The 54,950-nt window shown below is 71.9% G+C and carries 55 protein-coding genes and 2 tRNA genes (1 of these 57 running past the window's edge); 29 read left to right on the plus strand and 28 right to left on the minus strand.

Going from position 1 to position 54,950, the window contains the following annotated elements; genetic code table 11:
* Positions 1-1,119: 1,119 nt before the first annotated feature.
* Both ACZ6TV_RS32400 and ACZ6TV_RS32405 read right to left on the minus strand, forming a co-directional pair.
* Positions 1,120-1,644, minus strand: a complete 525-nt coding sequence (locus ACZ6TV_RS32400) for an NUDIX hydrolase (protein WP_465301106.1) — start codon at positions 1,642-1,644, stop codon at positions 1,120-1,122.
* Positions 1,644-3,035, minus strand: a complete 1,392-nt coding sequence (locus ACZ6TV_RS32405; RefSeq protein ID WP_465301107.1) for a hypothetical protein — start codon at positions 3,033-3,035, stop codon at positions 1,644-1,646. The genes ACZ6TV_RS32400 and ACZ6TV_RS32405 overlap by 1 nt, the downstream gene beginning before the upstream one ends.
* Positions 3,036-3,275: 240 nt before the next feature.
* On the opposite strand from ACZ6TV_RS32405, the gene ACZ6TV_RS32410 reads away from it, so the two are divergent.
* The 11 genes from ACZ6TV_RS32410 (at position 3,276) to ACZ6TV_RS32460 (ending at position 12,269) form a co-directional block, all read left to right on the plus strand.
* Entirely contained in the window at positions 3,276-3,710 is a 435-nt protein-coding gene (locus tag ACZ6TV_RS32410; protein WP_465301108.1) for a hypothetical protein, read from the plus strand.
* A complete protein-coding gene (locus ACZ6TV_RS32415) occupies positions 3,707-4,417 on the plus strand; it encodes a DUF4097 family beta strand repeat-containing protein (protein WP_465301109.1) in 711 nt (236 codons plus the stop codon). The genes ACZ6TV_RS32410 and ACZ6TV_RS32415 overlap by 4 nt, the downstream gene beginning before the upstream one ends.
* Positions 4,418-4,431: 14 nt before the next feature.
* Complete coding sequence (locus tag ACZ6TV_RS32420; protein WP_465301110.1) at positions 4,432-5,250, plus strand: ABC transporter permease; 819 nt, start codon at positions 4,432-4,434, stop codon at positions 5,248-5,250.
* Positions 5,251-5,336: 86 nt separating this feature from the next.
* Positions 5,337-5,762 (plus strand): DUF3307 domain-containing protein, encoded by a 426-nt coding sequence (locus tag ACZ6TV_RS32425; protein ID WP_465301551.1) that lies wholly within the window; start codon positions 5,337-5,339, stop codon positions 5,760-5,762.
* Positions 5,763-5,865: 103 nt separating this feature from the next.
* Positions 5,866-8,028 (plus strand): cell division protein FtsK, encoded by a 2,163-nt coding sequence (locus tag ACZ6TV_RS32430; protein ID WP_465301112.1) that lies wholly within the window; start codon positions 5,866-5,868, stop codon positions 8,026-8,028.
* Between the two features lie 137 nt (positions 8,029-8,165).
* Entirely contained in the window at positions 8,166-8,459 is a 294-nt protein-coding gene (locus ACZ6TV_RS32435; protein ID WP_465301114.1) for a hypothetical protein, read from the plus strand.
* Entirely contained in the window at positions 8,456-8,785 is a 330-nt protein-coding gene (locus ACZ6TV_RS32440; protein ID WP_465301116.1) for a hypothetical protein, read from the plus strand. The genes ACZ6TV_RS32435 and ACZ6TV_RS32440 overlap by 4 nt, the downstream gene beginning before the upstream one ends.
* The gene (locus ACZ6TV_RS32445; RefSeq protein ID WP_465301118.1) at positions 8,778-9,644 is read left to right on the plus strand and encodes a bifunctional DNA primase/polymerase; all 867 of its coding nucleotides are present in this window, start codon (positions 8,778-8,780) and stop codon (positions 9,642-9,644) included. Before ACZ6TV_RS32440 ends, ACZ6TV_RS32445 begins: the two co-directional genes overlap by 8 nt.
* Positions 9,641-10,894 carry a DUF3631 domain-containing protein gene (locus ACZ6TV_RS32450; protein WP_465301120.1) on the plus strand — a complete coding sequence of 418 codons (1,254 nt, stop codon included), beginning with the start codon at positions 9,641-9,643 and terminating at the stop codon, positions 10,892-10,894. The genes ACZ6TV_RS32445 and ACZ6TV_RS32450 overlap by 4 nt, the downstream gene beginning before the upstream one ends.
* 44 nt (positions 10,895-10,938) lie before the next feature.
* Positions 10,939-11,085 (plus strand): helix-turn-helix domain-containing protein, encoded by a 147-nt coding sequence (locus tag ACZ6TV_RS32455; RefSeq protein ID WP_363418037.1) that lies wholly within the window; start codon positions 10,939-10,941, stop codon positions 11,083-11,085.
* On the plus strand, positions 11,085-12,269 hold the full coding sequence (locus ACZ6TV_RS32460; protein WP_465301122.1) for a site-specific integrase: 1,185 nt from the start codon (positions 11,085-11,087) through the stop codon (positions 12,267-12,269). The genes ACZ6TV_RS32455 and ACZ6TV_RS32460 overlap by 1 nt, the downstream gene beginning before the upstream one ends.
* Positions 12,270-12,339: 70 nt before the next feature.
* On the opposite strand, the gene ACZ6TV_RS32465 is transcribed toward ACZ6TV_RS32460, so the two are convergent.
* The 4 genes from ACZ6TV_RS32465 to ACZ6TV_RS32480 form a co-directional block, all read right to left on the minus strand.
* A tRNA-Val gene (locus ACZ6TV_RS32465) sits at positions 12,340-12,411 on the minus strand.
* 65 nt (positions 12,412-12,476) lie between these two features.
* Complete coding sequence (locus tag ACZ6TV_RS32470) at positions 12,477-12,680, minus strand: DUF6158 family protein (protein WP_465301124.1); 204 nt, start codon at positions 12,678-12,680, stop codon at positions 12,477-12,479.
* 29 nt (positions 12,681-12,709) lie between these two features.
* Positions 12,710-14,779: a family 20 glycosylhydrolase gene (locus tag ACZ6TV_RS32475; protein WP_465301126.1), complete on the minus strand. Its 2,070-nt coding sequence runs from the start codon at positions 14,777-14,779 to the stop codon at positions 12,710-12,712.
* A gap of 75 nt (positions 14,780-14,854) precedes the next feature.
* A complete protein-coding gene (locus ACZ6TV_RS32480; protein ID WP_465301128.1) occupies positions 14,855-15,901 on the minus strand; it encodes a DUF5937 family protein in 1,047 nt (348 codons plus the stop codon).
* Positions 15,902-16,002: 101 nt separating this feature from the next.
* Between ACZ6TV_RS32480 and ACZ6TV_RS32485 the strand changes: the two genes are divergently transcribed.
* Positions 16,003-17,160, plus strand: a complete 1,158-nt coding sequence (locus ACZ6TV_RS32485; RefSeq protein WP_465301130.1) for an MFS transporter — start codon at positions 16,003-16,005, stop codon at positions 17,158-17,160.
* A 67-nt stretch (positions 17,161-17,227) separates the two neighbouring features.
* Here the strand turns inward: ACZ6TV_RS32485 and ACZ6TV_RS32490 are convergent, their stop codons facing one another.
* The 7 genes from ACZ6TV_RS32490 to ACZ6TV_RS32520 all read right to left on the minus strand — a co-directional run bounded on the left by ACZ6TV_RS32490 (position 17,228) and on the right by ACZ6TV_RS32520 (position 23,038).
* Positions 17,228-17,776 (minus strand): hypothetical protein, encoded by a 549-nt coding sequence (locus tag ACZ6TV_RS32490; RefSeq protein WP_465301132.1) that lies wholly within the window; start codon positions 17,774-17,776, stop codon positions 17,228-17,230.
* Between the two features lie 26 nt (positions 17,777-17,802).
* Positions 17,803-18,732: a hypothetical protein gene (locus ACZ6TV_RS32495; protein ID WP_465301134.1), complete on the minus strand. Its 930-nt coding sequence runs from the start codon at positions 18,730-18,732 to the stop codon at positions 17,803-17,805.
* Positions 18,733-18,771: 39 nt separating this feature from the next.
* Entirely contained in the window at positions 18,772-19,398 is a 627-nt protein-coding gene (locus tag ACZ6TV_RS32500) for a YdcF family protein (RefSeq protein WP_465301136.1), read from the minus strand.
* 195 nt (positions 19,399-19,593) lie between these two features.
* Positions 19,594-20,190 (minus strand): hypothetical protein, encoded by a 597-nt coding sequence (locus tag ACZ6TV_RS32505; RefSeq protein ID WP_465301138.1) that lies wholly within the window; start codon positions 20,188-20,190, stop codon positions 19,594-19,596.
* A gap of 18 nt (positions 20,191-20,208) precedes the next feature.
* Positions 20,209-21,339 (minus strand): alanine--tRNA ligase-related protein, encoded by a 1,131-nt coding sequence (locus ACZ6TV_RS32510; RefSeq protein ID WP_465301140.1) that lies wholly within the window; start codon positions 21,337-21,339, stop codon positions 20,209-20,211.
* A gap of 179 nt (positions 21,340-21,518) precedes the next feature.
* Entirely contained in the window at positions 21,519-22,574 is a 1,056-nt protein-coding gene (locus tag ACZ6TV_RS32515) for a hypothetical protein (protein WP_465301142.1), read from the minus strand.
* A 122-nt stretch (positions 22,575-22,696) separates the two neighbouring features.
* Positions 22,697-23,038 carry a YkvA family protein gene (locus ACZ6TV_RS32520; protein WP_465301144.1) on the minus strand — a complete coding sequence of 114 codons (342 nt, stop codon included), beginning with the start codon at positions 23,036-23,038 and terminating at the stop codon, positions 22,697-22,699.
* A gap of 30 nt (positions 23,039-23,068) precedes the next feature.
* Here ACZ6TV_RS32520 and ACZ6TV_RS32525 point away from each other — a divergent pair, with 30 nt between their 5' ends.
* From ACZ6TV_RS32525 to ACZ6TV_RS32555, 7 genes are all read left to right on the plus strand, one after another.
* Positions 23,069-24,181: a damage-control phosphatase ARMT1 family protein gene (locus ACZ6TV_RS32525; protein WP_465301146.1), complete on the plus strand. Its 1,113-nt coding sequence runs from the start codon at positions 23,069-23,071 to the stop codon at positions 24,179-24,181.
* Positions 24,182-24,419: 238 nt separating this feature from the next.
* Positions 24,420-24,818: a hypothetical protein gene (locus tag ACZ6TV_RS32530; protein ID WP_465301148.1), complete on the plus strand. Its 399-nt coding sequence runs from the start codon at positions 24,420-24,422 to the stop codon at positions 24,816-24,818.
* Between the two features lie 10 nt (positions 24,819-24,828).
* Entirely contained in the window at positions 24,829-25,530 is a 702-nt protein-coding gene (locus ACZ6TV_RS32535; protein ID WP_465301150.1) for a hypothetical protein, read from the plus strand.
* A 61-nt stretch (positions 25,531-25,591) separates the two neighbouring features.
* Positions 25,592-26,332 carry a hypothetical protein gene (locus tag ACZ6TV_RS32540; RefSeq protein ID WP_465301152.1) on the plus strand — a complete coding sequence of 247 codons (741 nt, stop codon included), beginning with the start codon at positions 25,592-25,594 and terminating at the stop codon, positions 26,330-26,332.
* Between the two features lie 20 nt (positions 26,333-26,352).
* Positions 26,353-27,768, plus strand: a complete 1,416-nt coding sequence (locus tag ACZ6TV_RS32545; RefSeq protein WP_465301154.1) for a hypothetical protein — start codon at positions 26,353-26,355, stop codon at positions 27,766-27,768.
* Between the two features lie 63 nt (positions 27,769-27,831).
* Positions 27,832-29,274 carry a flavin-containing monooxygenase gene (locus tag ACZ6TV_RS32550; RefSeq protein ID WP_465301156.1) on the plus strand — a complete coding sequence of 481 codons (1,443 nt, stop codon included), beginning with the start codon at positions 27,832-27,834 and terminating at the stop codon, positions 29,272-29,274.
* A gap of 76 nt (positions 29,275-29,350) precedes the next feature.
* Positions 29,351-30,205 (plus strand): alpha/beta fold hydrolase, encoded by an 855-nt coding sequence (locus ACZ6TV_RS32555; RefSeq protein ID WP_465301158.1) that lies wholly within the window; start codon positions 29,351-29,353, stop codon positions 30,203-30,205.
* Here ACZ6TV_RS32555 and ACZ6TV_RS32560 read toward each other — a convergent pair.
* Genes ACZ6TV_RS32560 through ACZ6TV_RS32570 form a run of 3 tightly spaced genes read right to left on the minus strand, consistent with a single transcriptional unit; the run spans position 30,131 to position 33,731 of the window.
* Positions 30,131-31,210 (minus strand): Zn-dependent alcohol dehydrogenase, encoded by a 1,080-nt coding sequence (locus tag ACZ6TV_RS32560; protein ID WP_465301160.1) that lies wholly within the window; start codon positions 31,208-31,210, stop codon positions 30,131-30,133. The genes ACZ6TV_RS32555 and ACZ6TV_RS32560 overlap by 75 nt on opposite strands.
* Positions 31,207-32,553 (minus strand): aldehyde dehydrogenase family protein, encoded by a 1,347-nt coding sequence (locus ACZ6TV_RS32565; protein WP_465301162.1) that lies wholly within the window; start codon positions 32,551-32,553, stop codon positions 31,207-31,209. The genes ACZ6TV_RS32560 and ACZ6TV_RS32565 overlap by 4 nt, the downstream gene beginning before the upstream one ends.
* Positions 32,554-32,579: 26 nt before the next feature.
* Complete coding sequence (locus tag ACZ6TV_RS32570; RefSeq protein WP_465301164.1) at positions 32,580-33,731, minus strand: acyl-CoA dehydrogenase family protein; 1,152 nt, start codon at positions 33,729-33,731, stop codon at positions 32,580-32,582.
* 68 nt (positions 33,732-33,799) lie between these two features.
* Between ACZ6TV_RS32570 and ACZ6TV_RS32575 the strand changes: the two genes are divergently transcribed.
* Entirely contained in the window at positions 33,800-34,432 is a 633-nt protein-coding gene (locus ACZ6TV_RS32575; RefSeq protein ID WP_465301166.1) for a TetR/AcrR family transcriptional regulator, read from the plus strand.
* Here ACZ6TV_RS32575 and ACZ6TV_RS32580 read toward each other — a convergent pair.
* Together ACZ6TV_RS32580 and ACZ6TV_RS32585 are read right to left on the minus strand one after the other, a co-directional pair.
* Positions 34,429-35,034, minus strand: a complete 606-nt coding sequence (locus ACZ6TV_RS32580) for a hypothetical protein (RefSeq protein ID WP_465301168.1) — start codon at positions 35,032-35,034, stop codon at positions 34,429-34,431. The two genes, ACZ6TV_RS32575 and ACZ6TV_RS32580, sit on opposite strands and share 4 nt — an antisense overlap.
* A gap of 91 nt (positions 35,035-35,125) precedes the next feature.
* Positions 35,126-35,575, minus strand: a complete 450-nt coding sequence (locus tag ACZ6TV_RS32585) for a PaaI family thioesterase (protein ID WP_465301170.1) — start codon at positions 35,573-35,575, stop codon at positions 35,126-35,128.
* A gap of 84 nt (positions 35,576-35,659) precedes the next feature.
* Between ACZ6TV_RS32585 and ACZ6TV_RS32590 the strand changes: the two genes are divergently transcribed.
* From ACZ6TV_RS32590 to ACZ6TV_RS32600, 3 genes are read left to right on the plus strand one after another with little or no spacing between them, the layout of a single operon-like run.
* Positions 35,660-37,108 carry a class I adenylate-forming enzyme family protein gene (locus ACZ6TV_RS32590; RefSeq protein WP_465301172.1) on the plus strand — a complete coding sequence of 483 codons (1,449 nt, stop codon included), beginning with the start codon at positions 35,660-35,662 and terminating at the stop codon, positions 37,106-37,108.
* A gap of 27 nt (positions 37,109-37,135) precedes the next feature.
* Positions 37,136-37,807, plus strand: coding sequence for a response regulator transcription factor (locus ACZ6TV_RS32595; RefSeq protein ID WP_465301174.1), 672 nt, complete (start codon positions 37,136-37,138; stop codon positions 37,805-37,807).
* A 14-nt stretch (positions 37,808-37,821) separates the two neighbouring features.
* Positions 37,822-39,198 carry a sensor histidine kinase gene (locus ACZ6TV_RS32600; protein WP_465301176.1) on the plus strand — a complete coding sequence of 459 codons (1,377 nt, stop codon included), beginning with the start codon at positions 37,822-37,824 and terminating at the stop codon, positions 39,196-39,198.
* A gap of 100 nt (positions 39,199-39,298) precedes the next feature.
* Here the strand turns inward: ACZ6TV_RS32600 and ACZ6TV_RS32605 are convergent, their stop codons facing one another.
* Genes ACZ6TV_RS32605 through ACZ6TV_RS32625 form a run of 5 tightly spaced genes read right to left on the minus strand, consistent with a single transcriptional unit; the run spans position 39,299 to position 44,731 of the window.
* Positions 39,299-40,249, minus strand: a complete 951-nt coding sequence (locus tag ACZ6TV_RS32605) for a TAXI family TRAP transporter solute-binding subunit (protein WP_465301178.1) — start codon at positions 40,247-40,249, stop codon at positions 39,299-39,301.
* A complete protein-coding gene (locus ACZ6TV_RS32610; RefSeq protein WP_465301180.1) occupies positions 40,237-40,833 on the minus strand; it encodes an HAD family hydrolase in 597 nt (198 codons plus the stop codon). Before ACZ6TV_RS32610 ends, ACZ6TV_RS32605 begins: the two co-directional genes overlap by 13 nt.
* Positions 40,830-41,951, minus strand: a complete 1,122-nt coding sequence (locus ACZ6TV_RS32615) for a carboxylate-amine ligase (protein WP_465301181.1) — start codon at positions 41,949-41,951, stop codon at positions 40,830-40,832. The genes ACZ6TV_RS32610 and ACZ6TV_RS32615 overlap by 4 nt, the downstream gene beginning before the upstream one ends.
* The gene (locus ACZ6TV_RS32620; protein WP_465301183.1) at positions 41,945-42,922 is read right to left on the minus strand and encodes an aldo/keto reductase; all 978 of its coding nucleotides are present in this window, start codon (positions 42,920-42,922) and stop codon (positions 41,945-41,947) included. Before ACZ6TV_RS32620 ends, ACZ6TV_RS32615 begins: the two co-directional genes overlap by 7 nt.
* Positions 42,923-42,940: 18 nt before the next feature.
* The gene (locus ACZ6TV_RS32625; protein WP_465301185.1) at positions 42,941-44,731 is read right to left on the minus strand and encodes a bifunctional metallophosphatase/5'-nucleotidase; all 1,791 of its coding nucleotides are present in this window, start codon (positions 44,729-44,731) and stop codon (positions 42,941-42,943) included.
* 136 nt (positions 44,732-44,867) lie between these two features.
* Here ACZ6TV_RS32625 and ACZ6TV_RS32630 point away from each other — a divergent pair, with 136 nt between their 5' ends.
* Positions 44,868-46,370, plus strand: coding sequence for a M28 family peptidase (locus tag ACZ6TV_RS32630; protein WP_465301554.1), 1,503 nt, complete (start codon positions 44,868-44,870; stop codon positions 46,368-46,370).
* On the opposite strand, the gene ACZ6TV_RS32635 is transcribed toward ACZ6TV_RS32630, so the two are convergent.
* Positions 46,357-46,983: a TetR/AcrR family transcriptional regulator gene (locus tag ACZ6TV_RS32635; protein ID WP_465301187.1), complete on the minus strand. Its 627-nt coding sequence runs from the start codon at positions 46,981-46,983 to the stop codon at positions 46,357-46,359. The genes ACZ6TV_RS32630 and ACZ6TV_RS32635 overlap by 14 nt on opposite strands.
* A gap of 57 nt (positions 46,984-47,040) precedes the next feature.
* Between ACZ6TV_RS32635 and ACZ6TV_RS32640 the strand changes: the two genes are divergently transcribed.
* Positions 47,041-47,853 carry a hypothetical protein gene (locus tag ACZ6TV_RS32640; RefSeq protein WP_465301189.1) on the plus strand — a complete coding sequence of 271 codons (813 nt, stop codon included), beginning with the start codon at positions 47,041-47,043 and terminating at the stop codon, positions 47,851-47,853.
* Positions 47,854-48,215: 362 nt separating this feature from the next.
* On the opposite strand, the gene ACZ6TV_RS32645 is transcribed toward ACZ6TV_RS32640, so the two are convergent.
* From ACZ6TV_RS32645 to ACZ6TV_RS32655, 3 genes are all read right to left on the minus strand, one after another.
* Entirely contained in the window at positions 48,216-50,333 is a 2,118-nt protein-coding gene (locus ACZ6TV_RS32645) for a hypothetical protein (RefSeq protein WP_465301191.1), read from the minus strand.
* A 78-nt stretch (positions 50,334-50,411) separates the two neighbouring features.
* Positions 50,412-51,278: a hypothetical protein gene (locus ACZ6TV_RS32650; RefSeq protein ID WP_465301193.1), complete on the minus strand. Its 867-nt coding sequence runs from the start codon at positions 51,276-51,278 to the stop codon at positions 50,412-50,414.
* Positions 51,279-51,284: 6 nt separating this feature from the next.
* Positions 51,285-52,553 carry a sensor domain-containing phosphodiesterase gene (locus ACZ6TV_RS32655; protein ID WP_465301195.1) on the minus strand — a complete coding sequence of 423 codons (1,269 nt, stop codon included), beginning with the start codon at positions 52,551-52,553 and terminating at the stop codon, positions 51,285-51,287.
* An 86-nt stretch (positions 52,554-52,639) separates the two neighbouring features.
* Between ACZ6TV_RS32655 and ACZ6TV_RS32660 the strand changes: the two genes are divergently transcribed.
* Both ACZ6TV_RS32660 and ACZ6TV_RS32665 read left to right on the plus strand, forming a co-directional pair.
* Positions 52,640-53,170 carry a hypothetical protein gene (locus tag ACZ6TV_RS32660; protein ID WP_465301197.1) on the plus strand — a complete coding sequence of 177 codons (531 nt, stop codon included), beginning with the start codon at positions 52,640-52,642 and terminating at the stop codon, positions 53,168-53,170.
* Positions 53,171-53,986 carry a spermidine synthase gene (locus ACZ6TV_RS32665; protein ID WP_465301199.1) on the plus strand — a complete coding sequence of 272 codons (816 nt, stop codon included), beginning with the start codon at positions 53,171-53,173 and terminating at the stop codon, positions 53,984-53,986.
* Positions 53,987-54,001: 15 nt separating this feature from the next.
* On the opposite strand, the gene ACZ6TV_RS32670 is transcribed toward ACZ6TV_RS32665, so the two are convergent.
* Positions 54,002-54,075 (minus strand) — tRNA-Leu (locus ACZ6TV_RS32670).
* A gap of 96 nt (positions 54,076-54,171) precedes the next feature.
* Here ACZ6TV_RS32670 and ACZ6TV_RS32675 point away from each other — a divergent pair.
* Positions 54,172-54,783 carry an ANTAR domain-containing response regulator gene (locus ACZ6TV_RS32675; RefSeq protein WP_465301201.1) on the plus strand — a complete coding sequence of 204 codons (612 nt, stop codon included), beginning with the start codon at positions 54,172-54,174 and terminating at the stop codon, positions 54,781-54,783.
* 153 nt (positions 54,784-54,936) lie between these two features.
* Positions 54,937-54,950, plus strand: partial view of a branched-chain amino acid ABC transporter permease gene (locus tag ACZ6TV_RS32680; protein WP_465301203.1) — the start only. 1,288 nt of this gene lie beyond the right edge of the window; the window shows 14 of its 1,302 coding nt (coding positions 1-14); its start codon is at positions 54,937-54,939; the stop codon falls past the right edge of the window.

The raw sequence follows: 54,950 nt of genomic DNA on the forward strand, positions 1-54,950 counted from the left end.
ACACCAAGCCCGCGCCCGCACCAGCCACTACCGCCGCCGCGGCCACACCATCCATCAACCAGCATCTACATAACGAACCTGGGCTGTCGTACTAGACCTGCTAGCACTGCTTGTCTATCTTTCTCTCTTGCAGGAAGCCGCAGCTCATGGTCAACCAAAGGTCTTAGTTCTAGATGATGTGCTGCAAAGCGTAGATGCCGTCGTCCGGATCGCAGTTGCAGAATACATCTTGGATCGATTCCGCGACTGGCAGCTAATCGTTACCTTCCACGACCGACTTTGGCGTGATCAATTTAGAGCCCTGTGTACCCAACGTGGGCACGGCATTGTCCTCCGAGATATCGCAAGATGGAGCTACGAAACTGGCCCGGTTCTGATTCAGGCGGGCGCTGACGCGAGCGTTGATCTGCGGACTGTGTTGGGATCGACATCGCCATCCCTTATCGCCGGGCAAGCTGGACTACTACTAGAAACACTGTCCGATTGGCTGAGCAAGTCGCTTGGAACCTCGGTGACGCGTAGGCCAGACGATAAATACACTCTGGGTGATACGTTTCCCGGAGTGCAAAAAGTGCTGACCAAGTACGGGATAGGGCCTGCGGTAACCCGCGTTCAAAGCTATTCAATTCTGCGAAATCTAGTTGGAGCGCATTACAATGAGTTCGCTCAAAATCTGGCTTTGAGTGAAGCGGTAGAATTCGCCAATTCGGTTTTGATTCTTTGGGAGCTAGGTTGGTGCCCACTATGTCGCACGACACTCCTTCGGTACGACGATCGGCTTTCGTGCCGTTGTGGAAACCTGGTTAGTTTCAAGCCGCCAGCTTGAGTTGATGACGGAGGTGTTGAGGCTATGCAGCAGGCGGGTTTGCTTGGCCTGGCTGTTGCAGTACGGTTAGGTCCGATGACGGTAGATGGTGACGCGAGCGAACTGCCCACGGATTGGTGGACAGCTGACGATTGTGCCCGCTTCCTAGGAGTCACGCGCAGCACGTGGGCCGCATACGTCGCGCGGCAGCAGGCACCTCAGCCTGAGCGGAAGTTCGGGCGGTCGCCCGTCTGGCGGCCTCAGTCCGTACGCGCGTGGGCGGAAGCTAGGCCCCGCCGTCCGACGGCATAGAGCTACTCGCCAGCGTTGACCAGCACGTAGAGCAGTGCAACTAACGTTGTCCCGGTGACGATGTCTCGCTTGTCGATCAAGCGTCGGAGGTCGTCCAGCGATACCCATTCCACGCGCTCGGACTCGAATCCGTCAACTGGCGGGCCGATGTACTTGGCCGAGTCGGCGCGGAAGATGTGGTGTTCGGAGTTCATCAGCCCGGGTGTGGGCTGCGTGTAGATGAGCGGGCGCAGCGGTCCGGGTCTCCAGCCGGTTTCTTCCTCGACCTCGCGTGCGGCTGCGACGGCTGGTTCGTCGTTGCCGATGGCGCCGACTGGGATCTCGTAGGTCCAGGTGTCGGTGATGAACCGGTGGCGCCACAACAGGAGCACCTTGCCGTCGACGACGACGACGGCGCCGGCGCCGGGGGCGCTGCGGATAAGTCGATGGTCGAGGTGCCTGCCGTCGGGTAGCTCGACGTCGGCGGCCAGCACGTGGACCCACTGGTCTTGGTAGAGCGTGCGTTCGGAGTTGACCTGCCAGCGCATTAGAACCCCCTCAGCTGGGCGTCGGTGTCGGCCCGGTCGAGAAACTCCGCCACCGTTGGCACCCTAGCGTGTGGCCTGAGGACGGTTGTCACCTGCGCGACGCGGTCACGGATGCGGCCGGACTCCATGCCCTCTGCGTAGTCGAGCATCTGCCCGCCGACCGCCACGGCCTGGTCGACGTCGCCGCGCTGAGCGACGATCAGCGCGAGGCCGGCGAAGCGGTGGACGCGGCCGCGTAGGTGCGTTCCGCCGGCTGTCCGGACAGACTCCTCGGCGTACGTCTGTGCGGCGCTGAGGTCACCCAGGCGCCGTAGCGCCTCGGCCACCTGCGTCTCGATGAGGCCCGGCTGTACGTAGGACGCTTCGGCGGGTTCGTCGGTCGGCTTGATGCGGCCCGCTGTCCACTCCGACTCGGCCATGTGCCGCTGGCAGTCGGCGCCCTGCCCCATCCGCGCGTACGCCTTACCCGCCAGGGAGTGCAGATCGGCCGCCAGGGCGTGGCTGAGATGCCCCCGCGCCGCGCGCAACGCCGACTCGGCGTACTGCACGACGAGCCGCGGTTGGTTGTTGTGCAGCGCGTGCGTGCTCATCAGCGCTACGACGTAGGCGCCGAATGCCTTGTCACCACTGGCTTTCGCCATGCGGAGGGCGCCGAAGAGGTACTTCTGGGCAAGGCCCTGCTGGTCGGCGTCGTACGCGCACACGCCGGCAAGCGCCGCCAGTCCGCCAGCCGCGCGGAGCAGCTCGCGGCCGGTGCGGTTGTCGTAGGCGTTGCGCAGCAACGGTGCCGCGTGCTCGTTGAGGGCCGCCACGAGGCGCGGCCGGACCGGCACGCCGCCGACCCGCCGGTACATCTCCTGATAGCGGGCGCGCAGCTGGCGCAGGCGCTGCACGTCGGCGGCGCCGACCTGGGCGTGACCGTCGCGCGAGACGTCCAGATCGTCCGGCGGGTTCTCCCACTCCCAGACCGGCGCGATCGCATCCGTGCCGGTGGCCGGCGGGCCGCCGGCCTTGTCCCGCTGGTCGCCGCGCCAGAGCGCCGACGCGCGCTCGACCGCCTGCGCGAGGGGCATCCCAACAGGTGCGGACTTCCGGCGCTCCATGCCGATGTCGGCCAGCGTGACGGGCGCGTTCAGTGCTTGACCGATGACGCGGCAGATCAGCTCGGGACCTGGGTCGCGCGGCACGCCGCCGTCGCGGATCCAGCGGGCGACGGACGCGTGGTCGTACCGGAGCGCATGGGCGGCGCCGAGCAGGTTGACGCGGCGCGCGAGACCCGCGTTCGAGAGGCCGGCGCGCTCGATGAGCGCTGCGAGCAGGAGATTCGCTTCGGCCATGCTCCGGAGCGTAGGGAATTCGTGACGCTCAGGGAACCCCGTCGATCGATTCACACAGGGTGTGAGACGAGTGCCACGTCGCGCGCGGCTCACACCCTGTCGACCAGGTCGCCGCTGCGGTTCTCTTGTGGCAGGCGCTGATCGACCGGGCGCCAATCGATCAAGTCCCAGCTCAATGGCACGCCACGCGGTTGCGAATACAGCACTGGCGCTGTACGGTCGCAATCACGAATACAGCACTGGTGCTGTATTCGACTCGACCGGCAGACGCCGGCACGATCTGGAGGTTCTGGAGTGATCACACAGACGGAGCGGGGCGCCGACGTCCTGCCGATGCCCACGCTGACCGGCCTCGCGGCGTTCTTCGGCCCCGGGCACGTCCTGGCCGACGTCGCCGCGCGGCACTGCGACGCGCACCGGACGCCGTTCACGCGGGGCGTGGCGTGCGGCGCCTGCTGGGAGCTGGCGATCCGCGACGACGAGCGGTTCGCGGTCGAGTGCGACCTGCCCCGCGAGCTGGAGACCGACCCGGACTACATCGACGAGATCGCCGTCGACCTCGCGTGCAGCGGCCAGCGGGTGACGCTGACGCCGGCCGAGGCGGTCGTCGCGGTCAACCGCCTGCGGAGCCGCTCGGTGAGCCTCTCCCGCATCGCCCTCCGCCTGCACCTGTCGTACGGCGCGGTGGTCCGGATCGTCCGCGAGACGCGCAACGAGGTGGCGGCATGACCACGAAGACCTACAGCGCCCGCGAACGCGGCCCGGTGACGCTCGACATCCGCGTGAACGTCGGCAGCATCCGCGTGATCGTGGAGGACCGCAACTACGCCGAAGTGTTCCTGACCTGCCACAACGGCAACGCCACCGCCACCAACGCGATCGAGCAGACCGAGATCGAGGAGTACGACGACCACCTGATCGTTCGGGTGCCGAACCTGGAACCGACCACGGTCCGGCAGCACTTCGACGGCGTCACGCAGGTGGTCGGACACAACGTCGGCGTGGTCGTCGGCGTCGTCTACGGCAGCATCGTGACCGGCGCCGGCGGCGCGGTCATCGGCGGCATGACGACCAACGGTGTCAGCCCGGCTGTCGACATCGCGGTACGGCTGCCGCTGGGTAGCTCGCTGATCACCGAGACCATCAGCGCGTCCGTGGATGCTTCAGGCGGCTTGCTCCGCGCGGTCACCGAGAGCGTGTCCGGCTCGGTCCACCTCGACTCCGTCGCCTCGCCGGACCTGTCCACCGTCTCCGGCGCCATCACCATCGACCACCTCATCGGCGACGGCTACGCCAAGACCACCTCCGGCGCCATCACCGCCACCGCGACCGACCGGTGCCACCTGCGCGCCGAGTCCGTCTCCGGCTCCATCCGGGTGACCGGCCCGATCAAGCTCAGCGCGCACACCGTCTCCGGCCGCGTCACCACATCCTGAAAGGAGCCCCACCGATGACCACCGCGACCGCCCCCAGCGCCTACCCGCCGCCGATCGAGGCGCTCATGCCGCAGGCCCGCACCCTCGCCGACCAGACCGGCGACGTCCCCTCCCGCAACGCGCTGATGAAGGAGTTCCGCATCGGCGCCCCGAAGGCCAACGCCATCCGCGAAGCGCTCACGGCCGAGCGTGCCGAGGCCGATGAGATGCCCCCGGCCCGCGCGCTGCACATCGTGCCGGACCTGGAGCCGGACACCGATGCCCCCGAGCCCGCCGCGTCGCCGGTCGCCGAGGTGATCGAGGCGGCGCCGCTGGCCACGGGTGACGGACACCCGGACACCAACATCAACCCGCCGCCCGCGCTGCACACCGTCCCGGCCGCGCCGACCGCCGAGGCACCCGCCCGGCGCAAGCCGCGCTCCTGGCCCGTCTGGGTGCTCGCCCTGCCCGCGTTCGTCGCGATCTGGTCCGGGTGGGTCGGCCTCGGCGAACTGACCGGGTTCGGCGTCATCCACCCGCTCCCGGGCATCGCCGACGGGTTCAGCATCAACACCGCGATCACCCTCCCGATCGGCGTCGAGGCCTACGCCGCGTACGCCCTCGCGGTCTGGCTGTCCGACGCCTACGGCCCGGCCGTGCGCCGGTTCGCCCGCTGGTCCGCGATCGGCTCCCTGGCGTTCGGGTGCGCCGGACAGGTCGCGTACCACCTGCTCAGCGCCGCCGGAGTCACCGCCGCGCCGTGGTGGATCACCACCGCCGTTGCCTGCCTGCCCGTCGCCGTCCTCGGCATGGGCGCCGCCCTCGCGCACCTGATCCACGCCAACCGCGACTAGCTCCGCCCGGTGCGCGGCCTCCGTGGCCTAGGAACCCTCGGCCGCGCACCGGTCCCCATCCCTCCATCAGGAGTCAGGAGACCCCCATCATGGCAACCCCCACCGACGCCGGCACCCTCGCCGCTGTCTTCGCTGCCCTGTACGCCGCGCACCAGGTCGCCGACCACTGGGTGCAGACGCAGCACCAGGCCGACCACAAGGCCGACGCCGGGTGGCGGGGGCATCTCGCCTGCGCCGGCCACGTGGCCACGTACACGCTGACCGCCGTCGTCGCCCTGGTCGCGGTGCTCGCGGTCACCGGCGCCGAGCTCCACATCGGCTGGACCGCCGCCGGGCTCACCGTCTCGGCGGTCACGCACCACATCGCCGACCGGCGGGCGCCGCTGCGCCGCATGGCCGACGCGCTCAAGAAGTCCCCGGTGTGGATGGAGCGTGGTGGCGGGCTGTACGCCCTCGACCAGTCCTGGCACGTCGGCTGGCTGTTCATCGCCGCGCTGCTCATCAGCGCCTGACGCACCACCACCAGCTCCGCCAGGCGCGCGGCCTCCGTGGCCTAGGAACCCTCGGCCGCGCACCGGTCCCCGTCCCTCCATCAGAGGTCAGGAGATCTCCAGCATGACGAGCAACGACCCGGACCGCGAGCACCCGAACGGGTTCGACTGGTCCAAGTACGAGTCCGAGGTTGCCGACGTCGCCGACGTGGTCGACCTCGGCGCCGCCCGCGCCCGCCGCGACGGCACCGGAGCCGACAGCCACTTCGACGTCGCTCTGGACGACGAGCCGCAGCGCGGTGGGGTGCTGGTCGACGCGCCGCCGGCCGACCGCAAGGGTCGCCGCCCGATCATCCCAACCCGGTTGCTGGGCTGGCAGAACTTCAAGGCCACCGTCCGCGACATCGCCGAGGACGCGTTGCACCGCGCGGGCTACCACGCCGTCCGGGCGCCCTGGTACGCGGCGCAGGCGGGGTTCTGGGCCACCGTCGGTGTGTTCAAGCTGGTCGGCCGCCAGTTGCGGTGGTGGTGGCTGTCGGAGCAGTACGGACTCCGGCAGGCCGCCGCCGACGCCAACGACCCGGCGACCTGGTACAAGCTGCACCGCGAGGTCAAGGCCACTCGCGCATGGCGCGGCATCGTCCTGGCCGCCGAGACCGCCGCGCTCGCCATCGGCGGCCCGATCGCGTACGCCATGGCCCCGTGGTGGGTAACCGGCCTCGCCGCCGCCGGGCTGGTCTGCGGGCTGGCCCGGATCGGCCGCCCGCAGGACAAGCCGATCCTCCGCCCCGCCGTGGTCGCCGGACGATACCGGCGGGTCAACCCCGACATCGTCCTGCGCGCCTACTACGCCGCCGGGCTCGGCCACCCGGACAAGCCCAACCAGCAGGTCACCTTCGGTTCCACGATGTCCCGCGACACGACCGGCACTGGGTCGCAGGTGGTCATCGACCTGCCGTACGGCAAGACGTGGGAGCACGTCCTCAACGCCAAGGGCGCCATCGCCTCCGGCCTCGACGTGTCCGTCAACCAGGTGTTCCTCACCCGCGACCCGTCCAGCCACCGGCGGCATGTGCTGTTCGTCGCCGACCGTGACCCCCTCGCCATCCCGGCCGGGCGTACGCCGCTACTGGACGGCAAGGTCCGCGACATCTGGACCGAGGCGCCGTTCGGCCTCGATGAGCGCGGCCGGAAGGTCGGGCTGCTGCTCATGTGGGTGTCGGTGATGGTCGGCGCGCAGCCCCGCAAGGGTAAGACGTTCGCCACCCGCCTCCTGGCGCTGTTCGCGGCGCTGGACCCGTACGTGCGGCTCATCGTGGTCGACGGCAAGATGTCGCCGGACTGGGACAAGTTCCGCCTCGTGGCGCACCGCATGGTGTTCGGCACCGTCCCGAACAGCCGCGACAACGACCCGGTCGAGCACCTCCTGGAGGTGCTCCGCGAGGTCAAGGCTCACATCCAGGAGGTCAACGACTTCCTCTCCTCCCTGTCCACGGCCGAGTGCCCCGAGGGGAAGATCACCCGGGAGCTGTCGCGGAAGTACCCGCAGCTGCGGGTGTGGATGCTCGTGATGGAGGAGTTCCAGGCGTACTACGAGCTGGACAGCCAGGAGCAGAACAAGGAGATCGCCGCCCTGCTGTCGTACATCATGGCCGTCGGTCCGTCGGCGGGCGTGATCCTGCTGTCCAGCAGCCAGAAGCCCTCCGGCGTCGGCGCCGGTGACGTCGGCCGGCTGTTCAACCGGTACCGCGACAACCACGCGGTGCGGTTCGCGCTCAAGTGCGGCAACCGCGTCGTGTCCGAGGCGGTCCTGGGCGGTGAGGCGTACAGCGAGGGCTACGACGCGTCCGCGCTGCCCAACGGGCCGCAGTACCGAGGCGTCGGCTACATGTACGGCGCCAGCGACGACACGCCGACCGTGCGGACGTACCTCGCCGACCACACCGACGCGGAGAAGATCCTCACCGCCGCGCGCAAGCACCGCGAAGCGGTCGGCACGCTGTCCGGCGCCGCAATCGGCGAGCACACGACGCGGGACATGCGAGACACCCTCGCCGACGTCCGGTCGGTGTTCCTGGCAGGGGAGAACGGCCTGCACTGGGCGACCATCGCCGCCCGGCTGGCCGACGCGCTGCCGGAGCACTACTCCGACATCACCGCCGACGCGATCTCCGCGCAACTGCGTGATCGTGTACCGAGCGTGAACGTCAAGGTGCGCGGCGAGGTGCTCAAGGGCGCCCGCGTGTCCGATGTGGACACCGCGATCCAGCGTCGCAAGAGCGCCTGACCGGTAGCGGCGGCGCCGCTACCCGGTAGCGCCGCCGCTACCCACCCCGCTACCACACTGGCCAGCCGCTACCCACCGAGGTAGCGGGTAGCGCCAGCAGCCCTTTCGCGCCCAAAACAGCCCGTGGAGGCTCTCGCATGTCCGCGCTCGCCGCTACCGCTACCGGCCAACCGGCCGCCGCAGCGCTGCTGTTTCTCGTTCTCATCGTCGTCACGTTCGGTTACGTCCTGGCGTGCTGGCTCTGGCCGTTCGTGGCCTGCCGCCGCTGCAAGGGCACCGGCAAGCGCCGCGCCCTGTTCGGCGGTCGCGCCTTCGGCATCTGCCGTCGCTGCGACGGCACCGGCCGCCAGCTCCGCCCCGGCCGCCGCGCCATCAACTACCTCCGCACCGTCCGCGCCAACGACCACAACCGCACCGGCGGCAAGCGATGACCCGCCTCGCGCGGCTCGGCCGCGCCGCAGGAGTCGGCGCGCTGCGGCACACCGACTGGTGCGCCGGTGGCCACCGCTGCAACCTCGGCGAGCACCGCGCCGACCCCCTCGTGGTCAGCGTTCCCGGCCTCGGTCGGGCGCTGCTCACCCGCGTCCGCGCCGCCGACGGCCGGGAGCACGCGGAGGTGACCCTCACGGTCGCGCTCGCCGCCGCTGAGCCGTACGCGCGGCAGCAGCTGCTCCTCCTGACCACCGACCTCACGCGCGTGCTGGAGCGGGCGACCCGCGCCAGCACACGACCCAAGAGAGGCATCCGCAATGGCTGACTCACAAGCGTTGCTGCGCAACGCGATCGACTACATCGGGCGCGGCTGGCCGGTCTTCCTGCTCGGCCGCAGCAAGCGCCCACTCGCCAACTGCGACGGCTGCCGGACCGCCGGGCCGAAGCACGACCGCGACGCCTGCCCCTGCATGTTCTGCCACGGCCTGTACGCCGCGACGCTCGACCCGCAGCGCGTCACCGCGATGTTCGCCGCGCAGCCCGACGGGCTGCTCGCGGTCCGCACCGGCGCGGTCGCCGGTCTGGTCGTGGTCGACATCGACCCGGGCCACGGCGGCGCCCTCGACGCGGCGCTCATGCCCGAAACGGCCTGTGTGGTCACGGGAAGCGGCGGGTGGCACCTGTACTACCGCCACCCGGGAACGGCCGTCCTGAACAGTCAGGGACGCCTCGGCGAGGGAATCGACGTACGGGGCGACGGCGGGTACGTCGTGGCGCCGCCGTCGATCCACCCGCGCACCGGCCGTCCGTACCGCTGGGTCGGCGACCGGCCGGTGGTTGAGATGCCCCCGGCCCTCGTCACGGCCTGCCGACCGGCGTCGGCCGTCGAGGCGTCGGCGAGCACGACCAGGGCGACGAGCTCGACGCCGGCCGGGGGCATCTCATCACCCGACGCGCTGCTGCGCTCCCTGCTCGACACCATCCGCCGCGCGCCGAAGGGCCGCCGCCGCGCCACGCTCTACGGCTCCGCCCGGGGCGTCGCTCGGATGGTCGCGGCCAACGCCATCAGCACCCGCGACGCGCTGAACGCCTTGTACGACGCCGGAATCAGCGCCGGACAGACCGACCGCGAGACCCGCGCCGCCATCGCCGGCGGCTTCCGAGACGAAGGAGTGGCAGCGTGACCACCGAACCCGTTGACGGCGCGGCGATCCTCGACCGCCTCCACGCCGCCATCACCCGCTACGTCGTGCTTCCCTCGCCCGAGGCGGTCGACGCCGTCGTGCTGTGGATCGCCGCGACGCACGCCATGCCGGCATGGGCGCACGCGCCCCGGCTCGTGATCCGCGCACCGGAGAAGCGCTGCGGCAAGTCGCGGCTCCTCGACGTCGTGGAGGGCACCAGCTGCAACCCGCTCATCACAGTCAACGCCTCACCGGCCGCCGTCTACCGCGCCATCGGTACCGACGAGCCGCCCACGCTCCTGGTGGACGAGGCCGACACCATCTTCGGCGGCAAGAACGCCGAGGCGAACGAGGATCTCCGGGGGCTGCTCAACGCCGGACACCAGCGCAACCGGCCCGCGATCCGCTGGGACAGCAACGCGCACCGGCTGGAGAAGATCCCCACGTTCGCCATGGCCGCGCTCGCCGGGATCGGCGCGATGCCCGACACCATCGAAGACCGCGCCGTGGTCGTGCGGATGCGCCGGCGGATGGCGGGCGAATCCGTGGCGCCGTACCGCCACCGCCGCGACGGGCCGGTGCTGCGCAAGGTGGCCGTCGAGCTGTTCCAGTGGCTCCGGGGGCATCTCGACACCCTCGAAGGCGCAGAGCCCGACATGCCGCTCGAAGACCGCGCCGCCGACACGTGGGAACCGCTGATCGCCGTTGCCGACCTCGCAGACGGCAGCTGGCCCGCGCGCGGCCGGGCCGCCGCGACCGTCCTCACCGCCGAGGCGGAAGACACCGGCCACGTCTCGACCCGCGTGCGACTGCTCGCCGACATCCGGACCGCGTTCACGACGCTCGGCGACCCGGGCGCCGCGACCACGGCCGAGCTGCTCGCCGCGCTCAACGACGACCCGGAAGGCCCCTGGCAGGGGTTCGGACCGGCCGGGATGACCGGCAAGCGCCTCGGCGACCTGCTGCGAGAGTTCGGCATCAGCTCGGCCACCATCCGGTTCCCCGTCGGGCAGGCCAAGGGTTACCACCGCGAGGCGTTCACGGACGCGTGGAAGCGCTACTGCCCAGACCGAACCGTCCCACCCGTACCAGAGTCGTCTTCGCAGGTCAGCGACGGTACGGATGCAGACCCCGGTACGGGTCAAGCCGTACCGGCCAAACCATCCGTACCGGCCGTGAGCAGCGAAAACGAGCCTGGGACGGATGGGACGGGTACCCCCGCCATCCGCCGCATCGGAGGTGTCGCGTGACCACCCTCGCCACCCGCAAAGCACTCTGGAAGATCCCCGAGGCGATGGAACAGCTCAGTATCAGCCGGACCGTCATCTACGAACAGATCCGCGCCGGCCGCCTCCGCACCGTGAAGCAGGGCCGCGCCCGGCTCGTGCCCGACAGCGCCATCGGCGAGTACGTCGCGCTGCTCGAACGGGAGGCAGCCTGATGACCGCACGACGTGGGCGGGGCGAGGGCGGCCTGTTCTGGGACGAGAAGCGGCAACGCTTCATCGCCGAGGTCACCGTCGGCTACACGCCGACAGGAAAGCGCATCGTGCGCCGGGGGAGCGGAAAGACCAAGACGGAAGCGCGCGCGAAGCTCAAGGAGGTGTTGCGCGACCACGAGGACGGTCTTGCGATCGCGCCGCAGAACGTGAACGTTGCCGACGCGGTGAAGGACTGGCTGGCCTACGGGCTGAATGGACGGTCGCCGCGCACCATTTCGAAGAACACGACCCTGTGCAAGGTCCACGTCATTCCCGCGCTCGGCGCCCGGAAGCTGCGGGACCTCAGCGCGACGGACGTTGACAAGTGGCTCGCCACGAAGGCCAAGACGCTCAGCACGCGCACGCTCGGCGAGGTGTATTCGTGCCTCAACCGGTCGATCAATCGGGCCATGGCGCGCGACAAGGTGAAGCGCAACGTAGTGGCGCTGTGCAGCCTGCCCACGGGGCAGGAAGGGCGCCCGTCGAAGTCACTGACCCGAGACCAGGCCAAGGCGGTCCTGAAGGCAGCAGAGGCGACGTTCCTGCACGCGTACGTCGTCCTGTCGCTGCTGACCGGCGCCCGCACGGAGGAGCTGCGCGCGCTCACGTGGGAACGCGTCGACCTGGTCGGCAAGCTCGACGTCGAGCCGATCGTGCCACCGTCCATCCAGGTGTGGCGGTCCGTCCGGGAAGGCGGAGACACGAAGACCAGGAAATCCCGCCGGACGCTTGCGCTCCCCGCGCTGTGCGTCCGGGCTCTGACCAGCCACAAGGCCGTCCAGGACAGCGCGCGAGAGAAGGCCGGCAACGACTGGCAGGAGACCGGCCTGGTCTTCACCAGTCAGGTCGGCACGGCGCTTGACGCGGCCAACGTCCGGCGGGCGTTCCGCCGGGTGCTCAAGCTCGCCGGGCTGAACCCGAAGGAGTGGACGCCGCGCGAGCTCCGCCACAGCTTCGTGTCGCTGCTGTCCGAAAGCGGCATGAGCCTCGAAGAGATCGCCGACCTGGTCGGTCACGCCGGCACGACCGTCACGGAGAAGGTCTACCGCCACCAGCTGCGCCCGGTACTGCTCGGCGGGGCGGTCGCAATGGACCAGATCTTCGCTGACGAGATGTCCCCGAAGGAGGACAAGCCGGAGGGATAGTCACGCAGTTAGTCATGCGGGGTAGGAAAGAGGCCGTTTCCGACTTGCGGAAACGGCCTCTGACCTGCGGTGGGCGATACTGGGATCGAACCAGTGACCTCTTCGGTGTGAACGAAGCGCGCTCCCGCTGCGCCAATCGCCCGCGACGTTTGTGCACTCTACCCGATCCGGACCGTCGTCCGCACCTCGGTACCCCCGTGTGTCGGGTCAGCGCAGGCGGGCGGGGTCGATCTCGCGGGCGGGGAAGCGGTTCAGGTATTCCTGTTCGAGTTCGGTGGTGCGGCGGGTGTGGGTGGCCAGGGCGTCGTCGGAGCCGTGGCGGAACGTGTCGTGGCGGGTGGTGTGCAGGCTGGACAGTTCCCGCACGAGGTCGTCGTCGGTCAGTGACGCCGGGGGTACACCTTGCTCCATACGGCGACGTGTACCCCCGGAACGCGGCGTCACACCAGGGTGAGGCTGAAGTCGTCCGCGTAGTAGGCGGGCTGGCCGTACCAGCCGTGGACGAAGACCGTCACCGAGGTGGTGGTGGCCGAGGTGGTGAAGGTGACGGTGAGCGGGGCGTAGGCGTTGCCGGTGCCCGGAGTCCAGGTGCTCGCGTTGACGCCGGTGCCGGTGGCGCCGATGTACACGTAGCTGCCGCGGACGTGGCCGGTGAGGCGGTACGTGCGGTTCGGCTGGACGGCGACGGTCTGCTGGCACTGTGCGGTGTCGCCGGCGGTGACGTCACCGGTCACGGCCCGGGTGCCGGAGTGGACCGGCGTGGTCACCACGGAGCAGCGGCTGCCGGTCCAGGGCGCGAGGGTCCCCGTCTCGAAGCCGCCGTTGGTCAGTACACCGGCGGGCGGCGAAGAAACAGAAGGAGACGCGGAAACAGAAGGCGACGTGGAAGCGGACGGCGACGCGGAAGCGGACCGGGACGCGGACGGCGAGGTCGACGGCAGCGTGCCCCACGGGACCTGCGACGAGCGGTAGTAGTTGATGTTCTGGACGGTCCAGCGCGGGCCCTGGGCGCCGAGGCGCACCTTGAACGTGTCCCAGTTGCGGGCGGACTGCGGCGACCACGCGAGCTCGGCGATGGCGGGCATGCGCGGGAAGGCCATGAACTCGATGTCGGCCAGGGTGCGCAGCGTCTCGCTCCACAGTGGAGCTTCGACGCCGAGGACGGACGCCGCCGGTACGCCGGGAAGGTAGGTGGCCGGGTCCCAGTTGTAGGCGGTCTGCACCTCGATGAGGCCGGCCCAGGAGAGGCCGAGCGGGGTGGCGTTGTTGTACTTCATGTCGAGGTAGGTCTTGTTCGCCGGGGACAGCAGGATCTTGTCGCCCTTGGCGGCGGCGGAGCTGAGGTCGGCGTCGGAGGTGCCGGTGCCCCAGAACTGCGCGACGCGGCCCGGGGTGTGGTCGGCCTGGCCGACCTGGTGCCAGCCCATGACGGTCTTGCCGAGCGCGCCGGCGAAGGGCTGGACGCGGTTCATGAACGTGCGGTAGTCGGCGTCGCTGGTGCTGTGCGCCTCGTCGCCGCCGAGGTGCAGGTACGGGCCGGGGGTCAGCGCCGCCAGCTCGCTCAGGACCTGCTGCACGAAGGTGTACGTGACCTCCTTGCTCACGCAGAAGGAGCTGAAGCCGACCTCGGTGCCGGTGTACAGCGCGGGGGCGACCCCGTTGCAGTTGAGCTCGGCGTAGGAGGCGAGCGCGGCGTTCGTGTGGCCGGGCATGTCGATCTCGGGCACGACGGTGATGTGCCGGGCGGCCGCGTAGGCGACGATGTCGGTGTACTGCGCCTTCGTGTAGTAGCCGCCGGCGCCGCCGCCGACCTGCGTGCTGCCGCCGACGCTCGTCAGCCGCGGCCACGCGTCGACGACGATGCGCCAGCCCTGGTCGTCGCTGAGGTGCAGGTGCAGGGTGTTCAGCTTGTACTGGGCGATCTCGTCGATGTAACGCTTGACGGTGTCGACGCCGAAGAAGTGCCGGGACACGTCGAGCATGGCGCCGCGGTAGGCGTAGCGCGGGTAGTCCACGATCCGCCCGCCGGCCACGGTCCACGGCCCGCTCTGCACGGTCTTCGCCTCGATGGTGGCCGGCAGCAGCTGCCGCAGCGTCTGCACGCCGTGGAAGAGGCCGGCCGCGGTCTGCGCGCGGATCGTCAGCAGCGACGCGGTCACGTCGAGCTGGTAGCCCTCGGCGCCGACGCTCGCGTCCGCGCCGGACAGCAGCAGCGCGATGCCGCTGGCGGGGGTGCCGCTGCCCGTGGTCACCGGCAGCGCGTAGCCGGTCGAGGGGCGCAGCACGGCGGCGAGAGCGTTGCCGACGTCCAGGGACTGGCTCTGGATGCCGGTGCTCGCGGTGATGGTGAACGTGACACCGTTCGCCGCCTGGACCGACACCGGCGCGGGCACCACGTCCTGGAGGTTCACCACGGCTGCGTCAGCCGGCGGGGCCGCAACGGTCCAGACGACCCCGGCGGTGGCGGTGGCCAGGGCGAGCGCTGTTGCGAGCAGAGCGGGACGGTGCACGGCGTCCTCCAGCGAAACTCATTGTAAAGTTTCCTGTTAATTGATGGCCTCCACTGCCGACCTGTCAAGGGCGAGTCACCGCAAGAGTCCCGCGAGCAGGTCGGCCCCGAGCGCCGCGGTGGCCGCCATGTCGAGGCTGTGCCGCACGTACCGGCCGCGCCGCGTCGTGCGCAGCAGGCCTGCCCGCTTCAGTACCGCGAGATGCCGCGACACCTCGGGCGGCGTGAGATGCCACGCCTCGGCCAGCTCCCCGGTGGTGTGCGGCCCGCGGGCCAGGGTCCGGCACAGCCGCTGCCGCACCGGATGCGCGAACGCGTCGAGCCGGTGCCGCACGAGATCCATCGGCACCGGCCGCCCGTCGTGCCGGTCCGCCGCCGGGTACTGCACCACCGGCCGCCACCCGCGCGCGTGGACGGTGAGCAGGTGGGGCCGCCCGTGCACCGACGGGATGAACGTGACGCCGTCGCCGCCGCTCGTCGAGCTGTCCTGCAGCTTGTCGAGCCGGATCCGGCCGCCGGCCAGGGTGATCGCGGGCGAGATCGCCGCGAGCGCCGCCTCCAGGCCGTGCCGGGCGTACAGGTCGGCCTTGTGCCGCGCGTCGGCGGCGAGCTGGTGCTCGACCCGCCGCCACGCCTCGTCGAAGAACGCCGCCGCGCACGCCTCCAGCAGCTCGCGGACGGCGGTGCGCACCGCGGCCGGGTCGTCGATCAGCCGCTCCGCGAACGCGGCCTGCCGCGGCCCCCGGGCGAGTGCCAGCTCGAGGGCCCGGTCGAGGTCCAGGGTCATGCGCGGCGAACCGCACGTCATGACGAGCGCGGCGGCGACATACGTCTCGTCGGGGATCGCGTCGACGGCGTCGAGCTCCTCCTCCAGGGTCGGCCGCGGCCGGCCCGGCACGAGGAAGTCCGCGCGCGACGACCGCCACAGGAACTCGGCCTCCAGCAGCCGGTCGGCGAGCTCCGGCCGCAACCCGGCGAGCGTCGCACCCGCCCACGCCTGCAGCGCCGGGTGATGGGCCGGCTCCGCGAGCACGTGCAGCATCGACGTCAGCTCGGCCAGGGGCGACGGCGCGAACACGCACCGCTGCGCCGGCATGCCCGTGATGTCGATCGTCAGCGCCACGCCCTCCATCGTGCCAGCGCCCGCCGCGCGCATGGTGCCCGCTTGACGGGTCACGTCAATCGGCGTGACCCCGCCGCCCCGGGCGCCGCACCGTGACCGGCATGCGATTCGGTCCCCGCTACGCGGCCGCCCTCGCCGCCGACGCGATCGGCGCGGGTCTCCTGCGTCCATTTCTCGTGGTGTACGGCCTGAGCGTCCTCAACCTGCCGGCGGCCGCCACCGGTCTCGCCCTGTCGGCCGGTCTCCTCGCCGGTCTGCTCGCCGTGCCGCTCACCGGCCGCTGGATCGACGCCGGCGGCCGGCGGACCTTCCCGGTCGCCGCGACCCTGCTCGTCCGGCTCGCGGGCGTCGCCGTCCTGCTCACCGCCGACGGCCTCGCCGCGTTCGCCGCCGCGTCGCTCCTGCTCGGCATCGGCAACCAGGTCTGGCCCGCCGCGCACGCCGCCCTGGTCGCCACCCTCACCGCCCCGGCACCCGCCGACGCCCCGCTGGCCGCCGCCCGCTCCCTGCGCAACGCGGGCCTCGGCGCGGGCGCCCTGCTCGCCGCCCTCGCCGTCACCGCCGGCCCCGACGCGCTGCGGCTCCTGGCCCTCGGCACCGCCGCCGGCTACGCGACCGCGGCCGCCCTGGTCCTCACCGTCCCGCTCCCGCCGACCGGCCCACCCCCGCGCCCCGCCGCCGCCCACGGCGACCGGGTGCCGGGCACGGCCGTGCTGGTGTGGGCGAACCTGCCGTTCGCGCTGTGCTTCGCCGTCCTGGAGGTCGCCGTCCCCGTCGTCCTCACCACCCACCTCGGCGCCTCCCCGGCCTGGTCCGCCGCCCTCTTCGCCGGCAACACCGTCCTGGTCGTCACGCTGCAGGTGTACCTCGTCGTCCGCCTCCGCCACCTCTCCCGCCGCACGGTCCTCGCCACCTCGGGCGTCGTGCTCGCCGCGTCGTACCTCGGCTTCTGGGCCAGCGGCACGGTGACCGCGGTCTGCGTCGTCACGGTCGCCTACACCCTCGGCGAGATCCTGTACGCGGGCAGCGGTACCGCACTGGTCACCGCCACCGCGCCGCCGCACCGCCTCGGCCAGGCGCTGTCCCGGTGGCAGCTGTCCACGGGCCTGGCCAACGCCGTAGCCCCCGCGCTGCTCCTGGCCCTGCTGGCCGCGTCACCAGCGCTGCTGTGGTCGGCCCTCGCCACGACGACCCTGCTGGCCGCGTTCGCCATCCACCGCTGGGCCCCACAACCCGCCGCCCTCACACCGGCGCACTGATGGGCGGGCGGCCCCACGCGAACTCCGCCCGCGCGCCTACGATCAGCGGTGCTGTTCGAAACAGATTTCAGTCAAGGTGCTTCAGGATTTTCGGGAACGTTCCATATGGGCCCAATTCCCCAAGAGTTGGAACGCCGTAGGTCTCGCCCTCGGTCATGCCTGCATCGAGCGGGATCCGGCCGGCTGGCATTTCCGTCAGAATCCCGAGCGTGATGTGGGGTCTGAAGAGATCCCCGCAGGCTCCTTTAGGGCGCAGGTTGAGCTCTTGAGCCGCACGCAGAACGACGTCGTGCGCATTCTGCAGAGCAGATGATCGCAGGACCTCGATTCCGACGCTGACGCCGCCCTCCGGCACGTAGGGATCACCCGGCGGGATGGAATTGAAGATCAGTCCGGCACGGATTGCTGGGATTCTCGGCGGCAGCGACCCGGCGCACATCTCACCCCAGCGCGCTGCGGCGTCCGGATCTCCGTCCACGTGCAGCAGGGTGACATGAGGAGGTGCCTCATTGCCGAGCGTCATCCTCGTCGTAGCGGACTCGCCGATGCGGATCGAATAGGCAACGGTGAGCTCGGCGACCGGCGGTTCGAGAATGAGAATTACCCCAAAAGCCATGCCCGATTGTAGCAGCCTTCCGCATTTTATGATCCTCGCCTTCTTCTGGTGGCACGCACCTCTGATCGGGCGACAACGGCGTCCGACAGGGCGCCGGCCTGATGCTTCGCGGCCACGTCCTGAGCGACGCTGTCCGTCAGCTCGATGGAGTCTGCCAGAACCGAGTTGCTGCACCGCAGAAGAAAGCTGTGAACGTATTTGTCAGGGGATGTGTACAGGTAGGCGGGTGCGTGAAATCCGCGCGCCATGTACGGATAGTGGAAGACGAAGAGTCGTTCGTCGAATCGATAGAACGCATGGGTCGGGTAGTGCGGAAACAGGCCGATGTAGAGCCTGCCCGGCTGGGCGGTGTCCTGGACGCGCAGTCTCCATGTGTTCAGTCTCGAGATCTCTGCCGCGAGCTCTTCCAATCCGCCGACCCAGGCCGTCTCTCCACCCACCTGCCCCGGTGCGCCCCGCGGTTCTTCGAGATAGCGCAGCCACATCGCGGGAGACCGGGGGTCGGACATGACGATCGTTACAGTTCCGCCTGCTTGCAGTATCCGTTCGAAGGCCAGGAAGTATTCCGGATCCTCTGTGAAGTTCAACTTCAACTTCAGAATTTCCACGTGCCGGGCGTTCGTGATCTCGGCCAGCCAGTCGAAGTGGACGGTCTGTGCGTAGACGCGCGAGAGTCCTGTCCTGCGGGAGTCGTCGACCAGACCGCTTTCGGTAACCGCGAATCTCACCGACTCCGGCAGTTCGGCGAGGGTCCGGCGCAGTCGCTGGGCCGTGGCGCGGTCACGAATTGACCCCACGGCGAAAGCGCCGAGGACCAGCAACGTGGCGCTTGAGATCATCTGTAGGGAGATGTCCTGTGTCAGGCCCAGAATTGATATTGCGCCTGCAATTCCGACGGTGATGATCCAGTCCGTGTACTCCAGGACCTTACCCGCCGCGTCTCTAATCCTGCGCATCTGTGAATCCCGCCTTCATCAATTTGAACGGGACCTTGCCTAATATGTTTTCAGCGCTTCCCCCGCTTCCGGTCGTTGTCGCTCGATCCGATAGGACGGATGTCTCGTGAAGATGTATGTATGGAACTGCTGGAGAGTCTCGATCTCGCGGGTGGCTTCCACGAACAGCTTGAGCGACTCGGCCTCCTTGTCCTGTCGGGCGGTGAGCGCTTCGTGGGTGATTCCTACGTTCGGCACCGAGTCGAAAGTCAGCGTGCAGTTTCCGCCCGACAGGCCGAAGACCTTGCGAAAAATAACTTCCGTCCGGGGCATGTGGAACTCGGATGTAATGACCAGAAGGTGCCGCAAGTTCCTCGGATCCGTGTGCAGCAGCCTGGCGAAGTAGGCATTGCCGACGGTGTCGTAAGAGGCGGTCTCGAACAAGATGGAGTCCGGGTGGATTCCCGCGTCGACCAGATACCGTGCGGAGGAAACCGACTCGAAGATCGGAAAGCCATACTTGTCCAATGGCGGCGGCTTGTGTTTGGTGCCGGCGCTCAACGTGATGAACAGCGCATCCTTGTGCAGCGCCATGGCGCGGTCGAGCCGACTTGTGACCCATGGTTGTGGCCTGCCGGTCTCGTCGAGGCCTCCGCCTGGAATCAAGATCGCGTCTGGTCGGTCCACCTCGCCACTGTATTGCGTCAATGTCACAACAGTAAGGTCCTTACGTCCAATGGCGGACCCGCAACCAACGTCTGCGGACGCAAACCGTCGGCGCCACTCTCCGCGCGTCGGAAACGGCTTGGCGGTAAGCGCGGGAGCAGGACAGTGCTGCGGGCCAGATCGAGCGCCGCCGCGGCACGACGGTGCCGGCTTCGGTCAGTGACCGTGGAGGAGGGCGGCGCAGCAGACCTCGCAGGCGCCGCGGCCTTCGGCGAGGGCGTCGGCGGTGGGGACCCAGGTGAGGTCGCCGCGGGTGGCGCCGCGGCGGTCGACCTTGCGCCAGCCGTCCTGCAGGGCGGAGCAGGTTTCGAGGATGTGGAAGACCGCGCCGGAGCGGGTGATGGCGACCCTCGCCGGCAGGCCCTGGGTGCGGGTGGGGCGGCATTCCCAGCAGTGGGTGGCGAGCAGGTCGTGGCGGCAGCGGGCGTCGGACGGGATGGACAAGCGGGCCAGGGACTCGGCGTGGGCCAGTGCCGCGGAGCCGGGGTCCTCCCGCACCCACTCGACCGCGTGCACGTCGCCGAGGTCGGTGGGGTCCACGGCGACGTGCACGCGGACCGGGGCGGGCCGGGTCAGGGCGGCGAGGGCCGCGGCCACCGCGGTCGCGGTCAGTGCGGCCCGGGTCGCCGGGCCGGGGACGCCGCCGTGCAGTTTCCGGGTGTGGTTGCCGTAGTGCAGGACGGCGGCCCAGCCGCCGGCGTCGGGGGTGCGGGCGCCGGCGGCATAAATGTCCACGTATCGATCTGCGGGCACGCGGAATGGTAGCCGGGATCAGGTGGATGCGGTGACCAGGACCTCCTCGACCAGGTCGCGGGGGATGCCGTGGGTGTCGTGCAGGTAGTGGAAGTCGTCGTCGGTGAGAGGGCCGCGCAGCATGAGGCGCTTGATCAGCGGGCGGCCGCGACGCAGGAGCGCGTGGAAGCGGCGCTCCTCGTACACGAGGACGTCCAGGACATAGAGGGGGTCCATCGGCAGGGAGAACCAGTCGAGGGTCGCGCCGAGCGGTTCGACGGGCAGGTCGCCGAGGGTGCGGGTGGGGTCGGAGCGCCACAGGTGGGTGAGGGTGCGGCGGATGAGGCGGCGCAGGACGTAGCCGCGGCCGGTGTTCGACGGGTGGACGCCGTCGCCGATCACGACGACGGAGGAGCGCAGGTGGTCGCAGACGAGCGGGGACGGGTCCCACCGGAGCCAGGGTGAGAAGACGTCGGTGTCGAAGACCGACGATCTGCCCTGCAGGACCATCGACATGCGTTCCAGGCCCATGCCGGTGTCGACGCTCTGCGGGGACAGGACGGACAGGGAGCCGTCGGGGTGGCGTCTGTGGCGCATCATGACGTGGTTCCAGACCTCGACCCATCGGTCGTCGGTGGACGGTGTGCCGCTCGGTGGTCCGTCCCCGGTCCAGATGAAGATCTCCGAGTCGGGGCCGCACGGGCCGGTCGGGCCGTTCGACCACCAGTTGTCCTCGCCGAGCTGCTCGACGGGCACGCCCAGGCGCTGCCAGGTGTCCAGCGAGCCGGGGTCCTGGTCGTGCACCGTGACGTGCAGCTTCGACAGCGGGACCCCGAAGCCGTCGCGGAGCAGCTCGAAGCCCCAGCGCAGGCTCTGGTCGCCGGGGTAGTCGCCGAGGGACCAGGAGCCGAGCATCTGGAAGACCGTCAGGTGCGTGTCGTCGCCGACCTCGTCGAGGTCCGTGGTGCGCAGGCAGCGCTGCACCCCGGTGAGGCGGCGGCCGAGCGGATGGTGGCGGCCTTCGATGTACGGCGTGAGCGGATGCATCCCCGCGCTGGTGAACAGGACGGGGTCGCCCTGCGGGGTGAGGAGCGTGGAGTCGGGGACGAGCGCGTGGCCGCGGTCGCGGTAGAAGTCGAGGAACGTGGTGAGGATCTGGCGGGTGTCCATGAGGGTGGCCCTTCGGGGATGGACCGGAAGACGGGACCCCACGGCGCACACAGAACAGCCGGCGGACCGTTTCCGGTCGCCGGCTGAACTGGAAGAAGATCAGGCAGCAGCGTCCGGCGAGCGGAGAGCTCGCGCGGCAGCGGCGGAGAAGCGCCTGATACGCATGCGGCGAGTGTACCTCAGAAGCGGGACGAGTATTCGACGGTGAACCCGCTGGTGACGGGCACGCCGGCGGTGGTGAAGCAGTTGATCCGGATGCCGAGCGCGCCGGCGCCGGGCGTCCACGGTGCGTGCAGGCCGCAGTAGTGCGACGTGGTGCCGAAGGCGGTGACCTGCACGTTGCCGGGCGGGGACGCGACCCCGCCGAACGAGGCGGTCCAGACCGGCGGGCCGAAGGCGAGCGCGCCGGGCGGGCCGGCGGAGTTGAAGTTCGTCAGCGCCGGGCCGAGCGGCGGGACGTTCCACAGGTAGGCGAACTTGTAGGGCGGGGCGGCGCCCCCGTACAGCGCGCGCTGGTAGTGCCAGGTGAGGGTGAACCGGGTGCTGAAGGGCGCCCCGGCAGCGTTGAAGCAGTAGACGCGGAAGAACTGGCCGTTGGCGGACGACTGCCAGCCGGCGACCTTGCACCTGGCGCCGACGCCGCCGTTGACCGCGGTGACCTGGACGTCGCCCGCCTGCGGGCCGGCGGTGCCGAGGCCGGGCAGCGAGACGGAGTAGACGCCCACGCCGACGTTGGTGTTGGTGTTGGCGGCGCCGACCGAGTTGTACTGGCTGATCGTGCCGCCGCCCGGGGCGCCGTCGACGTAGCCGAAGCGGGCCGCGCCGAACACGCCGGAGCTGCGGGCGAACTGCACGGAGAAGCCGGGCCGCGGGTCGAGGGCGCCGCCGGGGGCGTAGCAGCTGACCCTGACGGTCTCGTCGGCGCCGACGGGACCCCAGGAGTCGGCCTGGCACCAGCGGCCCGGCGGGTCGGTGATCGCGTCGTGCACGGCGGTCACGTGCACGACACCGGCGGCGGCGGCGATGCCGGGGAACCTGACCAGCCACCGGCCGGGCACGACGGGGCTGACGGTGGTCGCGGCCGGCCACTGCTGCGACACGACGCCGCCGGAGTACAGCGCGAAGCCGAACGTGTCGGGCAGCAGCGCGGCGGCCGGCCGGGCGGCGCCGAGGGAGCCGGCGAGCGCGGCGGCGAGGGTGACGGCGACGGTCGCCGCCAGTCGTCTGTACCTCATACAGGTGCCTCCATCCTGAAAAGGAGGAGGCAGCGTATCGACCGGTGTTGATGCACGACGGTCGGGTTCACGACTCGTGGCGCCCCGGGCGCACAAAGAGTCGTTTCAGGTGAAGACCGCCCTCAGCGGGCTTTTTGCGAAGGGCGGCGCTGCAGCTGCGGCGGCAGCAGCGAGCCGCCCTGCTGCTGGCGCTCCCGGGCCTTCGACGCCAGGCGGGTCAGGTAGATCAGGGCCGCGCCCAGGACGCCGACGTCGTCGAGGTAGATCGGGTCGGGCAGCAGGTCCACCGGGGAGACGGTGTAGATGATCGCGCCCCAGAACGCGAACTTGCCGCCGGCACCCATCGCCTGCAGGTATTTGCCGGTCTTCCACACGCGGGTGGCGAGGACGATCGCGACGATCAGCACCCCGACCAGCAGCAACCCGCCGACCGCGAGGAGACCGTAGAACAGGGTGTCGTCCATGGCCATGAGTCTAAGGGCGATACTCGCACCATGCCCGCCGAGTCACCCGCCCGCATCAGCGGCGCCGATCCCGCGTCGTTCGCCGCGTCCGTCCTGCGCGACCGCCACCCGGCGATCGTGGCGCGCGTCCTGGCGGACTTCCCCTTCGCCGCGCCGGTGCGGGACGAGCTTGCAGCGCTCTTGCAGGACCCCACGGTCACCCCGCTGCCGCGCGACGCCCACGACTGCGAGGACTGGGACCGCTGGGGCGCGCCGCACTTCGGCCGGTCGATGTTCGACGTGCCGTTCCTGTGGGCGGAGAACTACTTCTACCGGCGGCTGCTGTACGCGACGGGCTACCACGAGCCGGGTCCGTGGCGGGGGATCGACCCGTTCGGGCCGCAGAAGGCCGCCGACCTGCCGGGGGAGGAGGAGCTGGCGGCGCTCGACGCGCTGCAGGACCTGCCCGAGGACGAGCAGGCCGCGGCGCTGGTCGCGGCGGCGCTGTGGGGCAACCGGGCCGATCTGGGGTTTCAGCTGGCGCACGGCCTCGCCGAGGCGAGCGCCGAGCTGGTCGTGGACGACACCGGGCGGCTCTGGGAGCTGGCCGCCGGCGGCACCGTCTGCGTGGTCGCCGACAACGCCGGCCGGGAGCTGCTGCCGGACCTGGTGCTCATCGACTTCCTGCTGCGCACCGGCCGGGCCGCGCGGGTCGAGCTGCACGTCAAGCCCGCGCCGTACTTCGTCTCCGACGCGCTGACCGCCGACGTCCTGGCCGAGCTGCGGCGCTTCGGGGCGGGCAGTGCCGTCGGGCGGCGGCTGTGGGCGGCGCTGCGGGCCGGGAGCCTGGAGCTCGTCACCGACCCGTTCTACTGCGCCCCGCTGGAGTTCCCGGACCTGCCGGCCGGCCTCGCCGCCCGGTTCGGGGCGGCGACGCTGACCATCCTCAAGGGTGATCTCAACTACCGGCGGCTGGTGGGGGATCGCGACTGGGCGCCGGAGACGTCGTTCGCGGCGCTCACCGCATACTTTCCCGGGCCGGTCGCGGCCCTGCGAACGGTGAAGTCGGACGTGGTCGCCGGGTTGGCCGCGGGCGTCGAGGGGAAGCTGCCGGCGTCATGGCGCACCAGCGGCGGTTTTGCCATGGTCCAAGTGCGGGGTTGAGACAGCGGCGTCGGTGGTGCTGGTGAAGGTCGGTCCGGCCCAGATGCTGCGCTTCGTCGTCATGTTGAGCACTCTGCCGGGCCCCACTTGGCGGCCACTTGCGGTCGGCTTGCGAAACCCCTCAAGGGTGGTGGGGGTCACGCATCGACGGCGCTCTTCAGGCGGAAATATCCGACATGTACGGCGGGCGGCCCATCGCCGGGGGGTTTTGTTCCGTGCGCCTGGGTAGGACCGCGCAATGCAACCTGAAGCCGACGAGTCGGTGCCGGAGCTGGCGGCTCAGCCTGACGACGAGCCGGCGGCGCCCGCGCCACCCCTGACACCGCAAGTCAACTTCCGGGCGAACACCGGCGGCACACCCGCCGCGGCCCTCGCGTCCATGTGGAACGACAGCGACCGGCAGCGCATCCGCGGCCGCTGGCAGGAGCTGCAGGCGAAGTTCCTCGACGACCCGCATCTCGTCGCGGGAGAGGCCGAACGGCTCGTCCAGGAGGCGGTCACGTCCCTGACCGCGTCGCTGGACGCCCGGCGCAGCCAGCTGCACCAGCAGCGGGCCGGCCGCGGCGTCGACACCGAGAACCTGCGCGCCTCGCTGCGCGACTACCGCGAGTTCCTCGACCGCATCCTCGGCCTGTAGGGGGTCCCCCATGAACTCGACGACGATCACGATCGGTCTGGTGGTCCTGGCCCTGGCCGTCGGCGGCTGGATCCTGCTGCGCGGCGGCAAGGAGGAGGAAGAGGAGGAGACGGCCACCTCGTCGACCCCGCCCGCGCCCCGCCCGCCGACGCCGGCCGCCGCGGGCACCATGCCCGCCGCGATGCCTGCCAGCACGATGCCGGCCAACGGGATGTCGCCGAACGGCATGGCGCCCGGTGGGATGGCACCCGGTGGGATGCAGCCCGGTGGGATGCCGCCCAACGCGATGGCGCCCAACGGCATGGCACCCAACGGGATGCCGGTCAACGGGATGGCCGGGCCGGCGACCTACGGTGCCGCCTACGGCGCGGCGACCGGCGTGCCGCAGATGCCGTCGCCGATGTCGTCCGTGCCGGCGGGCGGGACCTACTTCGCGTCGACGTCGACGTCCTCGCTGACGTCGGAGGGGCACGCCTACGAGGTGCGCGCCCGCTGGCAGGAGCTGCAGCTGCGCTTCGTCGACGACCCGCAGACCGCGGCCGGCGAGGCGGAACGGCTCGTCGACGACGCCCTCGCGGGGGTGACCGCGTCGCTGAACGCGCGCAAGGACCAGCTCAGCACGTGGCGGGCCAGCGGCCGCGACGACACCGAGCAGCTGCGGGCGGCGGTCCACGGGTACCGGGACTTCCTGACCCACCTCGTGGGTCCGTAATGACCGTTCTCGTTTGATAGTGCCGGTCTGGCGGGCATACCTCCTGTGAAGGAGGACCGCCATGACAACCACCCAAGTTCTCATCACGATCGTCGTGCTCCTGGTGATCGCGGCGATCGGTTACGGCATCTGGTTCGTCACCCGGCGGCGGGCGCTGCAGCACCGGTTCGGCCCCGAGTACGACCGGGCCGTCGCCGAGGGTGACAGCCGCGTCGCCGTCGAACGTGAGCTCCGCGAGCGGGAACGCCGCCACGCCGAGCTGGAGCTGCGCGACCTCACCCCCGAGGCACGCACCCGGTACACCGCCGCGTGGAGCGAGATCCAGGCCCGGTTCCTCGACGACCCCGACGGCGCCGTCCGCGACGCCGACGCGCTCGTCACCGAGCTGATCGCCGAGCGCGGCTACCCGACCGGCGAATACGAGGAGCAGGTCGCGCACCTGTCCGTGGAACACGCCCGGACCCTCGGCCACTACCGCGACGCGCACGAGATCAGCCGGCTCAGCGACAGTGGCGAGGCCACGACCGAGCAGCTGCGCCAGGCGGTCGTGCACTACCGCACGCTCTTCTCCGACCTGCTCGGCGTCGACGCCACCCCCGGCGCCGCGACCGCGTCCTCCGACACCCGCACAGACACCCACGCAGACACCCGCACCGACGCCGTGGCCGAGGTCGAGGCCGACGGCGGGCACGACGCCGACGCGGTCCGCCGCTCCGCCGCCCGTACCGACGAGGACGACGCCGACGTTCCCGCGCAGCGCGACCCCGCGGACGTCCCCCACGACACCAGCCGCCGGTCGTAGGCCGGGAAAGGAATCCTCCGATGCAGGATCAACGCGGCAACCTCGACGAGAGCCACATGCCCACCCCCCGCCACCCGGCCGAGGACGGCGCCTGGGCGGACATCGCCGACCGGCCCGAGGACCGGGACGGTGACAGGACCGACGACAGGGCCGACGACACGGTTGTGGCCACCGACCACACCGACCACGACGGCGACCACGACGCCGGCGACGTGCGGGACGGCGAGCTGTACCCGGCCGGGACGTATGCGTCCGGGTCCGCCCTGACCGACGCCGATCACGACGGCATCGCCGACCGCGACGACGTCGAGATCGTCGACCACGACCAGGCCCTCGCCGAAGAACGAGCCGAAGAACGAGCCGAGGAACGAGCCGAGGAACGAGCCGAGGAACGAGCCGAAGAGGACGCCGACGAGCGCGCCGAGGCGAACGCCGGCCAGGTCGACGCCCGCGAGGAGGACGAGACCCGCGGCGACGCCGACTTCGTCCCCGGGGACGTGGCCGCGCACCGGGACGACGAGGCGGACGCGGACGTGGCGCAGGCCGACGAGCGCGACGAGGCGGAGGCCGCCGCCGCGGAGGACGCCGAGGACCGCAGCTGGGCCGCGGAGCACGCGACCCAGCTGCGGGCCGGCTCCCTGCCGGAGGATCAGACCGGCACCAACGACGACGCCGACGCCCGCACCGCCACGGACGTGGACGGCACGGCCGCCGAGGACCGCGCGTGGGCCGCGGAGCACGCGACCCAGCTGCGGGCCGGCTCCCTGCCGGAGGACCAGGCGGGCACCGGCACGGACGTGGACGACACGACCGCCGACCACGTCGACGCCTACTCGGACGACCGCACCGCCGTCCTCGTGGACGACGCGGCCGGCACCGACGACGGCGACCCCCGCACGGACGCCGACGCGGACGTCGATGTCGCCGACGACACCGACGCGGACACCGAGGACGAGCGGCGGGACGACACCCTCGCCGGGCCGGTCCTGACCGACGAGCCCGTCGCCACCGGCGCGTACGCCGGCACCGACGAGCCCACGGCCGCCGAGGCCCTCGAAGGCGGCGAGGCGCTCGACGCCGGCGACGTCGTCGCGGTCCCCGTGCCGGTCGGCACCACCGGCGCCGAGGCCGGGCAGGACCTGCGCCCCGGCGCGGTCGAGCCGGTCCCCGTCGGCGCGCTCTGGGCCGACGGCGCCGCCGAGGGTCTGCGGGAGCGGTGGCGTGAGCTGCAGCTGCGGTTCATCGACGACCCGCGGTCCGTCGCGGGCGAGGCCGACCAGCTCGTCGCCGAGGCGGTCTCCACCGTCACCGGCGCCATCGAGTCGCAGCGGGCGCAGCTGAGCGCCTGGCAGTCCGAGGGCAGCGAGGACACCGAGCGGCTGCGGGCCGCGGTCCGCCAGTACCGCGACTTCCTCGACCGCCTGCTGGGTCTGTAACGCTTCCACGGCAAGCTACCCGGTGGTAGCCTCCCTGGTACCAGTCGGTACCAGGGAGGCTGCATGCATGTCAGGATCGCGATCGTCGGCGCGGGCTTCGGCGGCCTGGGCGCCGCGATCCGGCTCAAGCAGCACGGCCACGACGACTTCGTCGTCCTCGAACGGGCCGGCGACCTCGGCGGCACCTGGCGCGACAACTCCTATCCGGGCTGCGCCTGCGACGTCCCCTCGCACGTCTACTCGTTCTCCTTCGCGCTCAACCCGGACTGGAGCAGCACCTACTCGCCGCAGCCGGAGATCTGGCGGTACCTGCGCCGCTGCGCGGACCGGTTCGGCCTGCGCCCGCGCATCAGCTTCGACACCGACGTGCGGCTCGCGTGCTGGGACGACGCCGCCGGGCACTGGCGGATCGAGACGTCCCGCGGCGAGTGGACCGCCGACGTCCTGATCAGCGCCGGCGGCCCGCTCAACGAGCCGGTCATCCCGAAGCTCGCCGGCCTGGAGACGTTCCGCGGCGAGACGTTCCACTCCTCGCGCTGGAACCATGACCTCGACCTGACCGGCCGCAAGGTCGCCGTCATCGGCACCGGCGCGTCGGCGATCCAGTTCGTGCCGGCGATCCAGCCCTCGGTCGCCCGGCTGACCCTCTTCCAGCGCACCGCGGCGTGGGTCATGCCCCGCAACGAGCGGCCGCTGAGGACCTGGGAGCACCGTCTGTACCGGCGGATCCCGGGCGCGCAGCGGGCGATGCGCACGATCGTCTACTGGGCGATCGAGTCCACGGTCATCGGCTTCCTGCGCCCGTCCGTGATGCGGCTGGCGCAACGGGTCGCGCTGCGCAACCTGCGCTCCGCCGTCGCCGACCCGGGGCTGCGCGCGCGGCTGACCCCGGACTACGCGATGGGCTGCAAGCGCGTGCTCAAGTCCGACACCTACTACCCGGCGCTGACCGAGGCCAACGTCGACGTGGTGACCGACCCGATCGCCGAGGTCCGTCCACAAGGGATCGTCACCCGCGACGGCGTCGAGCACGAGGCCGACACCATCATCTTCGGCACCGGGTTCCACGTCACCGACCTGCCGATCGCAGAACGCGTCCGCGGCCGCGACGGCCGCAGCCTCGCCGAGGTGTGGCAGGGCAGCCCGCGGGCGTACCGCGGCACGACCGTCGCCGGCTTCCCCAACCTGTTCCTGCTGCTCGGCCCCAACACCGGACTCGGCCACAACTCGGTCGTGCTGATGATCGAGGCGCAGCTCGAATACGTCCTCGGCGCCCTGCGGGTGCTGGAGCGGGCCCGCAGCGTCGAGCCGCGGGCCGAGGCGCAGCGGGCGTTCACGGCCGCCGTCGACCGCCGCATGACCGGGACCGTCTGGGCGACCGGCGGCTGCAGCAGCTGGTACATCGACGCGACCGGCCGCAACTCGACCCTGTGGCCCGGCTCGACCTGGCGCTTCCGGCAGCGGATGCGCCGCTTCGACCCCCATGCATACGAGGTGATCGCATGAGTGAGCTTCGCGAGCGGATCATGTCGCGGTGTCTTTCGGTGCCTCGTGGCGCCGGTGAGCGGAGCGAGGCGGCGGCATGAGCCTGCACTTCGTCCGCAGCGGCGCGGGGGAGCCGCTCGTGCTCATCCACGGCATCGGCCACCACTGGCGCGCCTGGGAGCCCGTCATCGACCTGCTGGCCGAGCGCCACGACGTGATCGCCGTCGACCTGCCCGGCTTCGGCCGCTCCCCGGCGTCCGCCGAGAACCTCGGCATGCCCAGCGCCGTGGCGGCGATGACCGCGTTCTTCGCCGAGACCGGGCTGGACCGCCCGCACGTCGCCGGCAACAGCCTCGGCGGCGCGATCGCCCTGGAGCTCGCCGCCGCCGGGCACGCCCGCTCGGTGACCGCCCTGTCGCCGGCCGGTTTCTGCACCCCCGCCCAGGTGCGCCGGGCGCTGGGCATCCTGCGCGGCCACCGGGCCGGCGCCTTCACCCCCACCCCGCTGCTGAAGGTGTTCTACCGCACCGGTTTCGGCAAGGCGTTCTCCTTCGGCTGGCTGGTCCGCGACCCGGGGGTCCTCACCGCCGAACGCGCCCTCGCCGACACCCTGGCGCTGCGCGGTGGCAAGGGCTTCGGCGCCGTCGCCCGGCACGGCCGCGGCTACGCGTACACGAGCCGCCCCGACGTCCCGGTCACGATCGCGTGGGGCTCCCGCGACCGGATCTTCCTGCCGGTGCAGGCCGGCGTCGCCCGCGAGCGGCTGCCCGGGGCGCGGCACGTGACCCTCGACGGCTGCGGTCACGTGCCGATGAGCGACGACCCCGCCCTCGTCGCCGCGGTCATCCTGGGGACGACGGCGGCGACGGCGGGCGGCTCAGAAGTGGACGAGGGTGCGGGCGCCGACCCCGTCGCGCATGCGGTCGAAGGCGCCGGGCACCTCGGCCAGTGAGACGTGGTCGGTGACGAGGCCGGACAGGTTCAGCGCGCCCGAGCGGTAGTGCGACAGCAGCACCGGCACGTCGACGGCGGGGTCGGTGCTGCCGTACATGCAGCCGGCCAGCGTCCGGGCGAAGTACGCCACCTCGAGGGCGTTGAACGTCACCTCGTCGGCCGTCGCGCCGAGCCCGAGCACGGTGGCCCGCCCGCCGCGCCGGGTGACGGACCACGCGGCCCGGATCGTCGCCGCCCGCCCCACGCACTCGATCGCGTGGTCGGCGCCCCGCCCGGAGGTCAGCGCCCGCACCTCCTTGGCCAGGGACGGGCCGGGGGACAGGAAGTGGGTGGCGCCCAGGGACTGCGCCAGGTCGGACTTCGCCGGTGACGCGTCGACGGCGATGATCGTCGAGGCGCCGGCGATCCGGGCGCCCTGCAGGGCGGCGAGGCCGACACCGCCGAGGCCGATCACGACCACGGACTGGCCCGGGACCACGCGGGCGGAGTTGAGCACCGCGCCGGCCCCGGTGAGGACGGCGCAGCCGAGCAGGGCCGCCTCGTCGAGCGGGATGTCGGCGGGCACGGGGATGCACGCGTGGGCGCCGACGACGGTCTCGGTGGCGAACGCGCCGGTGCCGAGGCCCGCGTACAGCTCCGCGCCGTCGGCGGTCCGCCCGTACGGCACGCCCCGCGCGTCGTCCGCGTGCGAGCACAGGTACGGCTCGCCGGACTCGCAGAACCAGCAGGACCGGCACGGCGGCGACCAGTTCAGCACGACGTGGTCGCCGACCGAGAGGTCCGCGACATCCGGGCCGGCCTCGACGACCACCCCGGCGCCCTCGTGGCCGAGCACGACCGGGAACGGCTGCCGGAGCGTGCCGTTGGCCAGGGACAGGTCGGAGTGGCAGACCCCGGCGGCGGCGAGCCGCACGCGCACCTGCGAGGGCCCGACGGGGTGCAGTGCCACGTCCTCGACCGAGGCGGGACCGTCGACGGCACGCAGTACCAGAGCGGAGGTCACAGCTGGATCGCCTTCACCGTCGTGAACTCCTCGTAGCCGTGGACGCCGAGCTCGCGGCCGTAGCCGGAGTCGCCGATCCCGCCGAACGGGGCGAGGGGGTTGAACGACCCGCCGTTGACGTCGACCTGCCCGGTCCGCAGCCGCCGGGCGACCGCGAGGGCGCGCTCCTGCGAGCCGGACCAGACGCTGCCGGCCAGCCCGTACGGCGTCCCGTTGGCGATGCGGACGGCGTCGTCCTCGTCGCGGTACCGGATGATCGACAGCACCGGGCCGAAGATCTCCTCCTGTGCGATGACGGCACCGGGGTCGACGCCGGCGAACACGACCGGCGCCACGTAGTACCCGACGTCCGGCACGGCCGCGTTGCCGAAGGCCAGCTTCGCGCCGTCGGCGAGGCCCCGTGCCACGTAGGCGCGCACCCGGTCGCGCTGCGCCGCCGACGCCAGGGGTCCGAGGCGGGTCGACGGGTCGGTGGGGTCGCCGACGGTGTACCGCGACGCCGCCGCGACCGCCAGGTCGACGACCTCGTCGTGCTGCGACTCGTGCACGAGCAGGCGGGTCCAGGCGGTGCAGGTCTGGCCGGAGTTCAGGTAGCAGTTGCCGATGCCGACCTTGACCGCGGCGGCCAGGTCGGCGTCGGGCAGGATCACGTTCGCCGACTTCCCGCCGAGCTCGAGCGACACCCGGGTGAGGTGCCGGGCCGCGAGGGCCGCCACGGTGCGACCGGCGCCCGTCGACCCGGTGAAGGACACGAGGTCGATCCCGGGGTGCCCGGCGAGCGCCGCCCCGGTCGGGTCGCCGTAGCCGGTGACCAGGTTGTAGACGCCCTCGGGCAGCCCGGCCTCGCGGACCAGCTCGGCGAGGCGCAGCGCGGACAGCGGCGCGACCTCGCTCGGCTTGTGCACGACGGTGTTGCCGGCGGCGAGGGCCGGGGCGAGCTTCGCGATCGTCTGGTGCAGCGGATAGTTCCACGGGGTGATGGCGCCGACGACCCCGACCGGGTCGCGCACGATCAGCGAGTTGCCGATCCGCTCCTGCGGCGCGTCGGTGCCGAGCAGGTCGACCATCGAGGACAGCACCGCGATCGGCAGCCCCACCTGCACCTTGCGGGCCACCGCGAGGGGGGCGCCCATCTCCGCGGTGATGATGCCGGCGAGCTCGTCGGCGTGCGCCGCCAGCAGGTCGCGCAGCGCGGCGAGGTGCGCGGCGCGCTCCGCCCGCGACAGCGCCGACCACGGCCCGAACGCGGCCCGGGCGGCGGCGACGGCCGGGTCCACGGAGGCGGTCTCGGGCACGGACCCGACGACCTCCTCGGTGGCCGGGTTGTAGACGTCGATGCTCATCGTTGAGATCTCCCTGTTGAAACGGCTCAGGCGAACGCGTTCACGCCGGTCAGGGCGCGGCCGATGATGAGTTTCTGGATCTGGCTCGTCCCCTCGTACACGGTAGTGACCCGTGCGTCGCGCAGGTATTTGCCCACCGGGTACTCGTCGATGTAGCCGTAACCGCCGAACACCTGCAGGGCGTTGTTGGCCGCGCGGACCGCCGCCTCCGACGCGTAGAGCTTCGCCGTGGACGACTCGGTGGCGAAGGGCAGCCCCCGGTCGATCAGGTCGGCGACCCGCCAGGTGAGCAGCCGGGCCGCGTCGGCCTCGACGGAGATGTCGGCGATGAGCTGCTGCACGAGCTGGAACGAGGCGATCGGCCGGCCGAACTGCTCACGCTGCTTCGCGTAGGCGACGGCGGCGTCGAGGCAGCCCTGGATGATCCCGACGCAGCCGGCGGCCAGGGACATCCGCCCCTTCGCCAGGGCCGACATCGCGATCCTGAAGCCCTGGCCGAGGTCGCCGAGCAGCGCGTCGTCGCCGACGGTGACGCCCTCGAAGGTCAGTGCCGCGGTCGCCTGCCCGCGCAGCCCGAGCTTGCCGTGGATCTCCTCCACCCGCAGCCCGGCGGTGTCCGTCGGGACCAGGAAGGCCGAGACGCCCTTCGGGCCCGCTTCGCCGGTGCGGGCGAAGACCAGCGCGACCTGCGCCCAGGTGCCGTTGGTGATGAACATCTTCGAGCCGTCCAGGCGCCAGCCGCCGTCCACCCGGGTGGCCCGCGTGGCCAGGGCGCCCGCGTCGGAGCCGGTGTCGGGCTCGGTCAGCGCGAAGCAGCCGAGGGCGTCGCCGCCGCACAGCCGCGGCAGCCAGGCCGCCTTCTGCTCGGCCGTGCCGTAGCCGTTGATGCTCTTGGCGACCAGGCCGAGGGACACCGACACGATGCCGCGCACCGACGAGTCGCCCTTGCCGAGCTCTTCGAGGACCAGGCAGTAGGTGGTGTGGTCGCCGCCGCTGCCGCCGTGCTCCTCGGGGATCGTGATGCCGAAGATGCCCAGGCCGGCGAGCTTCTTGACGATGGCGAGGTCGACCTGCTCGGCCCGGTCCCAGGCGGCGGCGTGCGGGGTGATCTCCCGGCCGACGAACTCGGCGGTCATCTGCCGGATCGCGCGCTGCTCGTCGCTGAGCGTGAAGTCCATGGCCACCCCTGAGGTCGCTGCGAGCCCGGTCCGTTAACTAACGCCGTTAGTTTCGTAAGATCGTAGCCATGGTCCGCCCCAGAACGCCACTCCTCAGCCGTGACCGGATCGTCGAGGTCGCCACCGCGATCGTCGACGCCGACGGGCTCGACGCGCTGTCCACCCGGCGGCTGGCCCGTGAGCTGGGCGTACAGGCGCCGTCGCTGTACAACCACTTCGCCACGAAGGAGCAGATCGTCGACGCGATCGGCGACAGCATCGTGGCCGGCGTCGACCTGTCGATGCTGGGCCGCGACCCGTGGCCGGAGGCGCTGAAGGCGTGGGCGCGGGCCTACCGGGCGGCATTCCGCGCCCACCCCAACGTGGTGCCGTTCCTGGCCCGCGGCCCGGCCCGCCGCCCGGCGTCGCTGCGCCTGGCCGACGCCGTCTACGGCGCGCTGGTCGACGCGGGCTGGTCGCCGGGGCACGCGACCCGCATCGGCGCGACCATGCGGTTCTTCGTCGCCGGCTCGGCGCTGGGCTCGTTCGCGCTCGGCTTCGTCGACGACCCCGAGCTGTACGCGCGCGACTACCCGCACCTGCGCGACGCCCACCTGCTCGCGGGCCGGCACACGCACGTCGACGACAGTGCGTTCGAGCTCGGCCTGGAGGCCCTCGTGGACGGCCTGGAGCGGAAGTTCGAGGCGATGACGGCCGGCTAGGCCGCCGCCTCCTGGGGCATGACGAGGAGGATCTGCCCGCCGGGGCGGGTGCTCATGCGGACCGGCATGCTCATCGTCCGGCCGGCGCGGATCAGGACCGTCGCGGTCTCCAGATCGGCGACGCGCAGGCCGGGGGAGCCGGACCGGGACGGGCCCGACACCAGCAGCACGCCCCGCCACGCCGACTCGGCGAGCCGCCGGGCGTGGCGGAGCTGGCGGGCCGAGCGCGGCAGCTCGGGGGCGCCGCACAGGTCGAGGTAGCCCTGCTGCCAGGCGCGGTCCAGGAACTCCGCGGTCGTCGGGCCGGTGATGACCCGGAAGATCTCGTACCGGTGGCGGGTGCCGGCGGTGTAGCGGTGCACGCTCGCCGAGTGGCCGGCCGCTCCCAGCAGCTCGACCAGCCGTTCCGCGGCGACGGACCGGCTGAACTCGGCGAGCACCCCCGCTGGCACGTGCGTGAAGGCGGAACGGACCCGGGAACCCCCCAGCCCCCGGGCCCGTCCTCCTCCGCCACACACCCCTGTACATCGCACCAGCACGGCCGCCTCGAACGCGGCGACGGTCGAGGCGCGGTAGCGCTCGCCGGTTGACACGATGTTCACCCGTTCACCGTGGCTGGTCGGACCGTACCGGCGGAATCGCGGGCGTCGTTCCTTGACGGAAACTTGACGGTGTGAAACCGGGCGGAAACGGTCAGACCGGCATCAGCACCTGCGTGCAGCGGCTGGCGGCCAGGGTGGTCCCGCCGGCGTCGGAGAGCTCGGCGGCGCAGAACACGACCTTCCTGGTGCGGCGCAGGACCGTGCCCACCGCGCGCAGCGTCCCGGGCCTGGTCGGCCGGAAGAACTCGACCCGCAGGTCCGCGGTCAGGAACAGCTCGTCGCGGTCGAGCGTGGTGAAGCAGGCGCCGCCCATCGCGGAGTCGAGGACCGCAGTGACCAGGCCACCCTGGATCACCGGGCCGCCGGGCGTGGTGAAGCCGTAGTCGGCGGTCGCGTCCCACTCCACCGTCGAGCTGCCGGGCGCCCAGCCGGAGCGCCGGAAGCCCAGGGTCCGCCACAGGTTGGGGCCCTCGCCGCGACTGGAGTTCCAGTCGCCGACGTCGGTGAAGCGCTCACCGGCGGTGATCGGACGGTCCGTCATCGTTACGGCTCCTCGGAGTAAGCATTGACAGCGGGCGGGTATCGGCATAGGCAGTGTAGAAACTTTGCGACTGGAGGGCCGTCGATGTCCAACCTCGCCCGTATCGCGGAGGCATCGCTCGACCGGCACGGCGACCACCCCGCGCTGTGCTTCGAGGGCACCTGGCACACGTCCGGGGAGGCGCACGCCGCCGCCACCCGCATCGCCGGCGGGCTGCGCGGGCTCGGGGTCCGCCCGGGGGACCGCGTCGCCGTCGTCATGGCCAACTGTCCCGAGGTCTCGCAGGTGTACCAGGCGGTGTGGCGCGCCGGTGCGGTCGTCACCCCCGTGGTCTTCCTGGTCACCGCGGACGAGCTCGGGCACGTCCTGGCCGACTCCGGCGCGGCCGTCGTGGTCACCTCGCCGGAGCTGGTGCCGAAGTTCGGCGACCTGTGCCGCGAGCGCGGCGTGCCCACGGTCGTCGTCGGCACCCCGTCGTTCGGCGCGCTGCTCGCGGCCGACCCGCTGCCGATCGTGGACCGCGGCCCCGACGAGCTGGCGGCGCTGCTGTACACCGGCGGCACCACGGGCAGGAGCAAGGGCGTCGCGCTCAGTCACGCCAACCTCGCGCACGCCGGGCGGGTGTCCCGGGAGGCGGCCTACACGCCCGGGCTCAACACCGGCATCACCGCCCTGCCGCTGTCGCACTCCTACGGCCTGATGGTCACCGTCGGCGCGCTGCAGGCCGCCGAGCCACCCGTCGCGGTGCTGCAACGCTGGTTCGAGCCGGCCGGCTGGCTGCGGCTCGCCGCCGAGCACCGCGCGCAGACCGCGGCCGTGGTCCCGTCGATGCTCGTCATGCTGCTCGGCCAGCCCCTCGCCGAGTTCGACCTGAGCGCGCTGCGGTTCGTCTTCTCCGGCGCCGCGCCGCTGCCGCCCGCCGCGGCCGAGGCGTTCGAGCGGCTCGTGCCGGGCGTGCGGGTCCTCGAAGGCTACGGCTGCACCGAGACCGGCGGGATCGTCAGCGGCAGCCCGCTCGGCGCGCCCCGCCGCGGCACCGTCGGCAAGCCCCTCGAAGGCATCGAGGTCCGCCTCGGTGACGACGGCGAGATCCTCGTCCGCGGCCCCAACGTCATGCGCGGCTACTGGGGTTCGGGCGACGGCGTCGCCGGCGGCTGGTTCGCCACCGGGGACATCGGGTCGATCGACGCCGACGGGTACCTCAGCGTCATCGACCGCAAGAAGGACCTCATCATCCGGGGCGGGTTCAACGTCTACCCCCGCGACGTCGAGGACGCGCTCACCGCGCACCCGGCGGTCGCCATGGCCGCCGTCGTCGGCCGCCCGGACGAGCGGCTGGGGGAGGAGGTGATCGCGTTGGTGTCGCTGACCGGCGCCGCGGCGGCCGCGGGCACCGGGGTCGAGGAGCTCGACGCCTACGCCCGCGAGCACCTCGCGCCGACGAAACGGCCGCGGGAGATCCGCATCCTGGACCAGATCCCGCTGACGTCCGTCGGCAAGCTGAACCGGAAGGCGCTGCGGACCCTCATCTGAACCCTCGCTCATCTACGATGGGCGCCAATGCGAGTGATGTTGGTCGAAGACGACGCTAGGGTGGCGGCCGCACTGGCCACCGCCCTTCGCAGGCGCGGGCACGACGTCGCGCACTGCCCGACCGCCCAGTCGGCGCTCGACACGTTCGCCGGTGAGCCCTTCGACCTGGTGCTGCTCGACCTCAACCTGCCCGACGGCGACGGCATCGAGGTGTGCCGCACCCTGCGCCGCAAGGACGAGACGGTGGCGATCATCGCCGTCACCGCCCGCGGCGAGGAGCGCGACCGGGTCATCGGCCTGCAGACCGGCGCCGACGACTACGTCGTGAAGCCCTACTCGATGGCCGAGCTCAACGCGCGCATCGAGGCGGTCCTGCGCCGCGCGTCGCGGGCGCCGCAGTCCACCGTCGAGGTGCTCGCGGCCGGTCCGGTCCGGGTCGACGTCGCCGCCCGGCAGGTTGCCGTCGCCGGCCGGGACGTCTCGCTCACCCGCAAGGAGTTCGAGATCCTCGCCGTGCTCGTGCGCACCCCCGGCGTCGTCGTGTCCTACGACCGGCTGATCCTCGCGGTGTGGCAGACCAGCTTCGTCGGCCGGCACACCCTCGACGTGCACGTCGGGTCGCTGCGGGCGAAGCTCGACGTGCCCGGCCTGGTGCAGACCGTCCGCGGCGTCGGATACCGTCTCGTCACTGGTCTGTAGAGAGGCACCGGCCTGTGCGGGTCCGCATCGTCGCCACCTACCTGCTGCTGCTGTTGCTGGTGCTGACAGCGCTGGAGGTGCCCTTCGCGCTGAGCATCGCCAGCCGCGACACCCAGCAGGTCGTCGCCGACCGGCTCGCCGACGCCACCCGCTTCGCCACGCTCGCCGAGCCGGCGCTGCGGACGAAGGGCAAGACCACCGAGCTCGCCGCCGAGTTCGCCCGCTACTACCAGGTCTACGGCATCGCCGTGATCGTGGTGAACCAGGACGCCTTCGACGTCGTGTCGTCCCGGCCCAGCGTCGATCTGGCCGACAAGGCGGTGCAGCGGCAGACCCGCCGGGCCCTCGAAGGACGCGAGGCCAGCGACGACGGCACGATCTGGCCGTGGCGCCTCGAGCCCTTCGTGGTCGCGGTCCCCGTCGGCCGCGGCGGTGAGGTCATCGGCGCGGTCGTCACCGTCTCACCGGTCGGCGCCCGCGCCGCCGGGGTCCGCACCACCTGGAGCGTCCTGGCCGTCGGCGGGCTCGTCGTGCTCTTCGCCGGCATCGTCGCCGCCTGGTCCCTCGCCCGCTGGACGCTGCGGCCCGTCGCCGAGCTCGACGCGGCCGCCCACGAGCTCGGCGCCGGCGACTACGCCGCCCGGGTCCCCGCCGCCGACGGCCCGCCGGAGCTGCGCCGGCTCGGCTCCGCGTTCAACGAGATGGCCGCGACCGTCGCCGACTCCCTGGAGCGGCAGCGCGCGTTCGTCTCCCACGCCAGCCACCAGCTGCGCAACCCGCTCACCGCGGTGCGGCTGCGGGTCGAGGACCTCGGCGCCGACCTCACCGACCCGCAGGCCGTCGAGGGGCACCGGCTGGCCCTGGAGGAGGTCGAGCGCCTCGGCGAGGTCCTCGACAGCCTCCTCGCCCTCGCCCGCGCCGAGCGGGGCCGCTTCGAGCTCGCCGACATCGACGCCGGCGAGGTCGCGTGGGCGCGGGTCGTCGCGTGGCAGCCGGTCGCCGCGCGGAAGAACATCACGCTGCGCTACGTCCGGCCGCCGCACGCGCTGAAGGCCCGCGCCGTGACGACCGCGCTCGACCAGGCGCTCGACGCGCTCATCGACAACGCCGTCAAGTTCTCCGCCGAGGGCAGCACCGTCACCGTCCGCCCGGTCGCCGACGAGGGCGGCGTCGCCGTCCACGTGCTCGACACCGGCCCCGGCCTCACCGAGCAGCAGCGCGAGCTGGCCACCGAACGCTTCTGGCGGGCCCCCGGCACGCAGAACGTCGACGGCAGCGGCCTCGGCCTGCCGATCGTCGCAGTCCTCGTCGAGGCGTCGTCCGGCCGCCTGGACCTGCTCGCCAACGAGCCCAGCGGCCTGCACGCCCGGCTCTGGTTCCCCAGCCCCTGAGCAGGCGGGGGGGTACGGGAATCGTCCTGGCAGCACGTCTACGACGGCTGACCCGCGCCGCACCGGAAAGGCCTGGCCGGCAGACCGTCCGGTGCGGCGGTCAGGCCTTCTGGGTGCGGTAGTAGCGCATGGCGCCCGGGTGCAGCGCCAGCGGCGGGGTGCTGATCGCGGAGCGGATGTTGAGCCGGGCCGCCGCCTGGTGCGCCTTGGCGAGCTCGTCGCGGCCCTCGAACAGCAGCCGGGTCACGCCGTACGCGAGCGGCTCCGGCATCGTGTCCCGCACGACGAGATAGTTGGCGATGCCGATCGAGACGACCGGGTCGATGCCCTTGTACGCCGAGGCCGGCACGACCCGCTCCGCGTAGTACTCGCCGAAACGGTCCCGCAGCGGCTGCACGAGCGTGGCGAGGTCGATGAGCCGGATCGGGAACTCCTGGGCCAGCTGCTGGATCAGGCCGACGGCCAGGCCGCCGGAGAAGAAGAACCCCTGGATCTGGCCGGCCTTCAGCGCCTTGACCGAGTCGTCGAGGTTGAGCGGGCGCTGGACGATGCTCGCCTTCAGGCCGGCGACGTCCATGTCGGCCACGTCGAGGATGTGGTCGGCGGTGCCGGCGGTGCCGGAGCCGGCCGCGCCGACGGACACCGGCTTGCCGCGCAGGTCGGTGATGCTCTGGATGGGGCTGTCGTGGGCGACGACGAGGTGCACGTAGTCGTCGTAGATCCGGGCGAGGGCGGCGAGCTTCCCCGGGGCGTTGCGGTTGCCCTCGCCGGCGGTGTCGGCCTGCGTGAAGCCGACCTCGGCGGTCCCGGCCAGGATCGCGCCGACGTTCTCCTTCGACGCGTTCGTGGTCAGGACGCTCGCGTGCACGTTCGGCAGGTACCGCTTGGCGAGGTCCGCGATCGCCTTGCCGTACGCGTAGTAGACCGCGCCCGTGCTGCCGGTCGCGATCCGCAGCGTCCCGGTCGCCTCGGCGCCGCCGGACTCGCACGCGGTGAGCAGCGCGGCCCCGAGACCGCCGAGCACGAGCGCGCGACGCCTCACGACAGGCATGCCGCAAGGATCGGCAGGGTCTCGTCCGGGGTGCGGTGCCGGACCGTCGTCATGCCGAGCTCCCGCGCCGGTTTCAGGTTGCCGGGCAGGTCGTCGACGTAGACGCACTCCTGCGGCGGCAGGCCGATCGCGGCCGCGCCCAGCACGTAGATCGCCGGGTCCGGTTTGCGCACGCCGACGTCGCCGGAGATCACGATCCCGTCGAACAGCTCGTCGAGCAGGATCCGGTCGTACCGCTGCGAACCCCACGAGTTCGAGATCAGCCCGGTGCGGATGCCGCGCCCCCTGGCGGCCCGGACGAAGTCGAGCATCGCCACGTCCGCGGTGGTGGCGCCGAGCAGCCGCTCGATGAGGCCCTCGGGCGGCACGCCGAGCAGCGCGGCGAACCCGGCCTCGAACTCGGCGTCCGGCAGCGTGCCGTCCTCCAGCCCGCCGAGCAGCGCGCGGGCCGCCGGGTCGGCGCGGAAGAGGTCCCGGACCGTGCCCGCGGGCAGCCCCTCCCGCGCGCAGAACGCGTCGAAGGAGGCGAACACGTCGGTGGTCAGCACCCCGCCGTAGTCGACCAGCAGCCCGCGCAGCGTCATCCGGTTCCTTCCGCCGTTTCCTTCGCCAGCGACTGTACGACCTCCCGCGCGTCCTCAGGAGAGGCCCAGAGGGCTCGCTGCCGGGTGGCGGAGGTGCCGTGGCCGCGCAGGTCCTCGAGGAGGTCGACGGCGATCTCCCACTCGCCGCGGGCCTCCAGGGCCGGCCGGACGTGCGCCATCAGCGCGTCGACGCGGGCGTTCGCGGGCAGCGCGGAGCGGGTCGCGGGGTCGACGAGGTGGCCGCTGAGCCCGGACCTGGCGGCCCGCCACGTCGCGGCCCGCAGCAGCACCTGCGGCGCCTCCGGCAGCGGCCGGCCGGCGGCGTCCTGCTCGGCGGCGACGGTGACGAGCCCCCGGGCGAGCGCGGTGAGCAGCACCGCGTCGTCGACCCGCGGGCACGAGTCGGCGACCCGCACCTCGACCGTCGGGTACCGCGCCGACGGCCGGGCGTCGAAGTAGATCATCCCGGCGTCGCTGATCACGCCGCTCTCCACGAGCGTGTCGACGACCCGCTGGAACTCCGCGGCGTCCGCCACGTCCGGCGGCGGGCCGACGGTCGGCCAGCGGGACGTGACGACCGTGCGGTAGGAGGCGTACCCGGTGTCCTGCCCGGCGAAGTACGGCGAGCTGACGCTGAGCGCGAGCAGGGCCGGCAGCCACTCCCGGATCCGCCGGGTGATCCGCACCGCGAGGTCCTTGTCGGGCACGCCGATCTGCACCTGGCAGGCGGCGACCTGCTGCTCGTCGACGAGCTGCCGGTATTCGGCGGCCATCCGCTCGTAGCGCTCGTCCGGGTAGACGCGGCTGGGGCCGGCGCCCGATCCGGGGACGGCGCCGGCGGCGACGACGGCCAGGCCGTGCCGGGCGGCGGACTCGACGAGCGAGCGGCGCTTCTCGATCAGGTCGGCGCGCAGGGCGGTCAGGTCGGTGTGCACGCCGGTGGCCGTCTCGACCATCGACCGGTGCAGCTCCGGCTCGGCGTCCGCGCCGCGCAGGATCCGCCGGGCGGCGGGCGACAGGTCGCCGGTCTCGGCGTCGACGACGTGGAACTCCTCCTCGACGCCGATCGTGTCGCCGGGGCGCACCTCGCCGGCGACGACCGCGTCCGGGCTCACCATCGGCTGTGCACCCCGGCCCGGACGAGCTCGTCGTAGACCTCGCGGACCGCGTCGTGGGTGGCGGCGGGCAGCGGCTCGGCGCCGGCGACGGCCGCGTTGGCGCGGGCCTGCTCGCCGTTGCGGGCGCCGGGGATGACCACCGAGACGGCCGGGTGGTCGACGATCCAGCGCAGCGCGAACTGCGCCATGGTCAGGCCTTCGGGCTTGAGCGGGGCGAGCCGGCGCACGGCGGCGAGGCCGGTGTCGTAGTCGACGCCGGAGAACGTCTCGCCCTGGTCGAACGCCTCGCCGTGCCGGTTGTAGGTGCGGTGGTCGTCGGCGCCGAACGTGGTGTGCTCGTCGTAGCGCCCGGAGAGCAGGCCGCTGGCGAGCGGGACGCGGGCGATGATGCCGACGCCCATCTTCTCCGCCGCGGGCAGCACGTCGTCGAGGGGCTTGAGCCGCAGCATGTTGAAGATGATCTGCACGGTGGCGACGCCGGGCCGGGCGATGGCGGTCAGCGCCTCGGCGGCCGTCTCGACGCTGACCCCGTAGGACTTGATCCGGCCCTCCTGGACCATGAGGTCCAGGCCGTCGAACACCTCGTCGGTGGAGTACACCTCCGACGGCGGGCAGTGCAGCTGGACCAGGTCGATGGTGTCGACGCCCAGGTTCTCCCGGGACCGGTCGTTCCACGCGCGGAAGTTGTCCAGGTTGTACCGCTCGGCCTCCTGCGGGACGCGGCGGCCCATCTTGGTGGCGACCGTGATGCCGGGGCGGTCCTTGACGAAGGCCCCGACGAGACGTTCGCTGCGGCCGTCGCCGTAGACGTCGGCGGTGTCGATGAACGTCACGCCCGCCTCGTGCGCGGCGGCCAGGGTCGCGAGTGCCTGGTCCTCGTCGACCTCGCCCCAGTCGGCGCCGAGCTGCCATGCGCCGAGCCCGACCACGCCGACCGGGGCACCGGTCCGTCCTAAGATCCGTTGCTGCATGCCGCCCAGACTATGGCGTCACGCGAAGACCGGCACGTTCTCCCGCACGAGCCGCCAGTTCGGGACGTAGAAGTCAGCCGGATTGATGGATCCCTTGGCCTGCGCCCAGTCGATCAGCAGCTGCCGGATCTCCTGCTGCGCGTTGTACACCTGCGTCTTGACGATGCCGGGGAAGTTGCCGCCGCCGGAGCGCCGGTAGTTGTTGACCGCGACCACGAACTGCTCGGCGTCGCCGACCGGGGTGGTGGTGCCCGGGTGGACGAGCCGGGTGATGCGCTGCCCGACGGGCCTGCTGATGTCGATGTCGTACTCGACGCCGGAGATCACGTCGTAGTTGTAGTCGGGCACCAGCGGGTCGCTGATCGTCGCCGGGTCGACGGGCGCGCCGACCGGCAGCGTGACGAAGTACTTCGCGGAGTACTCCAGGTAGGCGCGGACCTCGGCGCCGGTCAGCACGACCGCCTCGAGGGTGTTGTCGTAGATGTACAGCCCCGCGACGTCCTTGATCTTCACCTCGCCGGCCGGGAACACCGCGGTCCGGGAGAACGGCGCCGCGATCGACAGCACCGGCAGCGCCGTGCCGAGCGCGGCGGTGACGGTGTCGGTCTGGACCTTGTTGATGTAGTCCAGGATCGGCGTGTCCTTGTAGCGGGACTCGGCCGCCGACAGCGTCTCGGTCGACGTGGCGACGACCTGGTTGACGTAGGCGACGGTCTTCGCGTGCTGGGCGCGCACCGCGGCGAGGACCTTCGGGTCGGCCTCGACCGTGTTGGTGTTGAGCGTGGTGGCCGCCTTCGACGTGACCGTCCAGCCGTTGCGCTCGCGGCTGAGCTGGAAGTCCATCCGGGTGAGCCGCTGGCCCCACTTCGACGGCTCCGACGTCAGCACCTGCGCGCCGGTCGCGGTGTTGGTGACGAAGCGCTGCGGGACGTCGGCGTGCGCGTGGCCGAAGAGGATCGCGTCGATGCCGGGGACCTGCTGGGCGATGAGCGCCGTCGGGTTCTCGTTGGGCAGCTCCGGGCCGTAGCTGGACGTGCCGCTGTCGCCGCCGTGCGCGGAGATGAGCACGATGTCGGCGCCGCGGCGGCGCATCTCGGGCACGTACTTCTTCGCGGTCGCGACCAGGTCGTCGAAGCGGAGCCTGCCCTCGACGTTGGCCCGGTCCCAGATGGCGACGCCCGGGTTGGTGAGGCCGAGGATGCCGACCCGGAGGTTGGGCGCGCCGTGGCCCAGGTCGACCTTCTTGATGACGTACGGCGCGAACGCCGGCCGCCCGGTCTTCACGTTGACCGCGTTGGCGGCCAGGGCGGGGAAGCCCAGCTGCCGGATCCACAGGGCGAGCAGCGGCAGCCCGTAGTTGAACTCGTGGTTGCCGAGGGTGACGGCGTCGTACTCGATGACGTTCATCGCCCGGGCCATCGGGTGCTTCTCACCGGTCGTGGTGATCGGCTCCTGCTTGGCGTAGTACGTCGCCAGGGGCGTGCCCTGGATGGTGTCGCCGGCGTCGAGGACCAGGGTGGCCTTGCCCCGGCGCTCGGCCCGGATCTGGTTGACCAGCGTGGCGACCTTGGCCAGGCCGACGTCGTTGTGGGCGCTGTCGTCGTATTCGGCGTCCTTGTAGTAGTCCCAGTTGTAGACGTTGCCGTGGGTGTCCGACGTGCCCAGCAGCGTGAGGTCCCAGGTCCTGGGGGTGCCTGGGTGGTGCGCGGGTGCCGCGCTCGCCTCGCCGCCGGCGACGAAGGGTGCCGCCGCCGCGGCCGCCGCGACGGCCAGGACGGCCCGCCGGGAGGTGCCTGAAGGTTCGTTCATGTCCGGCACCATATGCGCGAATCGATGGTATGGGCGAATCGATAGCTTGACGTTCGTCGATGGACGTCGGGACCATTGCGGTCGGGACCCCTCGACCCTGGGAGCAGCTCACGTGAAGAAGCTCTGTGCCGCGGCCGTGGCGGCGGTCCTCGCCGCCACCGCGCTGCCGTCCGCCGCGGGCGCCGCGCCGGCGAAGATCCTGCTCGCCGCCGCGCCCGACATCTCCGTCACCAACGTCAAGGCGCACCTGACCCAGCTGCAGAGCATCGCGACCGCCAACGGCGGCAACCGCGCCCACGGCCGGCCCGGCTACCTGGCCTCGGTCAACTACGTGAAGGGGCTGCTGGACGCCGCCGGCTACACCACCGTCGTGCAGTCGTTCACGTACAACGGCGCCACCGGGTACAACCTGATCGCGGACTGGCCGGGCGGCGACCCCGACAACGTCGTCATGGTCGGGGCGCACCTGGACAGCGTCACCGCCGGGCCGGGCATCAACGACAACGGCTCCGGCTCCTCGGCCAACCTCGAGGTCGCGCTCGAGGTGTCCCGGCGGTCCCTCGCGACCACGAAGCACCTGCGCTTCGGCTGGTGGGGCGCGGAGGAGCTCGGGCTGCGCGGCTCGACCGCCTACGTCAACAGCCTGCCCGCCGCGGAGAAGGCGAAGATCAAGGCGTACCTCAACTTCGACATGGTCGGCTCGCCGAACCCCGGCTACTTCCTCTACGACGGCGACAACTCCGACGGCGTCGGCTCGGGCCCCGGCCCGGCCGGCTCGGCGGCCCTGGAACAGACGCTGAAGGACTACTTCACCGCCATCGGCGTGCCGACCGAGGGCACCGACTTCGACGGCCGCTCCGACTACGGGCCGTTCATCGCCGCGGGCATCCCGGCCGGCGGCATCTTCACCGGCGCGGAGGGCCGCAAGACCGCGGCGCAGGCGACGAAGTGGGGCGGCACGTCCGGCACCGCCTTCGACGTCTGCTACCACCGCGCCTGCGACACCACCGCCAACATCGACGACACCGCCCTGGACCGCAACAGCGACGCCATCGCCTACGCGGTGTGGACGCTGACGACCGCGCCGACGACGCCGCCCGGCAGCACCGTCTACAGCGACACGTTCGAGACGGCGACCGGCTGGACGGTCAACCCGTCCGGCACCGACACCGCGACGTCGGGCGCGTTCGAGCGGGCCGACCCGGCCGCCACCAGCTCCGGCGTCGCGCTGCAGCTCGGCACCACCGTCAGCGGCTCCTTCGACCTGGTCACCGGCGCGGCGGCGGGCAGCGGCGCGGGCAGCTACGACGTGGACGGCGGGGTCACCAGCATCCGCTCGCCCGCGATCACGCTGCCGGCGACCGGCACGTTGACGCTCACGTTCTCCTGGTACCTGGCCCACCTCAACAACGCGACCAGCGCCGACTACCTGCGGGTGCGCATCGTCGGCAGCACCACGACGACCGTGTTCACGCAGGCGGGCGCCGCGACGAACCGGGCCGGCGCCTGGGCGTCGGCGAGCGTCGGCCTGAACGCCTACGCGGGCCAGACGGTCCGGATCCTGGTCGAGGCCGCCGACTCCGGCACCGCCAGCCTGGTGGAGGCCGGCGTCGACGACGTGAAGATCACCCGGTCGTGACCCGCGGGGGCCGGTCCGCCGGGCCGGCCCCCATCAGGGCGCCGATGCCGCTCACGTACGACTCGCGGTCGACCTCCCCGATGAGGACGCGCTGCAGGATGTACCCCTGGACGAGGCCGAAGATCGCCGAGCCGATCGCGACCGGGTCGGCGTCCGCTGACACCTGGCCGTTGTCCTGGGCGCGGCGGGCCAGGGCGACCGCGTTGCCCCGGATGCGGCCGTAGATCTCGGTGATGAGCGCGGCGAACTCGGGGTCGTGCACCGCCTCGCCCCACACCTGCACGGCGATGCGGACCGTGCCGTCGTCGGTGAGGTTGATGTCGATCTGCCGCAGCAGGTCGTCGATCACCACGAGCACCGGCGGCGCCGGGTCCTGCCGCAGCAGGTGGTCCGCGGTCGCCTGCACGACGCTGATCTTCTCCGAGGCGATCGCCTTGATCAGCGCGGACTTGCTGTCGAAGTAGCGGTAGAACGCGCCGACCGACAGCCCCGCCTCCTTGATGACATCCTGCATGGACGTCTGATGGAAGCCGTTGCGCAGGAAGCACCGCGTCGCCGCGTCGATGATCTGCTCACGGCGGGCGGCGAGATGGGCTTCGGAGACGCGGGGCATGCTCCCAGTATAGAAAGCGAATGTTCGCTTTCCGATTGTGATGTCATACTCCCCGCCGTGACCGCTCTGCTCGCCCGCCGGTGGCGGCTGCCCGCCGTCCTCGCCTGCGTCGCCGTCTGCGTCTGGGTCTCCTGGTTCACCCAGGACCAGCACGAGTGGCTGACCAGGGCCGTCGTCCTGCCCGTCCCGGCGATCATCGCGGTGTTCGTGGCGCCCACCTGGCGGGTCGGGGTGCCGGCGGTCGCCGCGCTGCTCGTCGCCGCGCCCGTGCTCGTCCTGCTGTCGACCGGCCGGGCCGGGGTGCTGCAGCCGCCCTCGACGGACTGGTTCGTGCCGTACGTGCTGCTCGCCCTCGTCGCGTGGGGTGCCGGCTTCGCGGCCCGGGTCCGGGCCGCCGGGCCGGACGCCCGCGGGACCCTGCTCATGATCGGCGGCGGGATCGCGGCCCTGCTCCTGTGCGTCGGGACCGTCGTCATCGGTGGCGGCGGCAACGCGCTGCCGTCCGGCGACGCCAGACAGTGGGTGCACGGCGACGACCTGCCCGACGGGGTCGGGCTGCGCCGGATGGCCTTCTGGGGCGACTGCGAGACCGAATCGGGCGAGGTCGTGCAGTGCCCGCAGGCCACCGAGTTCTGGGCGACCGACGGCCGGCCCGCGGGCGAGATCGCCGCGCAGCTCGCCGCCGAGCTACGGGCGCTGGGCTGGCCGGTCACGGAGCAGGTGCCCGGCGTCTACGCCGGCTGCCTGCCGATGCGGGGCGTGCTCACCTGGGACGACAGCATCTGCGCCGAGGTCGCCCCGGCCGAGGAGGCGTCGCTGCGCCCGAACAACCCGAACAGCACCACCTCGGTGATGCTCACGCTGGGCTGACGCTGTCGCGAGCCTCAGCCGCGGGCTGCGTCTCGGGCGCGGGCCGGCGTTTTGAGCGCGGGCAGGCGCCGCGGGGCGTGGGTCGCGTCTCGGGTCCAGGTCGCATCGCGGGCGGGGCGCGGCTGCGTCGCGGATGCGTGCCGGGTCCAGGTCGCGTCGCGTGCGCGCCTCAGCCTCGGGCTGCGTCGCGGTCGGGGGTCGCGTCTGGTTGCGGCGCGGGCGGCGCGCGCTTCAGCGTCGGGCTGCGTCGCGGGCGCGGGTCGTGCCTCGGGTCGACGTTGCTTCGCGGGCGCAGACGTGGGCTGCGCCTCAGCCGCGTCGGTGTCGCGGCCTGACCGGTGTCGCGGGTGCGGGTCGGTGCCTCAGACGCGGGTGGCGCTGAAGATCATCGCGGTCATGACGACGCCGCCGGCGGCGGCGTTGGACAGCATCAGCCTGGGGGAGAGGCGGGTGACCGGGTTGGTCTTGTCGACCGCGGTCGCCTTGCGGTTGCCGGTCGAGAACGCGGTCAGCTCCATCCCGCCGTCCGGCGTCGGCTTGCAGGTCACCTGCAGCGGCGTCGAGGCGGTCGTCGGCGGACCGGCGTTCTTCGGCTTCGCCGACGCGGCGAGCTTCGTCGGCTGCCCGCCGACCAGCTTGTCGATCTGGATGACACCGTCGGCGCCGACCTCGAACGTGTAGCCGTTGCCCAGGTCCGCGCCGTCCAGGCAGGCGGCACCGATCTTGGCGCCGCCGGCCGCCTTGCCGACCGCGGCGAACTCCAGGTCCATGGTGAAGCCGCCGCCCTGCACCGCGAGCCGCTGCTCCGGGCCCGGCGCGACGCAGCGGGTGTTGGGCTGCTCGGCGGTGATCCGCAGCGCGTCCGGCACCTCGACCTTGCAGCCGGCGGCGGCACCCCACGGCACCTTCTGCTGCAGCGCCGCGACGGTCTTCGTACCCTTCAGCGTCCACGGCCCGACGGCACCGACGGAGCACGCGATCACCGGGCGTTCCGTCCAGTCCGGCGGCAGCATCGGCTTGTCCAGGGGCAGGAACGACTGGCCGTACGGCACCCCCAGGTACGCGCCGTAGGACTGCTCGCAGACCGCCTTCGCCGCCGCGTCGACGGCCTCGCGGCCCGGGTCGGCGAGGAACGGCAGGTGTCCGACGTAGGTGACCTCGCCGATGTGCGCGGCGTTGCACGGCGTCACGTAACGCAGCTGCGACGACCCGCCGATCCAGTCGAAGCACTCGCCGGCCTTGAGCTCGAACTGGTCGCCGACGAACATGTCCGCGGCGGCCTTGGACGGGTCGGCGAGGGCCCGCGCGATCCGGTCGCCGTCGTCGTTGCCGGTGACCTGCAGCCCCTTGTCGAGCAGCGCGAGCAGCGACGGCGACAGGCCGTCGACGCCGACGGCGGTGTCGTGGACCGCCTGCCGGTGCGACGGGGACAGGCCCGCCACGACGACGACCTTGCCCTGCTCGGTGCGCAGGTAGTACTCGAAGCCCAGCCAGTGCCCGGCGCCGGTGCCGAGCAGGGGCACGGCGACCGCGACGGCGAGGACGGCGTAGCCCGCGACGGTGCCCCAGGCCCGGCCGACCGACGCGGCGATGACCGCGGCGGCGCCGATGAGGATCCCGCCGAGCAGCCCGATCGCGCCGCCGGTGGACAGGATGAGCCGCAGGGGCTCGGCGAGCAGCCAGCCGGCGATCCCGCCGGCGCGGGAGGTGCCGCCGTCGAACAGGCTCGGGTTGCCCCGCACGAGGTGCAGCAGCCCGAGCGTGGCCAGGGCGATGCCGGTCGTGCGGGTGAGGACCCGTTCGCGGAGGTACTGCACGGTGGCGATGGCCAGGTCGCGCAGCTCGGCACCGGTCCACACCCGCCGGTCGACGAACGGCACGAGCGGCAGCTGCCACGGCCAGGTGGCCCGCGGCAGCCGCGGCAGCGGCCAGAGCAGCAGCAGCGGCAGGACCGGCAGCGCGTACGCCGCGTACCCGAACACGAACGTGAAGATCGCCGTGGCGACGCCGTGGACGGGCACCTGCGGCACCCACAGCAGAGCGACGAGGGCGGCGGTGACCAGCGCGATGATCCCGATCCGGGGCCACGAGGGGCGCTCCGGGCGGGGTCTCGCCGGCTTCTCGAGGGGCTTTTCCAGTGGTACGGGACGCTGCTGCCGCCCGGTGGCCGTCCGGTCGTCCGGGTGGGCCGGCTCGTCCGGGTGGCCCGGCTCGGGGGTGCTCGCCGCGCGGCGGGTGCGGCGGTGCGAGCCGGACTCCGCGGCGGTGGCGCCCTGCCAGTCGGTGAGCGCGGCGCGGACCTGGTCGGTGGCGGCGACGCCGAGCAGCAGACCCACGAGCAGGGTCAGCACGACCTGCCAGAGCGGCGGGGCGGCGGCGATGCCGGCGAGCGTGGACAGGCCGAGGACGGCCGCGGTCCCCAGGGTCAGCAGCGCGACCGCGGGTAACGCAGCGCGAACGCGCTCACCGACCTCGGACATGGCTCTGGAGCATGGCACCCGCCGTACCCCATCGCAACATGCCTAAGTCTGGCTTAAAAAACCGTCGCCGCTTTGCCGCTACATCTCGGTGCGGTTGGCGGCGCAGGCGTCGATGACCGGCTTGAACGCGTCACGCTCCGCATCGGTGATCTTCAGTTCTGTGTACAGCGGCGGCCCGCCGTCGAGGCTCAGCCAGGCCGGGAAGACGTACGGCTTCTTGATCTCGGCGAGGGCGTGCGGGGTGCACCGTTCGCCGTCGACCACGACCGGGACGCTGACCTCGCTCTGCCCGGGCTGCAGGACGGCGTACGGCTTCGGGGTCTGCTCCCGGGCGGGCAGCGGCAGGACCTCCAGCAGGATGCTGCCGACGAACTCCTGCAGAGTGACGGTCCCGGGGTAACCGGCCCGCTTCAGGATCACGGTCCCGTTGAGCCAGCCGCTGGGCAGGTGCGTCCACGGGCCGAACGTCAGGGTCACCTGGCGGTCCAGGTACGCCTGCTGGCAGTCGATCGCGAGCAGCTTGTCGAGCATCGGGTCGGGGTCGGGCAGCGGCAGCCGGAGCTCGTGGCGCTCGCCGTCCTCGGTACGGACGGAGAAGCCCACGTGTGAGGCGGCGCTGCGCGGCTTGAGCTCGTCGCCCTGGCAGACCCCCGTGCCGTAGGAGACCGGCACGTCGACGCGCAGGCCGCCGACGGGCAGCGGGGCGTCGACGGTGACCGGCCCGACGCCCTTGAACGACGGCGCCTGCAGCTCGACCCGCTCGACGGTGACCTTGGCCGGGCCGTCGTTGTGCATGGAGATCTGCACCGTGTGCCGGACCTCGTCGACCCGGCCCTGGGTCAGCTCGACCCGCAGCTTGACCGGATCGTCGTCGGCCTTGTCCTTCGCGGTGCCGGAGCAGCCGGCGAGCAGGGCGACCACCACGACGAGCGCCAACCGCTTCATAGCGACCTATGTTGGCACGATCCAGTGCAGCAGCGCACGGGCCGCCTCGAGGACGAGGTCACGGTCGTACGTGAGGGCGTAGGTGAAGCGGCGGTCGCCGTCGGGACCGTCGTCGGCGAGGTCCCGCGCGACGAGCGCGCCGGCGAAGTGCGGGCCGACGACCACGACGTTCCACTCGCCGCGCAGCGGGTCGCCGGCCGGGATGGCGGCGCCCCTGACCCCCGGCACCGGTGCGCTGGGTATCTCCGTGCCGAGGGCGCCGACCAGCGCGGCGGTCTGCGCGACGGTGGCGTACCGGCGGGCGGTCCGGGCGGTCAGGAACCGGGCCTCCTGGAAGCAGCCGAGCAGGATCGGCGGCTCCGCCGCGTCGAGCGCCTTCTCCTCCAGGTACCGGCTGAGCGGCATGAGCATCCGTTTCGTCGCCTCGGCCGTCGGGCGGCGCGACGAGACGATCTCGTACGGCGTCCTCGTGCCCGTCCCGCCCGGCGGGGCGACGAACGGCACCGGCAGGGTCGCGCTGCGCTCGGCGACGTCCGCCGGCAGCGGTCCCGGCCGGCCGAACAGCCAGCCCTGGCCGAGCGTCGCGCCCATGCCCAGGGCGGCGGCGACGTGCTCGCGGGTCTCGATGCCCTCGGCGAGGACGGCGGCGCCCGTGCGTTCGGCGTACGCGACGATCGCGTTGACGACCCGGGCGGCGTAGGCGCCGTCGGGCTGCTGGGTGAGGTGCCGGTCGACCTTGACCACGTCCGGGTGCACGAACGGCATGACCGCCAGGGACGCCGGCTCCGCGCCGACGTCGTCCAGGGCGACGCCCCAGCCGGAGCCGCGGCACGCCTCGGCGGCGGTGAGCAGGGCGGCGGGGTCGCCGGCGATGGCCCGTTCGGTCATCTCGACGACCACCCGCAGCCGCAGCTGCGCGTCGAGGATCGTCGGGGCGAGGTCGGGCGGGCACGGCACGCCGAGCGCGGCGGGCTCGGCGTTGACGAACAGGGTCAGCCCGAGCGGCAGGCCGGCGTCGATCGCGGCCCGGTAGGCGGTGGCCCGGCAGACCCAGTCGAGCTCGGCGAGGCGCCCGGCCTGGCCGGCGGCCTGGAACAGGTCCATCGGCGCCTCCCAGGGGGTGCCGGCCGGACCGCGGGTGAGCGCCTCGTAGCCGACGACCTCGGGGCGGTGGCGGCGCCACGAGTCCATCCGCACGATCGGCTGGAAGACGGTGGTGACGGCACGGGCATCGATGACGTCGTCGATGCCACGGATGATGGTGGTGCCGTCCATGCCCCTCGGTTCGGCCCGGAAGCGCCGAAACTGAGGGTAATCGCCTGTTTGGCTTGTGGTGGGGTCGCTCCGGTAGGTTGGCTGCGATGCGACGTGTACTGGTGGTGACGCTGCTGCTCGGCCTGACGGCGTGCTCCGCCCCGGCCGATCCGTCCCCGTCCGCCTCGTCCGGCGCCGCGGGTCTCGTGCGGACCGCCGGGTGCGGCGCGTCCCCGTCCGTGGACCCGGTGGAGGTGGCCGCGCAGATCGGGGCGAAGGGCGAGGCCGACTTCGCGGCCGTGTTCGCCGGCGCCCGGGTCGGCGACGACGGCGTCGAGGTCTACCGCAAGCCGTCCGCCGACCTCGACAAGTGGATCACGTCGACCTTCGCCTCGTCGTGCGTGACCGTGCGCGACGCGAAGTTCTCCGCCGCCGAGCTGGCGAAGCGGTATGCGCAGGTCAACGACGACAACACCTACTGGGCCGAGCAGGGCGTGCACGTCAACAGCGTGTCGTCGGACTTCGTGCGCGGGGTGGTCGTCGTCGGGACCTCCGAGGTCGACAAGGCCAAGCCGCTGTTCGCCGCCCGGTATGCCGACGGCGCCCCCGTGGAGGTCGTGGACGAGGCTCCCGCCTAGATGGGTGGATGGCGCGAGATCATCGACGGGATCGGCGAGCGCACCGAGTTCGGCAACGCCAGGCTCGTGCGCGACCCGCGCCGCAAGGGCGGCTGGACGCTGCTGTTCGAGGAGGTCCAGCAGTCCTACGTCGACGTGGCCGATCCGACGTACCTGAGTTTCGAGTACACCCGGCGTATCGCCGCGGTCGTGGACACCATGGCACCGCCGGGGCAGCCGCTGACCGTGCTGCACCTCGGCGGTGGTGCTTTCACGATGCCGCGGTACGTGACCGCGACCAGGCCCGGCTCGACCCAGGTGATCGTCGAGCGGGACCGGCAGCTGGCCGGGTTCGTGCAGCGTGTGCTGCCGCTGGCCGACCCGTCGGGCGTCTCGTTCGTCTTCGGCGACGCCCGGGCGGTCGTGGCCGACATTCCCGACATTTCCTATGATCTGGTGATCGGCGACGTGTACGACGCCGCGCAGATGCCGCAGAGCGTGTCGGACGTCACGTTCGCCGCGGAGGTGGCCCGGATCCTGCGCCCGGACGGGGTCTACGCGGTCAACGTCGCGGACCTCGCGCCACTGACCTTCTCCCGGGGGCAGGCGGCCACGCTGCGCACCGCCTTCGGCGACCTGTGCCTGCTGGTGCGTCCGGAACTCCTGCGGGGCCGGCGCTTCGGCAACGTGGTTTTTGCGGCCTCGCCCGCCGCAGACAGGCTGCCTGTCGGCCGGCTGGCCGCGATCCTCGGGCGGGACCGCCAGCCGGCGCAGGTCGTCAGCGGCGCCGGACTGGACCTGCTGACCGCCGGCGCGGAGCCGGTGATCCTGCCGTGACGGGTGGGTCGTGCGTGCCCCGGGTGGGATTCGAACCCACACTGTCGGAGGTTTGAGCTCCGTTCCTCTGCCGATTGGGATACCGGGACGAGTACGCCGCACCAGGGTACCCACTAGTCTGATCGCGGCGGTAACCGCCGTCAGTCGTGTCAGTCAGGTTAGTCGAGTCGGATCGGGAGTTGCGCGTGGCCGAGGCACAGAGCCGCCGGGTGCTCATCGCGGAAGACGAGGCGCTCATCCGCCTCGACCTGCGCGAGATGCTCGTCGAGGAGGGCTACGACGTGGTCGGCGAGGCCGGCGACGGCGAGACCGCCGTCCGTCTCGCCGAGGAGCTCAGGCCCGACCTGGTCATCATGGACATCAAGATGCCGATCATGGACGGGCTGGCCGCCGCGGAGAAGATCGCCGGCGCCCGTCTCGCGCCGGTCGTCATCCTCACCGCGTTCAGCCAGCGGGACCTGGTCGAGCGGGCGCGCGCCGCGGGCGCGATGGCCTATCTGGTGAAGCCGTTCCAGAAGAGCGACCTGGTGCCTGCCGTGGAGATCGCGGTCTCGCGCTTCGCGGAGCTGGCGGTGCTCGAGGAGGAGGTCGCCACGCTGACCGACCGCCTGGAGACCCGCAAGGTCGTCGAGCGGGCCAAGGGGCAGCTCATGGCGACCTACTCGATGAACGAGCCGCAGGCGTTCAAATGGATTCAGCGCACCGCGATGGACCACCGAATGACCATGCGCGAAGTGGCTGATCGGATCATCACGGAAACCGCCACCGGTAACAGCACTGTAACCCCGGAGTCCTGACCTTTTACCTGCGCAGGGCCTGTCTGTGCAGGTAAAGCCTTGACTCGAATAACGGCTTGGTAACGGCGCTCAATCGGCTTGTGGCGCGGGCTATGATCCGCCAGTCCCGAGGGTCGGGACGGATTGCCGCCATGAGTTATTCGAGGAGCACCATTGCGTAGAGCCGT

This window comes from Dactylosporangium sp. NPDC051087 (genome assembly GCF_055586325.1).

Excerpts from the sequence above, each read along its gene's own strand:
- ACZ6TV_RS32470 (WP_465301124.1), bottom strand. The coding sequence starts at position 12,680 with ATGGAGCAAGGTGTACCCCCGGCGTCACTGACCGACGACGACCTCGTG.
- ACZ6TV_RS32565 (WP_465301162.1), bottom strand. The coding sequence starts at position 32,553 with ATGAGCATCGACGTCTACAACCCGGCCACCGAGGAGGTCGTCGGGTCC.
- ACZ6TV_RS32455 (WP_363418037.1), top strand. The coding sequence starts at position 10,939 with ATGGAACAGCTCAGTATCAGCCGGACCGTCATCTACGAACAGATCCGC.
- ACZ6TV_RS32570 (WP_465301164.1), bottom strand. The coding sequence starts at position 33,731 with ATGGACTTCACGCTCAGCGACGAGCAGCGCGCGATCCGGCAGATGACC.
- ACZ6TV_RS32515 (WP_465301142.1), bottom strand. The coding sequence starts at position 22,574 with ATGAGGTACAGACGACTGGCGGCGACCGTCGCCGTCACCCTCGCCGCC.
- ACZ6TV_RS32530 (WP_465301148.1), top strand. The coding sequence starts at position 24,420 with ATGCAACCTGAAGCCGACGAGTCGGTGCCGGAGCTGGCGGCTCAGCCT.
- ACZ6TV_RS32575 (WP_465301166.1), top strand. The coding sequence starts at position 33,800 with ATGGTCCGCCCCAGAACGCCACTCCTCAGCCGTGACCGGATCGTCGAG.
- ACZ6TV_RS32605 (WP_465301178.1), bottom strand. The coding sequence starts at position 40,249 with ATGCCTGTCGTGAGGCGTCGCGCGCTCGTGCTCGGCGGTCTCGGGGCC.
- ACZ6TV_RS32440 (WP_465301116.1), top strand. The coding sequence starts at position 8,456 with ATGACCCGCCTCGCGCGGCTCGGCCGCGCCGCAGGAGTCGGCGCGCTG.
- ACZ6TV_RS32490 (WP_465301132.1), bottom strand. The coding sequence starts at position 17,776 with ATGGCTTTTGGGGTAATTCTCATTCTCGAACCGCCGGTCGCCGAGCTC.
- ACZ6TV_RS32445 (WP_465301118.1), top strand. The coding sequence starts at position 8,778 with ATGGCTGACTCACAAGCGTTGCTGCGCAACGCGATCGACTACATCGGG.
- ACZ6TV_RS32420 (WP_465301110.1), top strand. The coding sequence starts at position 4,432 with ATGACCACCGCGACCGCCCCCAGCGCCTACCCGCCGCCGATCGAGGCG.
- ACZ6TV_RS32545 (WP_465301154.1), top strand. The coding sequence starts at position 26,353 with ATGCAGGATCAACGCGGCAACCTCGACGAGAGCCACATGCCCACCCCC.
- ACZ6TV_RS32655 (WP_465301195.1), bottom strand. The coding sequence starts at position 52,553 with ATGGACGGCACCACCATCATCCGTGGCATCGACGACGTCATCGATGCC.
- ACZ6TV_RS32415 (WP_465301109.1), top strand. The coding sequence starts at position 3,707 with ATGACCACGAAGACCTACAGCGCCCGCGAACGCGGCCCGGTGACGCTC.
- ACZ6TV_RS32510 (WP_465301140.1), bottom strand. The coding sequence starts at position 21,339 with ATGGACACCCGCCAGATCCTCACCACGTTCCTCGACTTCTACCGCGAC.
- ACZ6TV_RS32540 (WP_465301152.1), top strand. The coding sequence starts at position 25,592 with ATGACAACCACCCAAGTTCTCATCACGATCGTCGTGCTCCTGGTGATC.
- ACZ6TV_RS32645 (WP_465301191.1), bottom strand. The coding sequence starts at position 50,333 with ATGTCCGAGGTCGGTGAGCGCGTTCGCGCTGCGTTACCCGCGGTCGCG.
- ACZ6TV_RS32550 (WP_465301156.1), top strand. The coding sequence starts at position 27,832 with ATGCATGTCAGGATCGCGATCGTCGGCGCGGGCTTCGGCGGCCTGGGC.
- ACZ6TV_RS32430 (WP_465301112.1), top strand. The coding sequence starts at position 5,866 with ATGACGAGCAACGACCCGGACCGCGAGCACCCGAACGGGTTCGACTGG.
- ACZ6TV_RS32660 (WP_465301197.1), top strand. The coding sequence starts at position 52,640 with ATGCGACGTGTACTGGTGGTGACGCTGCTGCTCGGCCTGACGGCGTGC.
- ACZ6TV_RS32650 (WP_465301193.1), bottom strand. The coding sequence starts at position 51,278 with ATGAAGCGGTTGGCGCTCGTCGTGGTGGTCGCCCTGCTCGCCGGCTGC.
- ACZ6TV_RS32525 (WP_465301146.1), top strand. The coding sequence starts at position 23,069 with ATGCCCGCCGAGTCACCCGCCCGCATCAGCGGCGCCGATCCCGCGTCG.
- ACZ6TV_RS32635 (WP_465301187.1), bottom strand. The coding sequence starts at position 46,983 with ATGCCCCGCGTCTCCGAAGCCCATCTCGCCGCCCGCCGTGAGCAGATC.
- ACZ6TV_RS32625 (WP_465301185.1), bottom strand. The coding sequence starts at position 44,731 with ATGAACGAACCTTCAGGCACCTCCCGGCGGGCCGTCCTGGCCGTCGCG.
- ACZ6TV_RS32665 (WP_465301199.1), top strand. The coding sequence starts at position 53,171 with ATGGGTGGATGGCGCGAGATCATCGACGGGATCGGCGAGCGCACCGAG.
- ACZ6TV_RS32585 (WP_465301170.1), bottom strand. The coding sequence starts at position 35,575 with ATGACGGACCGTCCGATCACCGCCGGTGAGCGCTTCACCGACGTCGGC.
- ACZ6TV_RS32495 (WP_465301134.1), bottom strand. The coding sequence starts at position 18,732 with ATGCGCAGGATTAGAGACGCGGCGGGTAAGGTCCTGGAGTACACGGAC.
- ACZ6TV_RS32620 (WP_465301183.1), bottom strand. The coding sequence starts at position 42,922 with ATGCAGCAACGGATCTTAGGACGGACCGGTGCCCCGGTCGGCGTGGTC.
- ACZ6TV_RS32535 (WP_465301150.1), top strand. The coding sequence starts at position 24,829 with ATGAACTCGACGACGATCACGATCGGTCTGGTGGTCCTGGCCCTGGCC.
- ACZ6TV_RS32520 (WP_465301144.1), bottom strand. The coding sequence starts at position 23,038 with ATGGACGACACCCTGTTCTACGGTCTCCTCGCGGTCGGCGGGTTGCTG.
- ACZ6TV_RS32460 (WP_465301122.1), top strand. The coding sequence starts at position 11,085 with ATGACCGCACGACGTGGGCGGGGCGAGGGCGGCCTGTTCTGGGACGAG.
- ACZ6TV_RS32435 (WP_465301114.1), top strand. The coding sequence starts at position 8,166 with ATGTCCGCGCTCGCCGCTACCGCTACCGGCCAACCGGCCGCCGCAGCG.
- ACZ6TV_RS32555 (WP_465301158.1), top strand. The coding sequence starts at position 29,351 with ATGAGCCTGCACTTCGTCCGCAGCGGCGCGGGGGAGCCGCTCGTGCTC.
- ACZ6TV_RS32485 (WP_465301130.1), top strand. The coding sequence starts at position 16,003 with ATGCGATTCGGTCCCCGCTACGCGGCCGCCCTCGCCGCCGACGCGATC.
- ACZ6TV_RS32615 (WP_465301181.1), bottom strand. The coding sequence starts at position 41,951 with ATGGTGAGCCCGGACGCGGTCGTCGCCGGCGAGGTGCGCCCCGGCGAC.
- ACZ6TV_RS32590 (WP_465301172.1), top strand. The coding sequence starts at position 35,660 with ATGTCCAACCTCGCCCGTATCGCGGAGGCATCGCTCGACCGGCACGGC.
- ACZ6TV_RS32400 (WP_465301106.1), bottom strand. The coding sequence starts at position 1,644 with ATGCGCTGGCAGGTCAACTCCGAACGCACGCTCTACCAAGACCAGTGG.
- ACZ6TV_RS32595 (WP_465301174.1), top strand. The coding sequence starts at position 37,136 with ATGCGAGTGATGTTGGTCGAAGACGACGCTAGGGTGGCGGCCGCACTG.
- ACZ6TV_RS32610 (WP_465301180.1), bottom strand. The coding sequence starts at position 40,833 with ATGACGCTGCGCGGGCTGCTGGTCGACTACGGCGGGGTGCTGACCACC.